Origin of the sequence: Mycobacterium sp. SMC-18, from assembly GCF_045310895.1 — a bacterium.
Classification (GTDB): domain Bacteria; phylum Actinomycetota; class Actinomycetes; order Mycobacteriales; family Mycobacteriaceae; genus Mycobacterium.
On record NZ_JBJIAL010000029.1, the window covers coordinates 1 to 57,309 of the forward strand.

50 protein-coding genes and 1 pseudogene (1 of these 51 only partly in view) are annotated in these 57,309 nt (G+C 67.4%); 24 read left to right on the plus strand and 27 right to left on the minus strand.

Features of this window, described 5'->3' with window-relative positions:
* Window positions 1-72 precede the first annotated feature (72 nt).
* The 4 genes from ACJH6J_RS21430 to ACJH6J_RS21445 all read right to left on the minus strand — a co-directional run bounded on the left by ACJH6J_RS21430 (window position 73) and on the right by ACJH6J_RS21445 (window position 3,737).
* Complete coding sequence (locus ACJH6J_RS21430) at window positions 73-639, minus strand: hypothetical protein (RefSeq protein WP_406804501.1); 567 nt, start codon at window positions 637-639, stop codon at window positions 73-75.
* A 125-nt stretch (window positions 640-764) separates the two neighbouring features.
* A complete protein-coding gene (locus ACJH6J_RS21435; protein ID WP_318987162.1) occupies window positions 765-1,841 on the minus strand; it encodes a diacylglycerol kinase in 1,077 nt (358 codons plus the stop codon).
* A gap of 11 nt (window positions 1,842-1,852) precedes the next feature.
* Window positions 1,853-2,644 carry an SDR family oxidoreductase gene (locus tag ACJH6J_RS21440; protein ID WP_318987178.1) on the minus strand — a complete coding sequence of 264 codons (792 nt, stop codon included), beginning with the start codon at window positions 2,642-2,644 and terminating at the stop codon, window positions 1,853-1,855.
* A 244-nt stretch (window positions 2,645-2,888) separates the two neighbouring features.
* Window positions 2,889-3,737 (minus strand): Ku protein, encoded by an 849-nt coding sequence (locus ACJH6J_RS21445; protein WP_318987163.1) that lies wholly within the window; start codon window positions 3,735-3,737, stop codon window positions 2,889-2,891.
* A 46-nt stretch (window positions 3,738-3,783) separates the two neighbouring features.
* On the opposite strand from ACJH6J_RS21445, the gene ligD reads away from it, so the two are divergent.
* On the plus strand, window positions 3,784-6,024 hold the full coding sequence (gene ligD, locus ACJH6J_RS21450) for a non-homologous end-joining DNA ligase (RefSeq protein ID WP_346416122.1): 2,241 nt from the start codon (window positions 3,784-3,786) through the stop codon (window positions 6,022-6,024).
* Between the two features lie 45 nt (window positions 6,025-6,069).
* Here the strand turns inward: ligD and rnhA are convergent, their stop codons facing one another.
* From rnhA to ACJH6J_RS21465, 3 genes are read right to left on the minus strand one after another with little or no spacing between them, the layout of a single operon-like run.
* Window positions 6,070-6,546 (minus strand): ribonuclease HI, encoded by a 477-nt coding sequence (rnhA, locus tag ACJH6J_RS21455; protein ID WP_212813016.1) that lies wholly within the window; start codon window positions 6,544-6,546, stop codon window positions 6,070-6,072.
* Window positions 6,543-7,175 carry a glyoxalase gene (locus tag ACJH6J_RS21460; protein ID WP_346416123.1) on the minus strand — a complete coding sequence of 211 codons (633 nt, stop codon included), beginning with the start codon at window positions 7,173-7,175 and terminating at the stop codon, window positions 6,543-6,545. The genes rnhA and ACJH6J_RS21460 overlap by 4 nt, the downstream gene beginning before the upstream one ends.
* Complete coding sequence (locus ACJH6J_RS21465) at window positions 7,172-7,750, minus strand: TetR/AcrR family transcriptional regulator (RefSeq protein WP_020099003.1); 579 nt, start codon at window positions 7,748-7,750, stop codon at window positions 7,172-7,174. The genes ACJH6J_RS21460 and ACJH6J_RS21465 overlap by 4 nt, the downstream gene beginning before the upstream one ends.
* A 93-nt stretch (window positions 7,751-7,843) precedes the next feature.
* On the opposite strand from ACJH6J_RS21465, the gene ACJH6J_RS21470 reads away from it, so the two are divergent.
* On the plus strand, window positions 7,844-9,004 hold the full coding sequence (locus tag ACJH6J_RS21470; protein ID WP_346416124.1) for an acyl-CoA dehydrogenase family protein: 1,161 nt from the start codon (window positions 7,844-7,846) through the stop codon (window positions 9,002-9,004).
* 99 nt (window positions 9,005-9,103) lie between these two features.
* Entirely contained in the window at window positions 9,104-9,466 is a 363-nt protein-coding gene (locus ACJH6J_RS21475; RefSeq protein WP_406804502.1) for a DUF5709 domain-containing protein, read from the plus strand.
* A gap of 6 nt (window positions 9,467-9,472) precedes the next feature.
* Here ACJH6J_RS21475 and ACJH6J_RS21480 read toward each other — a convergent pair whose 3' ends face one another.
* Together ACJH6J_RS21480 and ACJH6J_RS21485 are read right to left on the minus strand one after the other, a co-directional pair.
* Complete coding sequence (locus ACJH6J_RS21480) at window positions 9,473-10,348, minus strand: LLM class flavin-dependent oxidoreductase (protein ID WP_318987168.1); 876 nt, start codon at window positions 10,346-10,348, stop codon at window positions 9,473-9,475.
* 59 nt (window positions 10,349-10,407) lie between these two features.
* On the minus strand, window positions 10,408-11,604 hold the full coding sequence (locus ACJH6J_RS21485) for a diiron oxygenase (protein WP_406804503.1): 1,197 nt from the start codon (window positions 11,602-11,604) through the stop codon (window positions 10,408-10,410).
* A gap of 115 nt (window positions 11,605-11,719) precedes the next feature.
* On the opposite strand from ACJH6J_RS21485, the gene cobF reads away from it, so the two are divergent.
* Both cobF and ACJH6J_RS21495 read left to right on the plus strand, forming a co-directional pair.
* Window positions 11,720-12,466, plus strand: coding sequence for a precorrin-6A synthase (deacetylating) (gene cobF / locus ACJH6J_RS21490; RefSeq protein WP_406802356.1), 747 nt, complete (start codon window positions 11,720-11,722; stop codon window positions 12,464-12,466).
* Complete coding sequence (locus ACJH6J_RS21495) at window positions 12,463-12,858, plus strand: phage holin family protein (protein WP_318987171.1); 396 nt, start codon at window positions 12,463-12,465, stop codon at window positions 12,856-12,858. Before cobF ends, ACJH6J_RS21495 begins: the two co-directional genes overlap by 4 nt.
* A 51-nt stretch (window positions 12,859-12,909) precedes the next feature.
* Here ACJH6J_RS21495 and ACJH6J_RS21500 read toward each other — a convergent pair whose 3' ends face one another.
* Window positions 12,910-14,694 carry an FUSC family protein gene (locus ACJH6J_RS21500; RefSeq protein ID WP_406802354.1) on the minus strand — a complete coding sequence of 595 codons (1,785 nt, stop codon included), beginning with the start codon at window positions 14,692-14,694 and terminating at the stop codon, window positions 12,910-12,912.
* A 40-nt stretch (window positions 14,695-14,734) separates the two neighbouring features.
* Here ACJH6J_RS21500 and ACJH6J_RS21505 point away from each other — a divergent pair.
* Both ACJH6J_RS21505 and ACJH6J_RS21510 read left to right on the plus strand, forming a co-directional pair.
* A pseudogene (locus tag ACJH6J_RS21505) lies at window positions 14,735-14,977 on the plus strand (DNA-formamidopyrimidine glycosylase family protein); the annotation flags it as partial.
* A gap of 147 nt (window positions 14,978-15,124) precedes the next feature.
* A complete protein-coding gene (locus ACJH6J_RS21510; protein WP_346416179.1) occupies window positions 15,125-15,598 on the plus strand; it encodes a zinc finger domain-containing protein in 474 nt (157 codons plus the stop codon).
* Window position 15,599: 1 nt separating this feature from the next.
* On the opposite strand, the gene ACJH6J_RS21515 is transcribed toward ACJH6J_RS21510, so the two are convergent.
* Window positions 15,600-16,145 (minus strand): chorismate mutase, encoded by a 546-nt coding sequence (locus ACJH6J_RS21515; RefSeq protein ID WP_406784709.1) that lies wholly within the window; start codon window positions 16,143-16,145, stop codon window positions 15,600-15,602.
* A gap of 60 nt (window positions 16,146-16,205) precedes the next feature.
* On the opposite strand from ACJH6J_RS21515, the gene ACJH6J_RS21520 reads away from it, so the two are divergent.
* Window positions 16,206-16,955 carry an SDR family oxidoreductase gene (locus ACJH6J_RS21520; RefSeq protein WP_346416128.1) on the plus strand — a complete coding sequence of 250 codons (750 nt, stop codon included), beginning with the start codon at window positions 16,206-16,208 and terminating at the stop codon, window positions 16,953-16,955.
* Window positions 16,956-17,006: 51 nt separating this feature from the next.
* Here ACJH6J_RS21520 and pgi read toward each other — a convergent pair whose 3' ends face one another.
* On the minus strand, window positions 17,007-18,683 hold the full coding sequence (gene pgi / locus ACJH6J_RS21525; protein WP_406784708.1) for a glucose-6-phosphate isomerase: 1,677 nt from the start codon (window positions 18,681-18,683) through the stop codon (window positions 17,007-17,009).
* A 50-nt stretch (window positions 18,684-18,733) separates the two neighbouring features.
* Between pgi and ACJH6J_RS21530 the strand changes: the two genes are divergently transcribed.
* Entirely contained in the window at window positions 18,734-20,182 is a 1,449-nt protein-coding gene (locus tag ACJH6J_RS21530; RefSeq protein ID WP_318987221.1) for an NAD-dependent succinate-semialdehyde dehydrogenase, read from the plus strand.
* 281 nt (window positions 20,183-20,463) lie between these two features.
* Here the strand turns inward: ACJH6J_RS21530 and ACJH6J_RS21535 are convergent, their stop codons facing one another.
* A complete protein-coding gene (locus ACJH6J_RS21535; RefSeq protein ID WP_020099016.1) occupies window positions 20,464-20,757 on the minus strand; it encodes a chorismate mutase in 294 nt (97 codons plus the stop codon).
* 232 nt (window positions 20,758-20,989) lie between these two features.
* On the opposite strand from ACJH6J_RS21535, the gene pcrA reads away from it, so the two are divergent.
* Window positions 20,990-23,329: a DNA helicase PcrA gene (gene pcrA, locus ACJH6J_RS21540; RefSeq protein ID WP_073694320.1), complete on the plus strand. Its 2,340-nt coding sequence runs from the start codon at window positions 20,990-20,992 to the stop codon at window positions 23,327-23,329.
* Window positions 23,330-23,395: 66 nt separating this feature from the next.
* On the opposite strand, the gene ACJH6J_RS21545 is transcribed toward pcrA, so the two are convergent.
* Both ACJH6J_RS21545 and ACJH6J_RS21550 read right to left on the minus strand, forming a co-directional pair.
* Window positions 23,396-24,133: a hypothetical protein gene (locus ACJH6J_RS21545; RefSeq protein WP_406804504.1), complete on the minus strand. Its 738-nt coding sequence runs from the start codon at window positions 24,131-24,133 to the stop codon at window positions 23,396-23,398.
* Between the two features lie 3 nt (window positions 24,134-24,136).
* Entirely contained in the window at window positions 24,137-25,231 is a 1,095-nt protein-coding gene (locus ACJH6J_RS21550; protein WP_133426604.1) for a M23 family metallopeptidase, read from the minus strand.
* Window positions 25,232-25,500: 269 nt separating this feature from the next.
* Here ACJH6J_RS21550 and sucC point away from each other — a divergent pair, with 269 nt between their 5' ends.
* Both sucC and sucD read left to right on the plus strand, forming a co-directional pair.
* Window positions 25,501-26,664, plus strand: a complete 1,164-nt coding sequence (gene sucC / locus ACJH6J_RS21555) for an ADP-forming succinate--CoA ligase subunit beta (RefSeq protein WP_060999384.1) — start codon at window positions 25,501-25,503, stop codon at window positions 26,662-26,664.
* Between the two features lie 15 nt (window positions 26,665-26,679).
* Entirely contained in the window at window positions 26,680-27,582 is a 903-nt protein-coding gene (gene sucD, locus ACJH6J_RS21560) for a succinate--CoA ligase subunit alpha (protein WP_020099021.1), read from the plus strand.
* Between the two features lie 135 nt (window positions 27,583-27,717).
* Here the strand turns inward: sucD and ACJH6J_RS21565 are convergent, their stop codons facing one another.
* The gene (locus ACJH6J_RS21565) at window positions 27,718-28,803 is read right to left on the minus strand and encodes a MarR family transcriptional regulator (RefSeq protein WP_346416131.1); all 1,086 of its coding nucleotides are present in this window, start codon (window positions 28,801-28,803) and stop codon (window positions 27,718-27,720) included.
* Between the two features lie 3 nt (window positions 28,804-28,806).
* A complete protein-coding gene (locus tag ACJH6J_RS21570) occupies window positions 28,807-29,919 on the minus strand; it encodes an ATP-binding protein (protein WP_346416180.1) in 1,113 nt (370 codons plus the stop codon).
* 175 nt (window positions 29,920-30,094) lie between these two features.
* Between ACJH6J_RS21570 and ACJH6J_RS21575 the strand changes: the two genes are divergently transcribed.
* Window positions 30,095-31,624: an acetyl-CoA acetyltransferase gene (locus ACJH6J_RS21575; RefSeq protein ID WP_212812986.1), complete on the plus strand. Its 1,530-nt coding sequence runs from the start codon at window positions 30,095-30,097 to the stop codon at window positions 31,622-31,624.
* Window positions 31,625-31,704: 80 nt separating this feature from the next.
* Here ACJH6J_RS21575 and ACJH6J_RS21580 read toward each other — a convergent pair whose 3' ends face one another.
* Window positions 31,705-32,556: an LLM class F420-dependent oxidoreductase gene (locus ACJH6J_RS21580; protein ID WP_212812984.1), complete on the minus strand. Its 852-nt coding sequence runs from the start codon at window positions 32,554-32,556 to the stop codon at window positions 31,705-31,707.
* A 185-nt stretch (window positions 32,557-32,741) separates the two neighbouring features.
* Here ACJH6J_RS21580 and sfnG point away from each other — a divergent pair, with 185 nt between their 5' ends.
* From sfnG to purH, 5 genes are all read left to right on the plus strand, one after another.
* Window positions 32,742-33,872 carry a dimethylsulfone monooxygenase SfnG gene (sfnG, locus tag ACJH6J_RS21585; protein ID WP_406804505.1) on the plus strand — a complete coding sequence of 377 codons (1,131 nt, stop codon included), beginning with the start codon at window positions 32,742-32,744 and terminating at the stop codon, window positions 33,870-33,872.
* A gap of 129 nt (window positions 33,873-34,001) precedes the next feature.
* Window positions 34,002-34,946, plus strand: coding sequence for a DUF5336 domain-containing protein (locus ACJH6J_RS21590; protein WP_061005734.1), 945 nt, complete (start codon window positions 34,002-34,004; stop codon window positions 34,944-34,946).
* A gap of 76 nt (window positions 34,947-35,022) precedes the next feature.
* On the plus strand, window positions 35,023-36,540 hold the full coding sequence (locus tag ACJH6J_RS21595; RefSeq protein WP_406804506.1) for a DUF6350 family protein: 1,518 nt from the start codon (window positions 35,023-35,025) through the stop codon (window positions 36,538-36,540).
* A 9-nt stretch (window positions 36,541-36,549) separates the two neighbouring features.
* Window positions 36,550-37,200: a phosphoribosylglycinamide formyltransferase gene (gene purN / locus ACJH6J_RS21600; RefSeq protein ID WP_226520717.1), complete on the plus strand. Its 651-nt coding sequence runs from the start codon at window positions 36,550-36,552 to the stop codon at window positions 37,198-37,200.
* Window position 37,201: 1 nt separating this feature from the next.
* Window positions 37,202-38,770, plus strand: coding sequence for a bifunctional phosphoribosylaminoimidazolecarboxamide formyltransferase/IMP cyclohydrolase (gene purH, locus ACJH6J_RS21605; RefSeq protein WP_212812977.1), 1,569 nt, complete (start codon window positions 37,202-37,204; stop codon window positions 38,768-38,770).
* A 63-nt stretch (window positions 38,771-38,833) separates the two neighbouring features.
* Here purH and mqo read toward each other — a convergent pair whose 3' ends face one another.
* The gene (gene mqo / locus ACJH6J_RS21610) at window positions 38,834-40,252 is read right to left on the minus strand and encodes a malate dehydrogenase (quinone) (protein WP_212812974.1); all 1,419 of its coding nucleotides are present in this window, start codon (window positions 40,250-40,252) and stop codon (window positions 38,834-38,836) included.
* Between the two features lie 84 nt (window positions 40,253-40,336).
* Here mqo and ACJH6J_RS21615 point away from each other — a divergent pair, with 84 nt between their 5' ends.
* Window positions 40,337-41,230 (plus strand): LysR family transcriptional regulator, encoded by an 894-nt coding sequence (locus ACJH6J_RS21615; RefSeq protein ID WP_212812972.1) that lies wholly within the window; start codon window positions 40,337-40,339, stop codon window positions 41,228-41,230.
* Here ACJH6J_RS21615 and ACJH6J_RS21620 read toward each other — a convergent pair.
* Complete coding sequence (locus tag ACJH6J_RS21620) at window positions 41,227-42,243, minus strand: alpha/beta hydrolase (protein ID WP_212812970.1); 1,017 nt, start codon at window positions 42,241-42,243, stop codon at window positions 41,227-41,229. The genes ACJH6J_RS21615 and ACJH6J_RS21620 overlap by 4 nt on opposite strands.
* 76 nt (window positions 42,244-42,319) lie before the next feature.
* Between ACJH6J_RS21620 and ACJH6J_RS21625 the strand changes: the two genes are divergently transcribed.
* Both ACJH6J_RS21625 and ACJH6J_RS21630 read left to right on the plus strand, forming a co-directional pair.
* Window positions 42,320-43,714 (plus strand): sigma 54-interacting transcriptional regulator, encoded by a 1,395-nt coding sequence (locus tag ACJH6J_RS21625; protein ID WP_212812968.1) that lies wholly within the window; start codon window positions 42,320-42,322, stop codon window positions 43,712-43,714.
* Window positions 43,707-45,674: a VWA domain-containing protein gene (locus ACJH6J_RS21630; protein WP_212812965.1), complete on the plus strand. Its 1,968-nt coding sequence runs from the start codon at window positions 43,707-43,709 to the stop codon at window positions 45,672-45,674. Before ACJH6J_RS21625 ends, ACJH6J_RS21630 begins: the two co-directional genes overlap by 8 nt.
* A 279-nt stretch (window positions 45,675-45,953) precedes the next feature.
* On the opposite strand, the gene ACJH6J_RS21635 is transcribed toward ACJH6J_RS21630, so the two are convergent.
* From ACJH6J_RS21635 to ACJH6J_RS21665, 7 genes are all read right to left on the minus strand, one after another.
* Entirely contained in the window at window positions 45,954-46,541 is a 588-nt protein-coding gene (locus ACJH6J_RS21635; protein ID WP_061005718.1) for a DUF1707 domain-containing protein, read from the minus strand.
* Between the two features lie 90 nt (window positions 46,542-46,631).
* Entirely contained in the window at window positions 46,632-47,399 is a 768-nt protein-coding gene (locus ACJH6J_RS21640; protein ID WP_406804507.1) for an enoyl-CoA hydratase family protein, read from the minus strand.
* 12 nt (window positions 47,400-47,411) lie between these two features.
* Window positions 47,412-48,569: an acyl-CoA dehydrogenase family protein gene (locus tag ACJH6J_RS21645; RefSeq protein ID WP_406804508.1), complete on the minus strand. Its 1,158-nt coding sequence runs from the start codon at window positions 48,567-48,569 to the stop codon at window positions 47,412-47,414.
* Between the two features lie 2 nt (window positions 48,570-48,571).
* The gene (locus ACJH6J_RS21650) at window positions 48,572-50,530 is read right to left on the minus strand and encodes a biotin carboxylase N-terminal domain-containing protein (RefSeq protein ID WP_406804509.1); all 1,959 of its coding nucleotides are present in this window, start codon (window positions 50,528-50,530) and stop codon (window positions 48,572-48,574) included.
* Between the two features lie 46 nt (window positions 50,531-50,576).
* Entirely contained in the window at window positions 50,577-52,172 is a 1,596-nt protein-coding gene (locus ACJH6J_RS21655; protein WP_073694338.1) for an acyl-CoA carboxylase subunit beta, read from the minus strand.
* Window positions 52,169-53,317, minus strand: a complete 1,149-nt coding sequence (locus tag ACJH6J_RS21660) for an acyl-CoA dehydrogenase family protein (protein ID WP_073694339.1) — start codon at window positions 53,315-53,317, stop codon at window positions 52,169-52,171. The genes ACJH6J_RS21655 and ACJH6J_RS21660 overlap by 4 nt, the downstream gene beginning before the upstream one ends.
* Window positions 53,314-55,014, minus strand: a complete 1,701-nt coding sequence (locus ACJH6J_RS21665; protein ID WP_371824516.1) for an acyclic terpene utilization AtuA family protein — start codon at window positions 55,012-55,014, stop codon at window positions 53,314-53,316. The genes ACJH6J_RS21660 and ACJH6J_RS21665 overlap by 4 nt, the downstream gene beginning before the upstream one ends.
* 241 nt (window positions 55,015-55,255) lie before the next feature.
* Here ACJH6J_RS21665 and rpmF point away from each other — a divergent pair, with 241 nt between their 5' ends.
* From rpmF to ACJH6J_RS21680, 3 genes are all read left to right on the plus strand, one after another.
* Window positions 55,256-55,432, plus strand: coding sequence for a 50S ribosomal protein L32 (gene rpmF / locus ACJH6J_RS21670; protein WP_029104679.1), 177 nt, complete (start codon window positions 55,256-55,258; stop codon window positions 55,430-55,432).
* 78 nt (window positions 55,433-55,510) lie between these two features.
* Window positions 55,511-56,197: a response regulator transcription factor gene (locus ACJH6J_RS21675; protein ID WP_020099048.1), complete on the plus strand. Its 687-nt coding sequence runs from the start codon at window positions 55,511-55,513 to the stop codon at window positions 56,195-56,197.
* 53 nt (window positions 56,198-56,250) lie between these two features.
* On the plus strand, window positions 56,251-57,309 hold the 5' portion of the coding sequence (locus ACJH6J_RS21680) for a HAMP domain-containing sensor histidine kinase (protein ID WP_212814964.1). It continues 429 nt past the right edge of the window; 1,059 of the gene's 1,488 nt are visible here — the first part of the coding sequence; the start codon lies at window positions 56,251-56,253; the stop codon falls past the right edge of the window.

Here is a 57,309-nt window from a genome sequence, read left to right on the forward strand (position 1 = left end):
AGCGTTCACCATGACTCGTTGATCACAACGCGTGAACCACGCCAGATCCGAAGTCCACCACTCCCCGGGACGCTATCCCGGCGCCAGCAGATTGGTCAGCGGGATCAGCGCGTTCAACCCGACCAGGAGCAGCTGATTCGTCGCATCCTCGACGTTGCCCTTCGTCAGATCGTTGACGGCGGCCGCCAACAGCGGTGGCACGGCCGTCGTCAGATTGGTCCCGATCTGGCCGAGGGTGCTGCCCAGCGCGTTCAACAGCGGCGGCGCCGGTGCGAACGGCACGGCCGGCTGCGGAGTCGGGTCGACCTTGACCGAACCCGGCGACGACACCAGCTTCAGCAGGTCCTGCAGCGCGGCGAGTTGGTTGTTGAGGGCCGCGGTCAGGATCGGCGTCGGCCCGTTGGTCTGTGCCGTGCTCACGATGGTCTGCAGGCTGGCGACGGTGTTGTTGAACGCCTGCGCGTACGCCTCGAAGGGGTTGATGGTGGCGGTCAGACGTACCGCGGTGCGCTCGATCTGAGCTTCCATGTGGTGAATCTGGGTACTGACGGTCGGCGCCATGACCGGGGCGACGGCGATAGCCGCGGCCCCGGCCAGGGACACGCCGACGGAAGCGAACGGTCGAGCGGCGGTGTGCATGGCGGGCCCTTTCAAAGGCTCAGAATCGGACATTCGGCGAACTGACTTTCGCGTAAGTTCGCCCTGATTCTGGCTTCGAGAGGTGGGTCGCCCGCTAGCGACGAATGACTCTATTTTCGACGGCGTCAGATGCGCCGGTACAGCCCTTTCCCGGTGATGAGCGGCAGGTCCAGCGTCGTGCGGATGCCCGGCTCGGCGGCCACGACCGCCGGGATCGCGTTCACGACGCGGGCAGCGGTGGCAACGAGTCCGGCGTGATTGTGGTCGCCCTTGCCGCTGCTCAGGCACAGGTCCAGGGCGTACGACGGCTCGCCGGTCACCTCGACGCGGTACGAGCCGCCCTCCTGCGCGGGCTGTGGCCAGTCGGGGCAGAGATCGTCACGGAGGCGGGTGATGTGCTCGAGCACGACGGCCGGGTGGCCGTCCTTCATGCCGCGCACCTCGAACCGCATGGCTGCCGTCGTGCCCGCCGGGATGTGGCCCGACGCGATGTCGAAGTCCTCGGGCGCGGGCACCCGGGCGTGCGTCTCGGTCACCTCGTCGAGTTCGATGCCGAGACCCGCGGCCAACTGCCGCACGACCGAACCCCACGCCAGGCTCAGCACGCCGGGCTGCAGCAGCATCGGTAACTCATCGATGGGCTTGCCGAAGCCCATCACGTCGAACATCACCGTCGCGCTGTCGTAGGTGGCGTAGTCGACGATCTCCATGCACCGGACCTGCTCGACGCTCTGACAGGTGCCCATGAGGGCAAGGGGGAGAAGGTCATTGGCGAAGCCCGGGTCGATGCCGTTCACAAACAGCGACGAACCGCCTTGTTGTGCGGCGTCTTCGAGCGGCGCGATCAGTTCGGCGGGCAGCACCTGCCACGGATACTGCAGGAACACCGCCGCACTGGCGACGACGTTGATCCCGGCGGCCAGGATGCGGCGGTAGTCCTCCAGCGCCTCGGGCAGCCGGTTGTCTGCCATCGCCGTGTAGACGACGCAGTCGGGCTTGCTCGCCAAGATGGCGTCGAGGTCGTCGGTGGCCGTGACGCCGGTCGAAATATCAAGTCCGGCAAGCTCTCCGGCGTCTTTGCCGGCCTTGGCGGCAGAGGACACCCAGACGCCGGTCAGTTCGTAGGCGGGGTCATTGATGAGCTGAGTCAGGGCATGGCGGCCGACGTTGCCAGTGCCGACTGCGGCGACTTTGATGGGCATGCAGACGTTCCTCACAGGTCCGGGATGGGGAGATCAAGGTTGGGAAACGTGAGGCCGCCGTCGACCTCCAGCACCTTGCCGGTGACGTAGGCACCGGCCGGGGAGGCCAGGTACAGCGCGGCGGCCGCGATGTCCTCCGGGTCGCCGAGGCGGCGCATCGGGGTGGCCTTCTCCATGGGGTCGCGTAACGCCTCGTTGGAGGCGACGATGTCCAGCGCGGAGGTCAGGATCGAACCGGGCGCGATGCCGTTGACCCGGATCTTCGGGCACAGGTCCATGGCGGCGAGCTTGGTGTAGTGCGCGAGTGCCGCTTTGGCCGTGCCGTATGCGGCGAATCCGCGGCCCGCCAGCCGGCCGACGGCTGAGGTGATGTTGATGACGCTGCCACCGCCGGCGTGCTCCAGCATCAGCGGGACCGCCGCCTGTGTCAGTGCGTGCGCGGTGGCGACGTTGAAGGTGAAGGCGTCTTTGAGATCCTGCGGCGAGGTGTACATCAGCGGCCCGGGCATGGTGCCGCCGACGTTGTTGACGACGACATCTAGTCGGCCGAACGCCTCGACCGCCGCGGCGGCGAGCTTGGCGGTCTCGTCCGGGTGGGCGAGGTCGGCGGCGATGACGTGCGCCTTGCGGCCGGCGGCCTCGACCTGCGCGGCGACCTCGTGCAACTGAGACTCGGTCCGCGCGGCAATCAGCACGTCAGCACCGGCTTCGGCGAATGCGACGGCAATGGCCGCGCCGAGGCCGCGGCCCGCGCCGGTCACCACCGCTACCTGGTCGTCGAGCCGGAATCTGTCCAGAATCACGTGTGCCTCACTCGCGTCGTCGTGGTCGTTGTTAGGCACGCTAGCAAGTTTGGGACGCCGCGGGAACGAATTTCTAGAACACGTTTCAATTGCTGCGAATGCGTTGACCGCTCCGGCTGATACGTACACGTGGGGTGCTATGGCGAGCGTGCGGGTTTGGACCGGATCGGCGGGCGAAACCAGACAAAAGCGACACGTTCGTCGTAGGACGCGCGGGCGGCCCCGGTGAGAGACCGCCGACCGCTCAGGACCGCGACTTCGCGCTGGACTTGGCGCCGGACTTCGAGCCGGCCTTGGCGGTGGACTTCCGCGACTTCACGCTGGCCTCCAGCTTGGCCAGCAGATCGGAGACGTCCTCGGTCGCGTCCAGCTCGGTCGCCGCTTCCTCGGTGGTGAACGCCTCGCCGCCCGCGATCTTGGCTTCGATGAGCTCTTCCATCTGCTCGCGGTAGGTGTCGTGGAACTGCTCGGGCTGGAAGTCCTCGGTCATCGAGTCCACCACCTGGCCGGCCATCGTCAGCTCGGCCTTCTTGATCTCGACTTCCTTGTCCAGCACCGGGAAATCCGGATCGCGAATCTCGTCGGGCCACAGCAGCGTGTGCACGATCATCACGTTGCGCTTGCCGAAATCCTTGACGCGCAACGCCGCCAGCCGCGTCTTGTTACGCAGCGAGAAATGCACGATGGCCACGCGGTCGGTCTGCGCCAACGTCTGGGCCAGCAGCACGTACGACTTCGAGGACTTCGAGTCCGGCTCGAGGAAATAACTGCGGTCGTACATGAGCGGATCGATCTGCTCGGCCGGGACGAACTCGACGACCTCGATCTCGCGGCTGCGCTCTTCCGGCAGCGTGGCGATGTCCTCGTCGGTGATGATGACGGTCTGGCCGTCCTCCGATTCGAAAGACTTGGCGATATCCCGAAACTCGACGACCTCGCCGCAGACCTCGCACACCCGCTTGTATCGGATGCGGCCGTTGTCCTTGGCGTGCACCTGATGAAACTTGATGTCGTGATCCTCAGTGGCGCTGTACACCTTCACCGGCACATTGACCAGACCGAAGGCGACTGACCCCTTCCAGATGGACCGCATACCCCAGTATGGCCCATGATCGCGCCGTGGCTTGGATACTTGAGGTGTGGAGCAATTCGGACGGGTGCGGCTGACCAACCCCGACAAGGTGCTCTATCCGGCGACCGGCACCACCAAGGCCGACGTTTTCGACTATTACCTCGCCGTCGCCGGCGCGATGTTGCCGCACATCGCGGGCCGTCCCGTCACCCGTAAACGGTGGCCCAATGGTGTTGCGCAGCAGCCGTTCTTCGAGAAGCAGCTGGCGTCGTCGGCGCCGGAGTGGCTGGAGCGCGGCGCCATCACGCATCGCAGCGGAACCACCGTCTATCCGATCATCGACACGCCCGAGGGGCTGGCCTGGATCGCCCAACAGGCGTCGTTGGAAGTGCATGTGCCGCAATGGCGCTTTGTCGGTGGGGGCGGCGGGCCGGGCGAGGCCCCGGCGCCCGGGCCCGCGACACGCATCGTGTTCGACCTGGATCCGGGCGAGGGTGTCACGATGGCGCAGTTGTGCGAGGTGGCGCGTGCCGTCCGCGAACTCGTCGCCGGCATGGATCTGGAGGCCCATCCGGTGACCAGCGGCAGTAAGGGTTTACACCTGTATGTGCCGCTGGCCTCGCCCGTCAGCTCCCGCGGTGCGTCGGCTGTCGCCAAACGTGTTGCCCAGCAACTCGAATCGTCGATGGGTGGGCTGGTCACCGCGACCATGACCCGCAGTCTGCGGGCCGGCAAGGTGTTTCTGGACTGGAGCCAGAACTCCGCGGCCAAGACGACGGTGGCACCGTACTCGTTGCGCGGCCGCGACGAGCCGACGGTGGCGGCGCCGCGTACCTGGGAGGAACTCGACGATCCCGAGTTGCGCCAGCTGCGGTTCGACGAGGTGCTGGCCCGCCTGGCCGACGACGGCGATCTGCTCGCGGACATGGACGGCGACGCGCCGGTGGCCGACCGGCTCACCACCTACCGCAGCATGCGGGACCCCGGTCGCACGCCGGAGCCGGTGCCCGCGGCCCCGCCCGCATCGGGTCTCAACAACCGCTTCGTCATCCAAGAACACCACGCCCGCCGGCTGCACTACGACTTCCGGCTCGAACGCGACGGCGTGCTGGTCAGTTGGGCTGTCCCGAAGAACCTTCCGGACACCTCGACCGTCAACCACCTGGCGGTGCACACCGAAGACCACCCGCTGGAGTACGCCACCTTCGAAGGCGACATCCCCAAGGGCGAATACGGCGGCGGGCACGTCACGATCTGGGATTCGGGCACCTACGACACCGAAAAGTTCCGGGACCCAGGCGAAAACGGCGAGGTCATCGTCAACCTCCACGGCAGCCGGGTCTCCGGGCGCTACGTGCTGATCCAGACCGAAGGTAAGAACTGGCTGGTGCGCCGGATGAAAGAGCAACGGCTGCAACCCATGCTGGCCACGCACGGCTCGGTGGGCCGGCTGTCTCCGGACCACTGGGCCTTCGAAGGAAAGTGGGACGGCTACCGGCTCCTGGTCGACGCCGACCACGGCCGAATTCGGCTGACCGCTCGCAGCGGCCGTGACGTCACGGGAGAATTCCCGCAACTGCAGTCGTTGGCAGCCGATCTCGCCGACCACCACGTGATCCTCGACGGCGAGGTGGTGGCGTTGCAGGACGGTGTGCCGAGCTTCCAGGCCATGCAGAACCGCGGATCCGGCAGCCACATCGAATTCTGGTGTTTCGACATCCTGTCCCTCGACGGACGCGACCTGACCCGCGCGAAGTACCGGGATCGGCGAAAGTTGTTGGAGACCTTGGCCTCTGACGGTGCGCTGACGGTACCGCCACTGCTGCCGGCGGAAGACCCCCTGAAGTTCGCCGATGAGCGCGGCTATGAAGGGGTGGTCGCGAAGAAATGGGATTCGGGGTACCGGCCGGGGCGGTCGGAGGCCTGGGTGAAGGACAAGTTCTGGCGCACACAGGAAGTGGTGATCGGCGGCTGGCGGGCCGGGGAGGGCGGCCGCACCAGCGGTATCGGGGCGCTGCTGGTCGGGGTTCCCGAAGGCGACGGCCTGCAGTTCGCCGGCCGCGTCGGTACCGGGTTCACCGACAAGATGCTGGCTGATCTGAAGGCGATACTCAAGCCGCTCGAGACGCGCGAATCACCTTTTACCGCACCGCTTTCCACCCTGGATGCCAAAGGCGTGACCTACGTGCGGCCCGAACTGGTGGGCGAGGTGCGCTACAGCGAGCGCACCACGGACAACCGCTTGCGCCAGCCCAGCTGGCGTGGCCTCCGCCCCGACAAGACGCCCGCAGAGGTCACCTGGGAGTGATTTGTGCACGATTTTCCGCGGCAGGCGCGGATTTTCGTGCACAAATCACGGCAGGCAGAGTGCGGCGGCGACGGCCTCTTCCAGCCCGCGCGTCGCCAGCTGATCGGCCAACTCGTTGTCGGTGATGCCGGAGTGCCCCTTGACCCAGAACCACTCGACCTGGTGCCGGGCGCAGGCCGCCTGCAGCCGCTGCCACAGGTCGACGTTCTTCACGGGCTGCTTCGACGCCGTCATCCAGCCGTTGCGCTCCCAGCCGTACACCCACTTGGTGATGCCGTTGCGGACGTAGGTGCTGTCGGTGTGCAGGTGCACCACGACAGGCCGCGTCAACGCCTCGAGCGCCATGATCGGCGCCATCAGCTCCATGCGGTTGTTGCTGGTTTCACCGGCCTCGCCGCCGAACATTTCGCGCACGTGATGGCGCATGCGCAGCACCGCACCCCAGCCGCCGGGGCCGGGGTTGGGGCGGCAGCCGCCGTCGGTGTGGATGACCACGACGTCGTCGGTAGCGGAGTCGCTCATCGGCTGAGAATAGGTGCCGAGATCATCGCCGTGCGGACCGACATCCCGAATTCGTGATGCCGCAGCGTGGTGATCCGGCGTCCGGGTTGCACCGCCGGTTTGACGGGCGCGGTGCGGTCAGCGAAGAAGGCGGCGGTGGCATCGATGTCGTCGACGACGTAGGTCAGGCCCCACAACGTGGACGGGCCGTCGCCCGTGGCGCCGGGCGACCCGACGACCTCGAGGATCACCTCGCCCAGCCGGAAGAAGATCTGCCGCATCGGCCGGCCGCCCAGTTCGCCGTCCCGTTCGCGGCGCGGATGGACGTCGACGGCCGCCAGCGCCGCGACGGTCCGTTTCAAGTCGGGTGACAGCAGCACGACGTGGTCGACCGATACCGCGCCGTTGGGGTGCTCGGCGGGCGTCGGCGGCGGCGCGTCCGATCGCGTGGTGGGGATGCCGTCGAGCGGCTGGTCGGACGGCACGCCGCGCAGTGCCCATCCGACGATGCCCGTGCCACGCTCGCGTCCGACCAACCGCATACGGACGCCGCCGACCCGGCATACGCCGTCCGGCTCGACGGTGAAGCCGGCCGCGGTCCACGCGTCGGCGGGGTCGGCGACCTCGAATTCATCGACGCTGACGGTCATTGCCCGGCCTCGTCGACCGTCACCCGGAGTCGTGGCGGTTTCGTATCCGGCGCCACCCGTGCCCACACCGCGTCGACCATGGGCGCCAACAGTAGTTCGCCCATCTGCCGGGCGAGCACGGCGACGACCTGGGTGTTCTCGCGGCGCGTGGTCGAGGCGCGACCGGTCTTGCGGGCCGCCCGGACCTCGCGTTGCGTGAGGTCGACGATGACGTCGACCAGGTGGCTGTCGGCGACGTTCGGTTGCAGCAGGGCCCGGCGCACGTAGTCGACCACCGCCGGATTGGCCCGCAGCATGTCGCGGACGGCGGCGTCGCGCACGGCGGTGGAGGCGTCTTCGGGCACCTCGGCAAGCGCACCCGCGAAGTAGTCGACCACCAGCTGGTCCACCGCGTTCCGCAGGCCGGCCTTGGTCTTGAAGTGGTGCTGCACCAGCCCGACCGCGACGCCTGCCTCCGCGGCGATGGCGCGCAACGAGATTCGGTCTTCGCCGTGTTTGGCGTACAGGTCCAGCGCGGTGTTGCGGATGCGCGCTTTGGCTGTCAGGTCGTCGACAGTTGCCCTCGGATCAACCATCAGACCTCCCATCGGCAACCGGATCAATGTACTGTACACATGAACAGGGGCCTATACAGTTGTATAGCGCGCAGAATTTAGCGAGGTGGACCAATGTCAGAGCTCTTCCCGAAGTACCGGGCCAGCTGGGAGACCGATCAGCACCGCGAGCTGCGTCAGCACGCGGCGGCGTTCCTGGCCAAGGAGGCCACGCCCAACCAGGAGCGGTGGGCCAAGAACCACCAGGTCGACCGCGAGTTCTGGAACAAGCTCGGCGACGCCGGCCTGCTCGGCCTGGACCTGCCCGAGGAGTACGGCGGCGCGGGCGGTGACTTCGGCTTCTCGGCCGTGGTGGCCGAAGAGTTTGCGCTGGCTCATGATTCGGCCTCGGGCTGGTCGGTGCACTCGCCGATCGTGGCGCACTACATCGACACCTACGGCAACGCGGAGCAGAAGGCCCGTTGGATGCCGAAGATCATCAGCGGCGAGACGGTGCTGGCCATCGCGATGACCGAGCCGGGCACTGGTTCGGACCTGCAGGCCGTCCGCACCACCGCCATCCGCGATGGCGACCACTACGTCATCAACGGCTCAAAGACCTTCATCTCCAACGGATCTCTGTGCGACATGGTGGTGATCGTCGCCAAGACCGATCCCACGCAGGGCGCGGCCGGGGTGTCGCTGATCGTCGCCGAGGTCAACGACCTGCCGGGCTTCGAGCGCGGCCGGGTGCTGGAGAAGGTCGGTCAGCACGGCCAGGACACCCGCGAGCTGTTCTTCAGCGACATGCGCGTGCCGGTCACCAACCTGCTCGGTGAGCAGGAAGGTCTGGGCTTCTACCAGCTGATGTCGCAGCTGGCCCGCGAACGGCTCGTCATCGGATCGATCTGCGCCGGCATGGCCGAGGCCGCGGTGCTGGAGGCCATCAAGTACACCAAGCAGCGCGAGGCCTTCGGCAAACCGCTGATCAACTTCCAGCACAACCGATTCCAGCTCGCCGAGCTCAAGGCCGAGGTGCTGTCCATCAAGACCACGGTGGACTACTGCGTGCAGTCGCTGATCGACGGCGACAACGATCCGGCGATCGCCTCCATGGGAAAGCTGATCGCCGCGGACCGGGCCGTGGCCGTCGTCGACCGCTGTGTGCAGTTCTTCGGCGGGTACGGCTACATGATGGAGTACCCGATCGGCCGGGCCTACGCCGCGGCGCGCGTGAACAAGATCTACGGCGGCACAAGCGAAATCATGAAGGAGATCATCAGCCGCACGCTGTGATCCAGCCAGCGAGCCGGGGCACTTCCCGCTCGCGAACTGGGGGCACCTCCCGCTGGGGGACTGCTCGCCAGACTTGGCGATCCGTGGCAAGGTGATTACATGAGTGCCTCGGATGAGTACAGCGTCGACGATGAGGATCAGCTGACCCAGGAGGACATGCTGATCGACCGCGGTGTCGATGACCTGCTGGACGAGGGCTACTCGCCGCCCGACAAATGGCGTGAGCCCCGGGACCAAGAGACCCTCGACGAGCTGCTCGCCGAGGAAGAGCCGGACCCGGCGCTGCAGCTTGACGAGGGTGACGATCCCGACGAGCAGTGGGGCGAAGACGAGGTCGGTGACCAGCGGTCCGGCCGGCTCGTGGCCGGCGAGCAGGACGGTGAGCTGCTTGCCGGGGACGTCGGCATCGACGGGAGCGCGGCCTCCGCCGAGGAGGCCGCGGTCCACGTCATCGACGAGTAGTCGCGCTCAGACCTTGGCGATGACGTTCTCGGCGAACATCTCCAGGTGCTTGATCTTCTCGTCGAGCGGCTGGGTGTCCTCGCCCATGATGTAGGGCACGCGGAAGCCGACGATGACGTCGGTGACGCCCTTGTCCTCGAGGCGCTTCACGCCGTCGACGGTGAAGCCGTCGATCGAGATGACGTGGATCTGGAACTCGTCGCACAGCCCGATGCGCTCTTCGGATTCGCGGTACTGCGCGAGCTTCTTGAGCAGCGGGTCGAGCTCAGCCGGGTCGCCGCCGCCATGCATCCAGCCGTCGTTGCGGGCGGCGCGCTTGAGTGCGGCGTCGGCGTGGCCACCGACCAGGATCGGCACCGGCTTGGTCGGCGCCGGCGTCATCTTGGTCTTGGGAATGTCGTAGAACTCGCCGTGGTACTCGAAGTAGTCGCCCTGCGTCAGGCCGCGGATGACGTCGATGCACTCGTCCATGCGCTTGCCGCGGCGGGCGAACGGCACACCCATGACCTCGTAGTCCTCCGGCCACGGGCTGGTGCCCACGCCCAGGCCCAGGCGGTTGTCGAACATCGCGGCCAGCGAGCCGGCCTGCTTGGCCACCAGCGCCGGCGGCCGGATGGGCAGCTTCAGCACGAAGATGTTGAAGTGCAGCTTGGTGGTGACCGCGGACAGCGCGCCGATCAGGGCGAACGACTCGATGAACGACTTGCCGTCGAGGAACTCGCGGCTGCCGTCGGCGGTGTACGGGTAGGTCGAGTCGGACTCGAAGGGGTACGCGATGCTGTCCGGGATGGTCATCGCGTGGTAGCCGGCCTCGTCCGCCGCCTTGGCCAGCGGGATGTAGTAGGACGGGTCGGTCATCGCTTCGGCGTAGGTGAACCTCATGAAGCGATACTAGAACGTGTTCTAGTTTCATGGGCCGGGTACGGCCCATTCAGTGGTCGTCAGTTCAGCGGGAACGGCGGCAACCCGGTGCCGCTGATCGCGTAGCCGCCCTGCTGGCTGCGCTCGGTGACGCGTGCCGTTGCAGTGCGCTCGCCCACGGCCACGGTGACGGCAGTGCGCGGCAGCTCGTCGAGCGTCTCGAAAACCGTTCCCCGCCAGTGGTACTGGCCGTCGATCGGATCGAGGTGCCCGGCCAGCCGGACCCGGACGTCGCGGCCGTCGATCGTGGCGGGTCCGTCGTACAGGTCTTCGGGTTCGGCGATCTCGGCTCGCGCAGCCGGCGCGACAGAACCGCCGGGCAGGAATCCGCTCCGCCGCCACAACCGCCGCGCGATGGGGCCGAGGAGTCCAACTTCCTCCAGGAATGACGCCAGCGGCGCGAAGCCGGCGATCTGTGTCTCGATCCGGTGCGGCGACGTCCGCGCCATGCGGCGCGCGGCCCGCGCGTCCAGCCCCACGCGGCGGTACTGCACCTTGTTGGTGAACAGGAACCGGAAGAACAGGCCGCCCACGCCGTTGAGGTTACCGATCCAGAAGCGCTTGGCCCACGACATCTCCGGCGCCCGCTTGCGCAGGCCGTCGCGGGCGAACTGGATGTGCCGGGCCTCCTCGGTGACGTGAATTCGCATGAGCCGCTGCACCATCGGCTGCAGCTCGGGATCGTCCATCATCTGCCGCTGCAGTGAATCGAAAATCTCCTCGCCGATCAGCGCCGCCACCCACAGCACCGAGCCCTGGAACGCGAACGGCAGCATGTTGATGATGGTGCGCTGGTACCACTTGGGGCGTACCGGGTCGGCGCCCACCTTCTCGATGGCCTTGCCGAACATCACCATGTGGCGGGTCTCGTCGCCGAGTTCGGTCAGCTCGTAGTGGGTGGCACTCGCCGTCGGGTCCTGATGCATCGCCTTGCGCAGCAGGGCCTGGTTGAGGATGTTCTCGAACCAGATGCCCGCCGACAGGGTGTTCACCAGTTCCTGGCGTGACAGCTCGATCTGCTCGGCCCGGCTCATCGACTCCCAGAGCGGGGTGCCGTACAGCGACACCACTTTCGGCGGCAGGAAGTACTTGTCCGGGTCGATCGGCGCGTCCCAGTCGATGTCGACGATCGGCGCGTAAGACTTGCGTACCGAGCCTTTGAGCAGGCGTTCGGCGAATTCCGCGCGCGTCGTCTGGCCTTTGACCGAAGCTGTCATCGTTGACATCCCTTCGAAAGTGTCCGTAATCCGAAGCTACGTCCGATACCAGAGGTAGTCAATACCTGCGGTACTGGATAAAACTGCGGCCGCCTCAGGCCGCTAGCCTTCGCGGATGCGCACAATCCACGTCATCGGTATCGGCGCCGGCGACCCGGAGTACGTCACCGCCCAAGCCATCGCGGCGCTCAACGACACGCAGGTGTTCTTCGCGATGGACAAAGGCGACACCAAGGACGATCTCGTCGCGCTGCGCCGGCTGATCTGCGAGCGCTTCATCGAAGACCCCGGCTACCGGTTCGTGGCACTGCCCGATCCCAAGCGGGCCAAAGATCGCGAGTACCACGAGGCCGTCGCCGAATGGCATGCCGCGCGGGCCCGGCTGTGGGCGCAGGCCATCGAGACCGAACTGCGGCCGGATGGCGTGGGCGCCTTTTTGGCGTGGGGCGACCCGTCGCTCTACGACAGCACGCTGCGCATCCTGGACCGCGTCGCCGAACACGTCGAGTTCGAGTTCGACGTCATCCCCGGCATCACCGCCATCCAGGCGCTCACCGCTCGACATCGCATCCCGCTCAACGACATTGGCGAGCCGGTGCTCATCACGACGGGGCGTCAGCTGCGTGAGCACGGGCTGGCGGGGGCCGCGGTGGTGATGCTCGACGGCGAGTGCTCGTTCCTGGAATGCCCACCGCAGACGCGGATTTGGTGGGGCGCCTACCTCGGCACCCCGGACGAGATGCTGATCGCCGGGACCGTCGGCGAGGTCGGGGAACGCATCGCGCGGGAGCGGGCCGACGCCCGGGCGCGGCACGGCTGGATCATGGACACCTACCTGCTGCGGGCAGAATCGACAGCATGAAATCGCTGCTGGTTCGTGCTGGGTTGACCGGCCTGGCGTTGTGGTTGGTCACGCGCATGGTGTCGGGGATCTACTTCGTCTTCCCCGTGGGCGCCGGCCAACTCGAGCGGGTCGGCATCATCCTGGTGGTGGCGTTCGTCTTCGGGTTGGTCAACGCCATCATCAAGCCGATCGTGCAGCTGTTCGCGATCCCGCTCTACATCCTCACGCTCGGCCTCATCCACATCGTCATCAACGCCTGGATGCTGTGGATCACCTCGTGGATCACCGAGAACACCACCCACTGGGGCCTGGGGATCGACCAGTTCTGGTTCACGGCGATCTGGGCGGCGATCCTGCTGTCAATCGTCGGCTGGGCGCTGGGTCTGGTGCAGCGCGCCATCGAGAGCTAGGGATTTGTGCACGTTTTTCCGCGCCGACCGCGGAAAAACGTGCACAAATCCCTACGTCAGGGACGCCCGGATCGCGTGTAACTCGTTGGCGCCGAACGCCGGTGGCTCGGTGATCTCGGCTGCCGGCCGTCCGGTGCGCACCGCGTCGGCCAGATCGCCGAGCGTCGCGGTCAGTCGCTGGGCGTCGGCGGGGGTGAACGGTGCTTCGGACTGCTCCGTGGCCCATGCAGTGGCGAGTGTGCGGTAGGCCAGTTGCTCGGTTGCGACGATGATCGGCCAAAGTCGTTCTGCCGCAACCCGACTGCGGCTCGATCCGCCGATGGCGGTGTCGTACACCGGAAGCATGGCCATCGCCCGTACCTGCAGATCGCGACGGTCGTTGCGGGCCTGATCGGTGGTCACCTGACCTGCGGCCAGATGTCCGACCACGACCGCGACCGCATCCAGCGTGGCCGCGATCGACTCGGCGGGGCGCGCCGCGGGATGGCCGCGCCGCGTCACCCACAACACCAGAAGTGCCACCGCGCAACCGATCACGGTGTCGATACCGCGGGCGAGCAGCATGGCGGGCACGTCGGCGATGTGGTGTCCGCCCGACGCGATGGTCAAGGCCGCGGGCGTGATGAAGATGACCGCGACGGTGTAGTTACGCACCACGAACATCTCGATGACGAACTGCAACGTACCGACGATCAGGGCCAGCCACGGTCCACCCGGTGCCGCGATCAAGATGCCCCCGGCCAGCACCAGGCCGAGCCACGTGCCCAGGGTGCGTTCGAGGCCGCGTTGCACCGTGCGCCGCCAGTCGAAGCCCTGGTGCAGCATCAGCACTGCCGCCGCCATCGCCCAGTACGCGTGGTCCATGTTCAGGCCGACGGTGACGGTTCCGGCGATCGCGACGGCGACCGCGGTGCGCAGGGCCGCGGTCAGCGGGGGAGCCCCCGGCGTCATCGCCCGGCGCAGCAGCGTCGCGACGGACGGCCGCCCGAGCGGGATCAGGCCCGCGAAACTGCCGCCGATGTCGTCGGGCACCGTGCCCAGTTGCCGGGCCAGTGCGGCGCTGTCGACGGACAGCGGCCGGCCGTGATCGGCGGCAGCCATGGCCTCGGCGAACAGTACATGTAGTCGGCGGTTCGTCATCCGCAGTCGATACAGGGTGTCGTCAGGCTTGGGGTGCACCGGCTGGAACGTGACGAGCGTGATCCACGCTTCGTGCAAGAGTTGAGCGGCGCGGTGCCGCGCATCGGGCGAAGACGTTTCGATGTAGGTGGCCACCGCTTCGGCGGCACCGGCCACCGCAGCGCGCTCGGGCCCGCGGGGGCGGACCAGTACGCCGGCCATGTGCACCACCCAGGCGAACGCGCCGCCGGCCAGTACCAGCGCACCCAGCCGCCAGGGACTCAGGTGCTCGGCCGCGATCCCGACCGCCGCCGCGCACGCCAGCACTGGCATGTAGGCGCCGGGCGGTCCGACCGACAGGGCCTGGCAGATCAGTACGGCGGCCATCGCGATGACGCTCACCACGAGAACCGCCGACCACGGGGTTGCCGCCGCCCAGTCGCCGAGCGCCACGACCACCGCGAACGAGACCGCGATGGCGCCGAGATACATCGCACGGTTGAGATACGGCCGTCCGCTGCCGTACAGCGAGGTGAAACCACCGATGGTGGCGACCAGCCCGGCCGGCACGTCTCCTGCCGCCCACCCGGCGAGAATCGGCACCACCATGCAGATCGACGCCCGCAGTGCGAACGGCCAGCGACGCGGCACGCTGTTGATGACCAGCATGCGTCGCAGCGGATTGGTGGCCGGGGCGGGCGCCGAGCGGTCTGCCATGTGTACAGCATGCGGTACATCCAGTCGCTAGCCTGAACCCATGCCGGAACTTCCCGAGGTCGAGGCGCTCGCCGATCACCTGCGTCGTCATGCGGTCGGACTGCCGGTGGGCCGCGTCGACGTCTCCGCCCTGTCGGTGCTCAAAACCTTCGACCCGCCGCCGACGGCGTTGTACGGCAAGGAGGTGACGGGCGCCAACCGCTGGGGCAAGTACCTGGGGCTGCAGGTCGGCGACCTGCACCTGATCACCCACCTGTCACGGGCGGGCTGGCTGCGCTGGTCGGAGAAGCTGGCGGCCGCGCCGCTGAAACCGGGCAAGGGCCCGATCGCGCTGCGGGTGCATCTCGGAAAGCCGGGTGAGGCACCGGGTTTCGACCTCACCGAGGCGGGGACCCAGAAGCGGCTGGCGGTCTGGCTCGTGAACGATCCATTGGCCGTGCCGCAGATCGCCACGCTGGGTCCGGACGCGCTATCGCTCGGGCCGGCGGAGTTGGCAGCGGTGCTGGCCGGCAACACCGGCCGGATCAAGAACGTCATCACCGATCAGCGCGTGATCGCCGGGATCGGCAACGCCTACAGCGACGAAATTCTGCATGTGGCCAAACTTTCGCCGTTCGCGACCGCGGGCAAGCTGACGCCCGAACAACTGAGTGCGCTGCACGACGCGATGATCTCGGTGCTCACCGATGCGGTGACCCGATCGGTCGGGCAGGGGGCGGCAACCCTCAAGGGGGAGAAGCGCTCTGGGCTCCGGGTCCATGCCCGAACCGGGCTGCCGTGCCCGGTCTGCGGTGACACCGTCCGGGAAGTGTCCTTCGCGGACAAGTCTTTTCAGTACTGCGCGACGTGCCAGACCGGCGGCAAGGTGCTGGCCGACCGGCGGATGTCGAAACTGCTCAAGTGATTCAGTTGCAGTAGTTCTTGGTCGCCGCCACCAGTGCCTGCTGGTACAGCGGGTCGAGGTGCCGTTGCTCGGTGACTTGTGTTCGAGCGGCGTCCACCGCACCCGGGCATCCAGGGCCGTGCAGGACACTCTGGTGTGCCGCCAGCTCGGCGACCATGGTGCGGTTGAAACCGTCTATCGCCGTGCGTGATTCGGACAGATCCGGGGCGGTGGTGGGAGCCGCGGCCGGATCGAACTTCCACTGGCTGAACCGCAGGTACTCGATGCCCTCGGTGGCGTGAATCTGATCGGTGAACACCTGCCGCACGAACACCGGGTCGACGCCGGACGCGGTGGCCTGGGCGCCGACCGCATTCAGCACCTGCTGCACCCGTGCGGGATCCTCGATCGAGCCGCCGCTGATCCACTTGACGGCGGCCACCGGATCGGCGGTCTGCAGCCGCTGGGCGGCGGTGTCAACCAGCCGGAACAGCTGATCGTCGTCGGCGTGGGCGAGCGGCAGCCACGTCATGCCCATGGCGGCAATCAACAGGGCGGCGAGCTTCATCCTTCGATCCTGCACCATGCAACCTTTCTTGACAGGTGTCGAGTTGGTTACGCTGCAGGCATGACTCGGCAGAAGATCCTCATCACCGGCGCGAGCTCGGGCCTGGGCGCCGGTATGGCCCGGCAGTTCGCCGCCAAGGGCCGCGACCTCGCGCTGTGCGCTCGCCGGCTGGACAACCTGGAAGAACTGAAGGCCGAACTGACGGCGCAGTACCCTGGGGTGACGGTGGCCATCGCGGCGCTGGACGTCAACGACCACGACCAGGTGCCCAAGGTGTTCGAGGAACTGTCCGATCAGTTGGGCGGTATCGACTGCGTCATCGTCAACGCCGGCATCGGCAAGGGCTACCCGCTGGGCGGCGGCAAGCTGTGGGCCAACAAGGTGACCATCGAGACGAATCTCGTTGCGGCGCTGGTGCAGATCGAAACGGCACTGGAGATGTTCAAGGCCACGGGCCGCGGCCATCTGGTCCTGGTGTCGTCGGTGCTCGGCAACGTCGGGGTGCCCGGGTTCAAGGCCGCGTACGCCGCGAGCAAGGCCGGCGTCACGTCGCTGGGTGAGTCGCTGCGTGCCGAGTACCCGTCCGGACCCATCAAGATCACGGTCCTCGAGCCCGGCTACATCGAGTCGGAGATGACCGCGAAAGCCGGCTCCACGATGCTCATGGTCGACAACGAGACCGGTGTGAAGGCCATGGTCGACGCCATCGAGAAGGAGAAGGGCCGCGCCGTCGTCCCCGGCTGGCCGTGGTGGCCGCTGGTCGAGGTGATGAAGCTGGTGCCGCCGCGGTTCACCAAGTACTTCGCCTAGGGATTTGTGCACGATTTTCCGCGCCGGCCGCGGATTTTCGTGCACAAATCCCTAGGAAACGCGGCCGCGCTCCGCTCGGTAGCGGCGCACCAGGGCGTCGGTGGAGCTGTCGGACTGCGGTGCGGGCGCGGCGTCGGCCGTGATGACCGGCAGCAGGGCCTTGGCCTGCGTCTTACCGAGCTCGACACCCCACTGATCGAACGAGTCGATGCCCCAGATGACGCCCTCGGTGAACACCTGGTGCTCGTACAGCGCGATCAACTGCCCGACCACCGACGGCGTCAGCTTGGTCGCCAAAATCGAAGTGGTGGGCCGGTTTCCGGGCATCACCTTGTGCGGGACGACGGCAGCAGGGGTGCCTTCGGCGGCAATTTCCTCGGCGGTCTTGCCGAACGCGAGCACCTGGGTCTGGGCGAAGAAATTGCTCATCAGCAGGTCGTGCATGCTGCCGGTGCCGTCGGCGGTGGGCAGATCATCGGTCGGCTCGCTGAAGCCGATGAAATCGGCCGGCACCAGCCGCGTGCCCTGGTGCAGCAGTTGGTAGAAGGCGTGCTGGCCGTTGGTTCCCGGTTCACCCCAGAAGATCTCGCCGGTGTCGGTGCTCACCGGAGTGCCGTCGGCGCGCACCGATTTGCCGTTGGACTCCATGGTCAGCTGCTGCAGGTAGGCGGCGAACCGGGCCAGGTCGTTGGAGTAGGGGAGCACCGCACGCGCTTGTGCCCCAAAGAAATCCGAGTACCACAGGCCGATGAGCCCGAGCAGCGCCGGCGCGTTCGCCTCCAGCGGCGCGGTGCGGAAGTGCTCGTCGACCAGGTGGAAGCCGGCCAGGAATTCGCCGAAGCGCTCCTTGCCGATGACGGCCATCACCGACAGCCCGATGGCACTGTCGACGGAGTAGCGGCCGCCGACCCAATCCCAAAAGCCGAACATGTTCGCGGTGTCGATGCCGAACTCGGACACCAGCTTTGCGTTGGTCGACACCGCGACGAAGTGCTTGGCGACGGCTTCCGATCCAGCCCCGTCGCCCAGTCCTTCAATCAGCCAGCGCCGGGCGGCGGTGGCGTTCGTCAGCGTTTCCAGCGTCGAGAACGTCTTGGAGGCGACGATGAAAAGCGTTGTGGCAGGGTCGAGTCCGTCGAGCTTGGCCACCAGGTCGGCCGGGTCGACGTTCGACACGAACCGCGCCGTGATGCCCGCGTCGGCGTAATGGCGCAGCGCCTGGTCGACCATCACCGGGCCCAGGTCGGAGCCACCGATGCCGATGTTGACGACGGTCGTGATGCGCTGCCCGGTGGCCCCGGTCCACTCACCGCTGCGCAGCCGGTCGGTGAAGGTGCCCATCTCGTCGAGTACCGAGTGCACGTCGGCGACCACGTCCTGACCGTCGACCACCAACGAGGCGCCGCGGGGCAGCCGCAGCGCCGTGTGCAGCACGGCGCGGTCCTCGGAGGTGTTGATGTGTTGGCCCGCGAACATGGCGTCGCGCCGCTCCTCGAGGCCGGCCGCACGGGCCAGATCGAGCAGCAGGGCAAGGGTTTCCCTGGTCACGCGGTGCTTGCTGTAGTCGATGTACAGATCGCCGACGGTCAGCGTCAGCTCCCGGCCGCGGTCCGGGTCGTCGGCGAACAACTCGCGCAGCGTGGTCGCCTCGACCGCGGCGTGGTGCGCGCTGAGCGCCTTCCAGGCTGAGGTGGTCGTGATGTCGGCAGCGGGAGTCTGATCAGCCATGCCTCAAACCCTAGTGTGACGTAGGAAACGCCGCCGTACATGATGGGTGTATGGACATCGCCGCGCTGTTGTCGTCTGTCCCAACTGGCCTCTGGATCGGCGGTGAGGAGCGCGCCGGTCAATCCACGTTCGAAGTGCTCAACCCGGCAACCGAGGACGTCATCGTCCGCGTCGCCGACGCCGCGCCGCAGGACGGCATCGCCGCACTCGACGCCGCGGAGGCCGTCGAAAAGGAGTGGGCGGCAACCCCGCCCCGTGAGCGCGGCGAAATCCTGCGGTCGGTGTTCGAGACCATCACCGCCCGCGCCGAGGATCTCGCGATGTTGATGACGCTCGAGATGGGCAAGGTGCTCGCCGAGAGCCGCGGCGAGGTCAAGTACGGCGCTGAGTTCTTCCGCTGGTTCGCCGAAGAGGCCGTCCGCATCGGCGGCCGCTACACCCCCAGCCCAGCAGGTACCGGGCGCATCGTCGTCACCAAGTCGCCCGTCGGCCCGTGTTACGCGGTGACGCCGTGGAACTTCCCGCTGGCCATGGGCACCCGCAAGATCGGCCCGGCCCTGGCGGCCGGCTGCACCATGGTGGTCAAGCCCGCCGCCGAAACCCCGCTGACCATGTTGCTGCTGGCCAAACTGATGGCCGACGCGGGGCTGCCCAAGGGAGTGTTGTCGGTGCTGCCGACCACCAGTCCGGGTGAACTGACCGCCGCGCTGGTCAACGACGGCCGGCTGCGCAAGCTGACCTTCACCGGGTCGACGGGCGTCGGCCGGGCGCTGGTGCAGCAGGGCGGCGAGAAGCTGCTGCGCATGTCGATGGAACTCGGCGGCAACGCGCCGTTCCTGGTGTTCGACGACGCCGACATCGATGCCGCCGTCGACGGCGCGATCCTCGCCAAGATGCGCAACGGCGGCGAGGCCTGTACGGCGGCCAACCGCTTCCACGTCGCCAATGCGGTGCGGGAGGAGTTCACCACGAAGCTGGTGCAGCGGATGAGCGAGTTCACGCTCGGCAACGGCCTGGACGAGAACGCGACGCTCGGCCCGCTCATCAACGCCAAGCAGCTCGGCACCGTCACCGACCTGGTGTCCGACGCGGTGTCGCGCGGCGCGACCGTCGCCGTCGGCGGCACGGCCCCGGGCGGCCCCGGCTACTTCTATCCGGCGACGGTCCTGGCGGACGTCCCTGCCGATGCCCGCATCCTGCGGGAGGAGGTGTTCGGGCCCGTCGCTCCCGTGACGGGATTCGACACCGAGGACGAGGCGATCGCCGCGGCCAACGACACCGAGTACGGTCTGGCGGCCTACATCTACACGCAATCGCTCGACCGGGCGCTACGGGTGTCTGAGGCGCTGGAGTCCGGCATGGTCGGCGTCAACCGGGGCGTCATCTCGGACCCGGCGGCGCCGTTCGGCGGGGTGAAGTCGTCAGGGTTCGGCCGCGAAGGCGGCACCGAAGGTATCGAGGAGTACCTCGACACCAAGTACATCGCCCTGACGCCTTGACTCCCTGACGCCTTGGCGCCTCTCACCCCTGACGCCCCTCACCCTTGGCGCGAGCGGCCGTGTCTGTACGCAACACGCCGTGGTTGCTTATACAAATGGGGCCGCTCACCGGCCGCGAAGGTGCGCAAACCACACACCGAAGTCGGTGTGTCGCCGTACAGACACGGCCGCTCACCAGGCGCGAGGGTGCGCAAACCACACACCGAAGTTGGTGTGTCGCCGTACAGACACGGCCGCTCGCGCAAAGTTTGGTCGCGGGAAGTTTGGTCAGTGAGCGGAGGTCAGTGGCCGAGGCGGCCGCGGCCGAGACGCAGCAGCAGCATGGCGAGGTCTTTGCCCTCGGGGCCCAGCTCGCTGTAGCGCTCGATGACCTTCATCTCGCGGCTGTGCACCAGCCGGGTGCCGCCGGAGGCCATGCGGGCCTTGCCGATCATCTTGGAGACCTCGGTGCGACGGGCGACGGCCGCCAGGATGGTGGCGTCCAGCTCGTCGATCTCCAGGCGGAGCTCGTCGATGTTGGGGAGTTCAGTTTCGGTCGACATGGTTTCCTCGCTGTTGGTGGATTCTGGTGTCATCCGAATTCAGGCCTCACACAACAAACGAGCCCCGGATCCGGATGCGGACCACGGGGCTGAAGGGAAGCAGCTAAACCCCGGGTACCGGCGTCCGGTACCCGTAGAAAAATCGCTGCTGCGCATTGAGCACGTTCCGAGTGTGCCATCCCGGCCGGTGCCAGCGCAAAGAGGCGACCGAAGCGACCGGGGAAATGCGTGGCTTGTCGCACCCCGGCGGTAAGTTTGAGCTGATATGACGAGCACAGCCCCCGACATCGATCAGCTTCTGGACGGCCTCAACCCGCAGCAGCGTGCAGCGGTTCTGCACGAGGGTTCGCCGCTGCTGATCGTGGCCGGCGCCGGCTCGGGCAAAACCGCGGTGCTGACCCGGCGCATCGCCTACCTGCTGGCCAACCGCGACGTCGGCGTCGGCCAGATCCTGGCCATCACGTTCACCAACAAGGCCGCCGCCGAGATGCGTGAGCGCGTCGTCCAGTTGATCGGCCCCCGCGCCAAGTCCATGTGGGTGTCGACGTTCCACTCCACCTGCGTCCGCATCCTCCGGAACCAGGCCTCGCTGCTGCCGGGGCTGAACTCCAACTTCTCCATCTACGACGCCGACGACTCGCGCCGGTTACTGATGATGGTGGGCAAGGACCTGGGCCTCGACGTCAAGCGGTACTCGCCGCGCATGCTCGCGACCGCGATCTCGAACCTGAAGAACGAACTTATCGACCCATTGCAGGCGGCCTCGGAGGCGTCGGAGGCCGACGAGGACCTGCCGAAGATCGTCGCCGAGGTCTACGGCGAATACCAGCGCCGGCTGCGGGCCGCGAACGCCATGGACTTCGACGACCTGATCGGCGAGACGGTCGCTGTGCTGCAGAGCTTTCCGCAGATCGCGCAGTACTACCGGCGCCGCTTCCGGCACATCCTGGTCGACGAGTACCAGGACACCAACCACGCCCAGTACGTGCTGGTGCGCGAGCTCGTCGGGCACCACGCGCCCGAAGGCGCCGACGACGTCCCGCCCGCCGAACTGTGCGTCGTGGGTGACGCCGACCAGTCCATCTACGCGTTCCGCGGCGCGACGATCCGCAACATCGAGGATTTCGAGCGCGACTTCCCGAATGCGAAAACCATTCTGCTGGAACAGAATTACCGTTCCACGCAGAACATCCTGTCGGCCGCCAACGGCGTCATCAGCCGCAACGCCGGACGCCGCGACAAGAAGCTGTGGACCGACGCCGGCGAGGGCGAGCTGATCGTCGGCTACGTCGCCGACAACGAACACGACGAGGCACGGTTCATCGCCGAGGAGATCGACACGCTGACCACCAAGGGCAGCGGTATCGACACCAAGTACAGCTACGGCGACATCGCGGTGTTCTACCGCACCAACAACTCGTCGCGGTCCGTGGAGGACATCTTCATCCGGGCCGGCATCCCGTACAAAGTCGTCGGGGGCATGCGCTTCTACGAGCGCAAGGAGATTCGCGACATCGTCGCGTACCTGCGGGTGCTGGACAACCCGGGCGACGCGGTGAGCCTGCGGCGCATCCTCAACACCCCCCGCCGCGGCATCGGTGACCGCGCCGAGGCCTGCGTGGCGGTGTACGCCGAGAACACCGGCGCCAGCTTCAGTGACGCGCTGCAGGCCGCCGCCGAGGGCCGGGTGCCGATGCTGAACTCCCGCTCGGAGAAGGCGATCGCCAGTTTCGTCGAGCTCATGGACAGCCTGCGCGGCGGGCTCGACGGCGAGCTGGGTGACCTGGTCGAGACGGTGCTGGACCGCACGGGCTACCGCCGCGAACTGGAAGCGTCCAGCGACCCGCAGGACCAGGCGCGGCTCGACAACCTGAACGAATTGGTCAGCGTCGCACACGAATTCAGCACCGACCTCGCCAACGCACAGGCGTTGCAGGAAGAGGAACTGGACGAGGACGTGCCCGACACCGGAGCGCTGGCCGCGTTCCTGGAACGGGTCTCGCTGGTGGCGGACGCCGACGAAATCCCCGAGGACGGCGACGGCGTCGTCACGATGATGACGCTGCACACCGCCAAAGGCCTCGAATTCCCCGTGGTTTTCGTGACCGGCTGGGAAGACGGCATGTTCCCGCACATGCGGGCACTCGGCGACCCGACCGAACTGTCCGAGGAACGCCGGCTCGCGTACGTCGGCATCACCCGGGCGCGCCAGCGGCTGTACCTCAGCCGCGCCAAGGTGCGCTCGTCGTGGGGGCAGCCCATGCTCAACCCGGAATCGCGCTTTCTGCAGGAGATTCCGCAGGAGCTGATCGACTGGCGTCGCGTCGAGCCGCCACCATCGCTGTCGGCGCCGCGGGGTTACGGGTCCGGGGGATCGGGCGGTGGTCTCGGTGGTGGACGGCCGTCGCCCATGCGGCCGGCGCCGAACCGCAACAAGCCGCTGGTGGTGCTCTCGCCAGGTGACCGTGTCACGCACGACAAGTACGGCCTGGGCCGCGTCGAGGAGGTCAGTGGTGTCGGCGAATCGGCCATGTCGCTCATCGACTTCGGCAGCTCCGGCCGGGTCAAACTGATGCACAACCACGCTCCGGTACAGAAGCTTTAGCGTCGGCGCGCGCGAAAGTCGGACGGTGCGATCTCGCTGATTTTTAGCCGGATTCGCTTCGGCGCGTCAGGTTTTGGTGCACCAGCGGCCGGTAACGGGCAGCATCGCGAGCACCATGCTGGCGATCGGCAGCACCGGGATGCCGTAGACGATCGGCGGCAGTTTGGCCCCGGCGACGAACAAACTGGCGAAGATCACCAGCGTCACCAAGGCGCCGACCACCACCACGACCCGGCCCGTGCGGCGCCGCAGCAGGACGGCGATCTGCCCGCCGATGGTGGCGCCGCAGCCGACGGCGGCGAGGAAGCCGATGGCGACGCAGAACAGCGGATCGGTGCGCCACCACCCGGCGATCAGTGAAGTGGCGATGACGGCCGTCGCCCAGCCACTCAAGATGCAGGCCGTGGCAGTGGCGCAGGCGGCGAACGGCCCGGGCGGTGGCTTCGGCGCCGGCATTGGAGCCGACTCGGGACCGGGAGCCGCTGCCGGAGCGGGGCCCGAGGCCGGGATGAACGTGGTCGCGGGGGCATCCTCGGCCCGGATCAGGCCGGTCGCGGGCTCGACGGGAATGAGACCGGTCGCGGGCTCGATGACACTCGTTTGAGGAGCGTCGACGACGGGTATCGAACCAGTGGGTGTGCGGCGGATGATGCTGGTGGGCGGTGCGTCGGTGACGGGAAAGGCTCCCGTCGGCGCGCGCCGGATCAACCCCGTTCTGGGTTCGTCGTCAGAGTGACGTCCGAAAGATTGGGTGGGGTCGGACGAATGCGTCTGGGCTGGCCCGTCGGCGTTGTTGTCCGTCACGGATCAGCCGACGTAGTTACCCGGGCTCAGGCCACGCTGTGCCAGCCACGGCACGGGGTCGATGCGCTGGCTGCCGCCCATGAGCACCTCGAAGTGGCAGTGCGGGCCGGTCGAGTTGCCGCGGTTGCCGATGGTGGCGATCTGGTCGCCGGCGAAAACCCGCTGGCCGACCGAGACGACCCAGGTGTTGACGTGGCCGTACAGCGTGACGGTCCCGTCTGAGTGACGGACCTTGACCCACGCGCCGTAACCAGCGGTCGGGCCTGCGGCCACGACGACGCCGTCGGAGACGGCGACGATCGGCGTACCGATCGGGCCGGCGATGTCGATACCGCCGTGCAGCGCGCCCCAGCGGTAACCGAAGCCGGAGGTGAACACGCCCTTGGTCGGCATCACGAACAGCGGGCGGGCCAGCCGGGCTTCGCGCTCGGCGCGTTCCTGCGCGAACGCCGCGCCGTTGGCGAGTTCCTGGGCGTGCACCGCGCCGGACGCGGCGGCGGGTTCGACGTTGACGATCTGGATGCCGTCCGAGGATCCGGTCGACCCGTCCGCGCGGACGACCTGGTCGGCGGCCAGCTTCGTGCTGGTCGGCTGGTCGGCGCTGGTCATCATCGAGTACCCGGCGGCGGCGGTGGCGCCGACGGCCATGGCGGCGGCGACCAGGCGGCCCTTCACGCCATTGACGGGCTCAGGCTTGCGGTGGGTGCCACGGCTCGCGCGCAGATCGATGACGTCCGTGTCGTCGAGACCGTTGCTGGTGTCGGTGTGGCTGTCGCGGTAGGCGCTCGCGGAGAGGCGCTGCGCGCCCTCGGGCTGCCGGAATTCGGCCGGAACAGTCAGAGTCAGGGGAGTCTCGTCGTCGGTGTCGTTCAGATCGTCGAGCTCGGGGGCGGCGTTGACGCGGGAATCGCGGTCGAACGCGCTCTCGGAGAGGTCCAGATCGTGCAGGTCACCGAACTCGTTGAACGGGATGATGTCGGTCACTTCAGCAGGGCTCACAGCGCGGGATAGCTTGATGGTGGTGCGGGCAGCGTTCTCGGTGTTGCCGGCGTTCGTCGCCTCTCCGAGGGGAGTTACCGACGAATCGTGCTCAGCCAACCGAAAATTCCTTTGCTCCGTGACCGTACCGTTACCGAGACCGCCCATGACGGTACTGAAAATCAGAACCGATTGGCAACCTATAGATGTCATTGGCCGGGAACTGTGATTTGCCTCACTGGTTGCTCTCAGGTGAGATGTACCACATGGGTAGTAGGCGGTGCTGGCTACTCATTAGTACGTGGCTAAAGTGCCGAGCGAGCCAGTGCGGCCCAATGCTGAAGTGAATTCAACCGTCAACGCAGACAGAACGGGATTTCTCAGAGCTCATGGATCTCTTCGAGTACCAGGCGAAAGAGCTGTTCGCCAAGCACAACGTCCCTACTACACCGGGCCGGGTCACCGAGTCCGCCGATGACGCCAAGGCGATCGCCGAAGAGATCGGCAAGCCCGTCATGATCAAGGCGCAGGTCAAGGTCGGTGGCCGTGGCAAGGCCGGTGGCGTGAAGTACGCCGCCACCCCGGAGGACGCTCTCACGCACGCGCAGAACATCCTCGGTCTGGACATCAAGGGCCACATCGTCAAGAAGCTGCTCGTCGCGGAGGCCAGCGACATCGCGGAGGAGTACTACATCTCCTTCCTGCTCGATCGCGCCAACCGCACCTACCTGGCCATGTGCTCTGTCGAGGGCGGCATGGAGATCGAAGAGGTCGCCGCCACCAAGCCGGAGCGCCTCGCCAAGGTGCCCGTCGACGCCGTCAAGGGCGTTGACCTGGCCTTCGCCCGCGAGATCGCCGAGAAGGGCCACCTGCCCGCCGAGGTGCTCGACGCCGCGGCCGTGACCATCCAGAAGCTGTGGGAGGTCTTCGTCGCCGAGGACGCCACCCTGGTCGAGGTCAACCCGCTGGTTCGCACCCCCGACGACCAGATCCTCGCCCTCGACGGCAAGGTCACCCTGGACGCCAACGCCGACTTCCGTCAGCCCGGCCACGCCGAGTTCGAGGACAAGGAAGCCACCGACCCGCTCGAGCTCAAGGCCAAGGAGCACGACCTCAACTACGTCAAGCTCGACGGCGCCGTCGGCATCATCGGTAACGGTGCCGGCCTGGTCATGTCGACGCTGGACGTCGTCGCGTACGCCGGCGAGAACCACGGCGGCGTGAAGCCCGCCAACTTCCTGGACATCGGTGGTGGCGCCTCGGCCGAGGTGATGGCCGCCGGTCTGGACGTCATCCTCGGCGACAGCCAGGTCAAGAGCGTCTTCGTCAACGTCTTCGGTGGCATCACCGCGTGTGACGCCGTCGCCAACGGCATCGTCAAGGCCCTGGAAATGCTGGGCGACGAGGCCAACAAGCCGCTGGTCGTCCGTCTCGACGGCAACAACGTCGAAGAGGGCCGCCGCATCCTGGCCGAGGCCAACCACCCGCTGGTGATCCAGGCCGAGACCATGGACTCCGGTGCCGACAAAGCCGCCGAGCTGGCGAACAAGTAAGGGAGCCAACAACTTATGTCTATCTTCCTGAACAAGGATTCCAAGGTCATCGTCCAGGGCATCACCGGCGGTGAGGGCACCAAGCACACCAAGCTGATGCTGAAGGCCGGCACCCAGGTCGTCGGTGGCGTCAACGCCCGCAAGGCCGGCACCAAGGTCTCGCACGTCGACAAGGACGGCAACGACATCGAGCTGCCCGTGTTCGCCACGGTGGCCGAGGCCATGAAGGAGACCGGCGCCGACGTGTCGATCGCCTTCGTGCCGCCGGCCTTCTCGAAGGACGCCATCATCGAGGCCATCGACGCCGAGATCCCGCTGCTGGTCGTCATCACCGAGGGCATCCCGGTGCAGGACAGCGCCTACGCGTGGGCCTACAACGTCGAGAAGGGTCAGAAGACCCGCATCATCGGCCCCAACTGCCCGGGCATCATCACCCCCGGTGAGGCGCTGGTCGGCATCACGCCGAACAACATCACCGGCAAGGGCCCGATCGGTCTGGTCTCCAAGTCCGGCACCCTGACCTACCAGATGATGTACGAGCTGCGTGACTTCGGCTTCTCGACCGCCATCGGCATCGGCGGCGACCCGGTCATCGGCACCACCCACATCGACGCCATCGAGGCGTTCGAGAAGGACCCCGAGACCAAGGTCATCGTGATGATCGGCGAGATCGGTGGCGACGCCGAAGAGCGTGCCGCCGACTACATCAAGGCCAATGTCACCAAGCCGGTCGTCGGCTACGTCGCGGGCTTCACCGCTCCGGAGGGCAAGACCATGGGCCACGCCGGCGCCATCGTCTCGGGCTCGTCGGGCACCGCCGCCGCAAAGCAGGAAGCCCTCGAGGCTGCCGGCGTCAAGGTCGGCAAGACCCCGTCGGCCACCGCTGCGCTGGCTCGCGAGATCCTGCAGTCGCTGTAATTTCTTTCTGCGCAACAGGCCCCCACCTTCTGGTGGGGGCCTGTTGCGCTTCGCGGCGAATGCGGCTGACGATGCGAGTGTGCAAACAGATCGCAGATCCCGGCAGTGGGGCGCTCTGGCTGCACATTGGCCGCGTCAGCGCTGGCGGCGCTCGCGGTAGTGCACGTAGTGCCGGAGCAGTGGATCGCAGAGGTCGTACCAGGTGGCGCGACGGTCGCCGGAGTCCGCTTTGGCGGCGCGGACCCAGCCGCCGGCCGTGAGGCGGCCCAGCGCCGCTGACGCCGACTGGTTCGAAATGCCCACGGCGGCAGAGAGATCGGTGACAGTGCGGGCGCCGTCGGCGCGGGCCAGTTCGACGATCAGGCGTTGTTCGCCGGCCGGAAGCTGCCACAGCAACTGCTGATAATGCGGCGTCAGCTGTTCCAATACCGCGTCGGCAGCGGGAGTGACGCTTTCCAGTGCGGCGCGGTCGACGGTCTCGGCGATGATCTGCCAGTTACGCGGTGACCAGCCGATGATCTGGGCGGTCGCGCCGACCTTGGTCCGCCCCTCGGAAGTCTCGACGTACGCGGCCAATCCGCGATCGCGGGCGTGCTGCGTGAGGAACTCGGCGACGTCAGTGTCCGCGAGGTCGGGTAGTTCCTCGATGATGAACGAGCCGTACCACGGGTGGGTGCGGGACGAGACTGCCGGGAACAGCGCCGGAGACGTCGCGAAAACCAAGACGGCGGTGGATGTTTCGACCCAGGCGCGAAAACTGCCCTGGCCCGCCTCGCCGATGGCGTCGAAGATGCGGTCGGCGTTTTCGATCGCGACCAACACCATACGGCCGGCGGCCAGGTCGAGGATTTCCCGTTCCAGCTCCAGTGCGTCGCCGCGAAGCTCCTGGGCTCGTCCGAGTATTTCCGAGCCCTGCGTGCGCAGCAGTTCGACGAGCAGGTCCGGATAGCTGCCGATGGCCAGGGCGTCCTCGGGAAGTGTCAGCAGCAGTGTGGCTTTGGCGGCCTTGCGGTGTTTCAGCGCGCGATGGATCGCGACCCGAAGCGTGTGGGTCTTACCAGCGCCGCGAGGTGCGATGAGCAAGGTGTGCGGCCGGGAGCCGTCCTGCGCGGAGCTGACGATGCGATCCGTCAACCGCTTCAGCAGGGGCCCGCGGCCGACGGTGCGGGCGTCGAGTTCGTCGGGGTCGACGGTGCCAGGTGAGAACGCAGGGTGGGTCATGGCCTACCGCCTCATGGCTCGCCAAGCCGACTGCACCAGGCCGGAGGCGAAGCAGTCGTCGTCGCCGACGCGACGCAGATAGTGGTCCTGCTCGAGGCGCTCGATGAACGAAACCAACTGGTCGCGATCGGTGATGGGTGAGCCCTCGGTCTTCAGGAACTGCAGTGTTGCGTTGACACTCAACGGGGTTGGGGCATGGGCGTAGATGTCGAGCAGTCCGGCGATGGCAGGGGCGTCGTCGCCGTAGTAGTTGCGCAGCCGGTCGCGGTAGTGCCGCAGGTCCCAGGGATCGTGCGGATCGGTGATGGCGGCGGACAGTAGCTCCGCGATGCGGTCCGGTTTGACGGACCCTTCTCGTGCCGCGCCCGCGACCAGGTGCTGGATGTAATACGGCACGTTCTCTGCCGCCGCCGCAATGGATTCCGCGACCAGATGTCGGTCGGTGGTCCGGACGTTCACGCCGAGCAGCAGGCACTCGGCGAGGTAAGTGGCATGGTCGTGGCGGATCGGGCCGACCGTGACCTTGCGGATGTCGTTGACCGAACTGAGCGCGTCTTCCGAGACATGGTGGAAGCCAATGGAACCGGACAGGACGGTGGCCAGGCGGCCGGAGTGTTCCTGGCGGAACCGGCGCAGCAGGTGCAGGAACGCGTCTCCGCCGCCCGGCTTTTCGCGTTCGAGGTTCCGGGCCAGCACGGTGACCTCGTCGATGAACAGCACCAACGGGCCGTCCTTGGTGCGGGCGACGGCGCGCTGCAACAGATCGTCGAGAGCGGCGTCGGCGCGAACCCGCTCGAACTTGAACGGCCCGGTGCCAACCGCGACCTTCCAACGGTCGACCTCCTGGCGCAGGGCGTTGTCGACGCGGCCGAGCTCGGCGGCGAGAGCCGTGACGAACTCGGCATAGGTCTGCCGCTCGGCGCTGACCGAGACGACCGTCAGGCCCTGCAGCCGCGCGGTGTGCGCGACGAGTCGGGCCAGGGACGTCTTGCCGTGCCGACGGTCGCCGACGAGAGCAGCGCCACCGTCGGGCAGGCTGGCCAGGATTTCCTGCTGCTCGCGCACGCGGCCCACCACGTTCTCGGGCGGGACGACGCCGCCGACCACGAGGGACATGGGTCTGATGGGCCAATTCATCTGGCAATTGTACGTCGAATTAGCTGTACGTCTAGATAGTTGTACGTTTGAATTGTTGTACGTGTGCTCTGGCGTAAATGCCCAGCTACCCGTCATGCGCGGTCGCCTCCCAATCGGTTAGCCTGTCGAATTAACAGTTGTCTGGAGGTTTGTAATGGGTGTCGATCCGCGTACGCCGGTGATCGTGGGCGTCGGTCAGTTCACCGAGCGCCTTGAGGACCCCGACTACCGCGGCATGTCCTCGGTCGACCTCGCGGCGGCAGCCGCGCAGGCGGCACTGCAGGACACCGGAGCCGACGTCACCGCAGTTGCCGCGGCTATCGACACAGTCGCGGGCACCCGGCAGTTCGAGATCTCCGGCCACGTTCCGGCGCCGCTCGGCAAATCGAACAACTACCCGCGCTCCGTGGCGCAGCGCATCGGCGCTGATCCCGCCCGCGCCGTGCTCGAAGTCATCGGCGGGCAGAGCCCGCAACACCTGATCACCGAATTCGCCGGCGAGATCGTGGCCGGCCGCGCCGACGTCGTGATGATCATGGGGTCGGAAAACACGTCCAGCATCCGCTACTTCAAGGGTCGGGATGACAAGCCCGATCACTCGGAGACCATCGACGGCCAGCTCGAGGACCGCGGCTACGGGTACGACGGCATCTTCGACGAGTACACCGTCCGGCACGGGCTGATCGGTGCGCCGGTGCAGTATGGCCTCTTGGAGAACGCCCGGCGGGCACGGCTTGGCCTGTCCGTGCAGGACTACCGACAGGCGATGGGGGAGCTGTTCGCCCCGATGTCGAAAGTCGCGGCCAAGAATCCGTATTCGTCGGCGCCGGTGGAGCGCACCGTCGACGAGCTGGTGACCGTCACCGACAAGAACCGGATGATCTGCGACCCCTACCCGCGGCTGATGGTGGCCCGCGACCAAGTGAACATGGGTGCGGCCGCATTGCTGATGTCCGTGGAGTCGGCGCGCAAACTCGGTGTGCCGGAATCCAAGTGGGTTTACTTGCGTGGTCATGCGGACATGAAGGAGCAGAAGCTGCTCGACCGTACCGATGTCGGTGCCAGCCCGGCATCAGTGCTGGCCGTGCAGGAAGCGTTGCGGGTGGCCGGAATTGGAATCGACGACGTCTCGGCATTCGACCTGTACAGCTGCTTCCCGTTCCCGGTGTTCAACATCTGTGACGGCGTCGGCCTGGCGACCGACGATCCGCGGGGTCTGACATTGACCGGCGGCCTGCCGTACTTCGGCGGCCCGGGAAACAACTACTCGCTGCATGGCATCGCTGAAGCGGTCACCCGAATGCGGGAAGCCCCAGGCGAATTCGCATTGGTGGGCGCGAACGGCGGCATCGCCAGCAAGTTCTCGGTCGGCATCTATTCGACCGAACCTGCCGATTGGGTCGCCGACAACAGCGCCGAATTGTGCGCAGAGGTCGCGTCGTGGCCGACGATCGCCGTCACCGAGCATGCGAACGGCCCCGCGACCATCGAGACCTACACCGTCCGATACGACTGGACTCCCAACACGGGCATCATCATCGGGCGCCTTGACGCCGACGGGAGCCGGTTCCTGGCTACCACGACCGATGCCGAACTGATGGCCTTGCTGTGCGACGGCGAGCCGCTGGGCGCAAAGATCGTCGTCACCTCGACCGACGAGGGTAATCGGGCTGTGATGGCCTGATCTTGGTTGCCGAGATCGACGAAATGGTCGTTCTTGCAAGAGATTAGCGACCAATTCGTCAATCTCGGCGCGGCAGAACCTCAGATCCCGAAGTCGCTCAACTTCTTCGCCAGCTTCTCGACGTACGCCGACACGGTGGCCTCGTCACTGTCCGGCAACCCGAACAGCACCTCGGTCACACCGAGCTTCTTCCAGTGCGCCAACTTGTCGGCGTCCGGCTTGAAGTCCAGCGCGACGATGGTCGGCGCACCCGAGCGTCCGGCCGCGGCCCAGGTGTCCTGCAGCAGCTTGACCGGCTCGTCGATGTCGAAGTCGCGCGGTGTCGTGATCCAGCCGTCGGCCGACTTGGCGATCCACTTGAAATTCTTCTCGGTGCCGGCCGCCCCGACCAGGATCGGCACATGCGACTGGACCGGCTTCGGCCAGGCCCACGACGGACCGAACTTCACGAATTCGCCGTCGTACTCGGCTTCTTCCTGGGTCCACAGCGCGCGCATGGCCTCCAGGTACTCGCGCAGCATGGTGCGGCGGCGGGCCGGCGGGACGTTGTGGTCCTGGAGTTCGTCTGTGTTCCAACCGAATCCGACGCCGACCGAGACGCGGCCGCCGGACAGATGATCCAGTGTCGCAATCGATTTCGCGAGAGTGATCGGGTCGTGCTCGACAGGCAGCGCCACCGCGGTCGACAGCCGCACCCGCGACGTCACCGATGCGGCGGAGCCGAGCGCGACCCACGGATCCAGCGTCCGCATGTAGCGGTCGTCTGGCAGCGTCTCGTCACCGGTGGTGGGGTGGGCCGCCTGGCGCTTGATCGGGATGTGCGTGTGTTCGGGCACATAGAAGGTGGTGAAGCCGTGGTCGTCGGCCAGTTTGGCGGCGGCGGCGGGCTTGATGCCGCGGTCGCTGGTGAAAAGTACGAGCCCGTAGTCCATACGGTGAATTAGAACGTGTTTCAGTATGGGGCGCAAGAGTGGGTGCCAAGAATGCCGAAGTGGGCCCATTACCTGGGAATTTCCGACACGGTGCAGCCGCTGGGCGCCGGTGAACCGATCCGGAGATAACTTCATCGCGAACGTTACCCACGACGGTGGCTGGGCTTGCTTGTTCACATGGGCCCATGACGACCGAACGCATCGCCGACCACGTCAAGTTCGCCTACTGGGTGCCCAACGTCAGCGGCGGCCTGGTGACCAGTGACATCGAGCAGCGGACCGACTGGAACTACGAGTACAACAAGAAGCTCGCGCAGACCGCAGAGAACAACGGCTTCGAGTACGCCCTCAGCCAGGTGCGGTACGAGGCCAGCTACGGCGCCGAATATCAGCACGAGTCGACGAGCTTCAGCCTCGCGCTGCTCCTGGCAACGGAACGGCTGAAAGTCATTGCGGCCGTTCACCCCGGCCTCTGGCAGCCGGCGGTGCTCGCGAAACTGGGAGCGACGGCCGACCACCTCTCCAACGGTCGTTTCGCCGTCAACGTCGTCTCCGGTTGGTTCAAGGACGAATTCACGCACCTGGGCGAGCCCTGGCTGGAACACGACGAGCGCTACCGCCGCAGCGCCGAATTCCTCCAGGTGCTGCGCAAGATCTGGACCGAGGACGACGTCGACTTCCGCGGCGACTTCTACCGGATCCACGACTTCACGCTGAAGCCCAAGCCGCTCAACACGGCGGAGCGCCCCAACCCGGAACTGTTCCAGGGCGGCAACTCGAGTGCGGCGCGCCGCAACGGCGGCTACTACGCCGACTGGTACTTCTCCAACGGCAAGGACTTCGACGGCGTGACCGAGCAAGTCGTCGACGTCCGCGACCACGCCCGTCAGGTTGCCCGGGAGGTCCGCTTCGGGCTGAACGGATTCATCATCGCGCGCGACACCGAGAAAGAGGCGAAAGAGGTCCTCAAGGAGATCGTCGCGAAGGCCAACCGGCCCGCCGTCGAGGGATTCCGCCAGGCCGTGCAGCAGGCCGGCAACTCCACCGGTGACAAGAAGGGCATGTGGGCGGATTCGAGCTTCGACGACCTCGTGCAGTACAACGACGGTTTTCGTACCAAGTTGATCGGAACTCCGGAACAGATCGCCGAACGGATTGCTGCCTACCGCAAACGGGGCGTGGACCTGATCCTCGGCGGCTTCCTGCATTTCCAGGAGGAGATCGAGTACTTCGGAGCCAAGGTGCTGCCGTTGGTGCGGGAAATCGAGGAGGCGGAACAGGACGCCGCAGAGGGGCCGATCCGCGTCCCGGCGTGACGGGTGGGCAAGTTTGCTCGGGGCCGTCGCGGCCGGTCAGGACGCTGCTCTGTGGGCCGAACTGATGCAGGGCACCCGCAATGAAGTGCGCTAGCGTGGTTGGTCGAGTCGACCAGTACAGGAGAGGTCATGACGTACCAGCCCGGTAACTCCGGCTACCCGCCCGCCCAGCAGCCCAGCCAGTACAGCAACCAGTACGGCGGGCCGACCCAGCAGTTCAATCGTCTGCCCGAGCAGATCCCGGCTGCGCCCGCTGCGCCGGCCGGCCCGAGCAAACTGCCTGAGTACCTGACCACCGCGGTCGCGGCGCTCGGCATGCTCATCTTCGGCTTCAACTTCGCGCCCCAGTTGGGTGCGGGAGGCCTGGATGCAGGCACCGGCAGCATCCTGACCCAGGCGCCGATCGTCGTCGCCGTGCTGGCCGCGCTGCTCGCGGGCGTCAGCCTGCTGCCCAAGCAGAAGAGCTTCAAGTCGTGGGTCGCCATCCTCGCGGTGCTGGCCCTGCTGCTGGTGATCAACGAGATCGTGCAGGCGCCCAAGGGCATCGAGGTCGAGTGGGGCCTCTACGTCGTGCTGGCGCTGTCGGTGCTGCAGGCCGGTAGTGCCGTCGCGGCGCTGCTGCTGGACGCCGGTGTCATCCAGCCGCCGGCGCCGCGTCCTCAGTCCGATTCGTACAACTACGGCGGACCGGCGCAGGGCTACAACCCGCAGGCTCAGTACTACGGCCAGCAGCCGCAGCAGCAGTACGGCCAGCAGACCGGTCAGCATTACGGTCAGCAGGGCGGCTACCAGCCGCAGTCCCAGAACGGTCCCATCGGCGGCTACACCGGTGCGCAGAGCGCGTCGCAGCACGGCGCCGACTCGGGTCCGCCGACCCCGCCGACCGGATTCCCGGCGTTCGGCCAGCCGCAGCAGTCGGCCGGCCAGTCGTCGGCCCCGCAGCAGTCGGGCGGCCAGGCGCCGTCGACCTCGGAGTCTGGCGCCGGATCGTCGTCGTACGGCACGACGCCGGGTACGACAGGGTCGAGCTCCGAGCCGACGACGACCTTCCAGCAACCCCCGGCTCCGCAGTAATCGGGCGCGGCTTCGTCATAATCGCTAGGGCACTCGCGGCAGGCGGGTGACGACCTCGCGAGGAGTGACCCAGCTAGTGGATAACCGACCAGTCGGTACGCGCCAGGCGCGTGACCTGCTTCGGGTTGCTTTCGGCCCGTCGGGCATCGCCCTGGCGATCATCGCCGCGCTGGTGCTGATCCAGCTGGTCATCGCCAACAGCGATCTGACCGGTGCCTTCGGCGCGATGGCCAGCATGTGGCTGGGCGTGCACGGCGTGCCGGTGTCGATCGGCGGTGCCGAACTCGGCGTGATGCCCCTGGCCCCGCTACTGGCGATGGTCTGGGGCACGGCACGCACCACGGCGGCAGCGACGCGGCCGGGCGCGTCCTGGTTCGTGGTCCGCTGGGTCGTCGCCTCGGCGCTCGGTGGACCGTTGCTGATCGCGGCGATCTCGATCGCGGTGATCCACGATGCGTCGTCGGTGCTCACGGAACTGCAGACCCCGAGTGCCCTCCAGGCATTCGGCTGCGTCCTGGCGGTGCATGCGGTCGGTGCGGCCATCGGTGTCGGCTCGCGCCTGCAGGGACGACTGCTGACCGACGCGCACCTGCCGGACTGGCTCCCGGAGGCGTTGCGCGGGGCCGTCGCCGGCGTGTTGGCGCTGCTCGGTCTGTCGGGATTGGTCGCGGTCGGCTCGATGGTCGTGCACTGGTCGACCATGCACGACCTCTTCGGCATCACCGATTCGGTGTTCGGCCAGCTCAGCCTGACCGTGCTGTCTGCGCTGTACATCCCGAACGTGATGGTCGGCGCCGCCGCGGTGGCCGTCGGTTCGAGCGTGCACGTGGGGTTGGCCACGTTCAGTTCTTTCACGGTGCTCGGCGGTGATGTGCCCGCCGTGCCGGTACTCGCCGCCGTGCCGTCGCCTCCGCTGGGCCCGGTATGGGTGGCGCTGCTGATCATCGCGGCGGCCTCGGCCGTGGCGGTGGGCCAGCAGTGTTCGCGGCGCCCGGCCCCGTGGCCGATTGCATTCGCCAAGTTGGCGGTGGCGTCGCTCCTGGCTGCGGTGATGATGGTCCTGCTTGCGGTCGCAGGCAGTGGTCGCCTGGGCAACTTCGGTGAGCTCGGCGTCGATCAGACGACGTTCGGGCCTGCGGTTTTCCTGTGGTTCATCTCCATCGGCGGTCTCACGGTGGCCATGGCCGGCGGCCTGACCCGCCGCCCGGCCCGGCCGGCACCCGTCGCGCCGGCGGCGCCCGTGGACGAGGAACCGGCTGCAGATGAACCGGCTGAGTTCGTCGACGATGACGAACCCGTGACGGAGAAGCTGATCGGTGACGTGTCGGCGGCCGCGGACGACGGGGACGACGACTCGCATTTCGCCGGCGGCCCGGCGTTCGAGCAGGCCACCGAACCGGAGCCCGAACCCGAGCCGGAGCCGGCGGCCAAACCCGCCGCACCGCGCCGACCGGCGCGTCCGGAACCTGACATGACCCCGGCGCCGGCGGAGGCCTATCAGTCCGGAACTACCGATCGCATCGGCGAGCACGTCGCCTTCGACCCTGACGAGGACCCTGAGGCGCATTTCGTCGTCGACGACGACGGCCACTAGGCTGCTCCCGTGCAGCAACCGGTTCACGTGCCCCCGACTGCGCCGGCGCGGCTCGTCGTCCTGGCGTCCGGGACGGGCTCGCTGCTGGAATCTGTGCTGGCCGCAGCGGTCGGCGACTACCCGGCCCGCGTAGTGGCAGTCGGTACGGATCGCGAATGCCGGGCGCTGGAGATCGGCTCGGGCGCGGGCGTGGCGACGTTCACGACCCAGGTGCGCGACCATGCCGACCGGGCCGCCTGGGACGCCGCACTGACCGAAGCCGTTGCGGCCCACGAACCGGATCTGGTGGTGTCGGCGGGGTTCATGAAGATCCTCGGCCCCACGTTTCTCGCACGCTTCCAGGGACGGGTATTGAACACCCACCCGGCGCTGCTGCCGTCGTTTCCGGGAGCACATGCGGTATCCGAAGCCCTTGCATACGGGGTGCGGGTCACCGGCAGCACGGTGCACCTGGTGGATGCCGGCACCGATACCGGGCCCATCCTGGCGCAGGAGCCGGTGGCGGTGCTCGACGGCGACGACGAATCGTCGCTGCATGAGCGAATCAAGGTCGTCGAACGGCGACTGTTGGTAGATGTGATCGCCGCGGTGGCCCTCCGCGGTGTGACGTGGAGTGGGCGAAAGGCGGCCATCGGGTGCCGCGAAGGTGAGGAGCAATAGGATGACGCGACGACCGATTCGGCGCGCGCTGATCAGCGTGTACGACAAGACCGGCCTGGCTGAGCTGGCCCGCGGGCTGCACGAGGCCGGCGTGACCCTGGTGTCGACCGGTTCGACAGCGAAAACCATTGCTGCCGAGGGAATTCCGGTGACTCCCGTCGAAGAGGTCACCGGTTTCCCGGAGGTTCTGGACGGTCGCGTCAAGACTCTGCACCCGCGTGTGCACGCCGGCCTGCTGGCCGACACCCGCAAGGCCGAGCACCTCGCCGCGCTCGATGAGCTCGGTGTCGAGGCGTTCGAACTCGTCGTGGTGAACCTGTATCCGTTCACGCAGACCGTGGCGTCGGGAGCGTCCGAGGACGAGTGCGTCGAGCAGATCGACATCGGTGGCCCGTCGATGGTCCGCGCCGCGGCGAAGAACCACCCGAGCGTCGCCGTCGTCGTGGACCCGCTGGGGTACGACGGCGTGCTGGCGGCCGTCCGGGACGGTGGCTTCACGCTCGACGAGCGGAAGAAGTTGGCGTCGTTGGCATTCCGGCACACCGCCGAGTACGACGTGGCCGTCGCATCCTGGATGGGGTCCGTGCTGGTGCCCGGCGACGACGAGGCGTCGGCCGCCGGGATGCCGGCATGGCTGGGTTCGACCTGGCGCCGCAGTGATGTGCTGCGCTACGGCGAGAACCCGCACCAGAAGGCCGCGCTCTACAGCGACGACGCCGGCTGGCCGGGGCTTGCTCAAGCCGAGCAGCTGCACGGAAAAGAGATGTCCTACAACAACTTCACCGACGCCGACGCGGCGTGGCGGGCGGCGTTCGACCATGAGGACATCTGCGTGGCGATCATCAAGCACGCCAACCCGTGTGGCATTGCGGTGTCGTCGATCTCGGTTGCCGACGCGCACCGCAAGGCGCACGAGTGCGACCCGCTGAGCGCGTTCGGTGGCGTCATCGCGGCCAACACCGCCGTCACCGAGGAGATGGCCGAGACCGTCGCGGACATCTTCACCGAGGTGATCGTCGCCCCCGCCTTCGAGCCGGGTGCCGTCGAAATCCTGAGCCGTAAGAAGAACATTCGCATCCTGGTGGCGTCCGAGCCGCAGCCCGGTGGCACCGAGTTCCGTCAGGTCAGCGGTGGTCTGCTGGTGCAGCAGCGTGACGCCCTCGACGCCGCGGGCGACGACCCGGCCAACTGGACCCTGGCGACCGGCAGCCCCGCCGACCCGGAGACGTTGGCCGACTTGGTGTTTGCGTGGCGCGCGTGCCGCGCGGTGAAGTCGAACGCCATCGTGGTCGCCGCCAACGGCGCCACCGTCGGTGTCGGTATGGGCCAGGTGAACCGCGTCGATGCGGCGCGGCTCGCGGTGGAGCGGGGCGGCGACCGGGTTCGCGGTGCCGTGGCTGCCTCCGATGCCTTCTTCCCGTTCCCCGACGGTCTGGAGACCCTTACCAACGCCGGTGTGAAAGCCATTGTGCACCCGGGTGGTTCGGTCCGCGACGACGAAGTGACCGCGGCCGCCGCTGCCGCGGGCATCACGCTGTACCTGACCGGGGCGCGGCACTTCGCCCACTAGGTCTTGCCGGCTGAATGGCCAGGTCTGCACGGCGATCATTCGTGCGGACCTGGCCATCGGCTTTCAGAGGCTCAGCAGCGCGGCGGTGTCGCGCGCGGCCAGGGCGTCGTCCATTCGCGCCTGCCAGGACGTGGCCCAGCGCTCGGGGAAACACCGCTGCAGGAGCTCGAGCATGATCGGCACGGCGGTCGAGGCTCCCGGTGATGCGCCGAGCAGCCCCGCGATGGTGCCGTCGGCCGACGTGACCAGTTCGGTCCCGGAGCGCAAGGCGCCGATACGTTCGGCGTCCGGGGTGACCAATTGCGCACGCTGTCCCGCCGGCACCAGCTCCCAGTCGCGGGGATCGGCGTCCGGGTAAAACCGTTGCAGCTGTTTGATCTTGCCGCTGAACGGCGTGAGCAACTCGCCGATCAGATAACGCACCAGCGGCAGACTCTGCGCCGCCGCGGCCGCCAGCACATGCAGGTTGTGCCACCGCAGTGTGGTGAAGAAGTCGGTGAGCTTGCCGCCCTTGAGGAGCTTGGTGCTGAACGTCGCATACGGACCGAACATCAGGTAGCCCTCGCCGTCGACGACGCGTTTGTCCAAGTGCGGCACTGACATCGGCGGGGCTCCTATCGCGGCCTGGCCGTACACCTTGGCATCGTGCTGGGCGACGACGTCGGGTCGCGCGCACCGCAGAAACGCCGCACCGACGGGCAGGACACCGTAGCCCCGCACTTCGGGCATGTGCGCGCGCTGCAGCAGTCGCAGGGCGAAGCCGCCGGCTCCGACGAAGACATGTCGTGCCTTGAGATGAAATCTGTTGTGCGAGTCCGAACACCGGCCACCGACCAGCCAGGTGCCGTCGGGGTCCTGGTGTAACCGGCGCACGTCGTGCCCGAGCCGCACCTCGCCGCCGTTCGAGGTGATGATGCGGGTCAGTCCGCGGGTGAGCGCCCCGAAATCGACGTCGGTCCCGCCGGGATGGCGGGTGGCCGCAATCGGTTGCGCCGGATCCCGGCCGGCCATCACCAACGGTGCCCATGCGGCGACTTCGGCGGGATCGTCACTGAACTCGAGATCGGCGAAAAGCGGATCGGCGCTGAGGGTTTCGAAGCGTCGTCGTAGGTAGGCCACGTCGTGGTCGCCGAAAACCACATCCATGTGCGGCGTGCCGTGCACGAAAGTCGCCGGGTCCAGCTGGCCCTGCTCGACCAGATATGCCCACCAGCGGCGGGACACCTGGAATTGTGCGGCGATTTCGGCCGGCGTCGAGCCGTCTTCGGGGTCCGGCATGTAATTGAGCTCGCAATAGCCGGAGTGGCCGGTGCCGGCGTTGTTCCACGGCCCGCTGCTCTCCGTGGCGATGTCGGATGCCCGCTCCACCAACACGATGCGCCACTGCGGATCCAGCGTGCTGATCATGGCGCCGAGGGTGGCGGACATGATGCCGCCACCGATGAGGACGACGTCGGCGACTTCGGGTTCAACGGTGTTCATGGTTGCTCCTTGTCTCGTTGACTCCAGCATCACTCGCGCCGATTCGATCCGTCCAATGAATGTTCTGGCGATTACCATCCGAATATGGATCAATGGATGAGCCTGCTGGCACCGCAGCTGCGGGCGCTCGAAGAGCTGGACGCGCAGGGCGGGCACATGACCCGTGCCGCGGACAGCCTGGGCATTCCACAGTCGTCGATGAGTCGGCGCATCCACGCGTTGGAGAAGACACTCGGCGTCCGGCTGCTCACCCAGGAGGGGCGGACGGTGCGCCTGACACCGGTGGCAGTGCAGCTGGCCGAGCAGGTGCGGCGCCCGTTGCATCAACTCGAAGCGACGGTCGAGACCATCGCCGGGGAAGCCGACCCCGAGCACGGCACCGTCCGGTTCGGCTTCCCTTTGACGATGGGTGCCGGCGTCGTGCCGAACCTGGTCACCGAATTCCACCGGCGCGCACCGGGAATCCGGCTCCAGATCAAACAGGCGCACGGCAGCGAACTCGCCGCGGACCTGAAAGCCGGAGCGCTTGACGTCGCAGTGGTCATCCCGCCGCCGGACGGTGTCGAGCATGTGGTGATCGGCGGACAACCGATCCGCGCGGTGTTACCGGCGGCTCATCCGCTCGCTGCCCGTCGTCGTCTCCGCTTGGACGAACTGCGAGACGAAACGTTCATCGCCAACCCGGCCAGCTATCACTTGCGTCAGGCAACTGAAAGCTGGTGCCGTGATTCGGGATTCGCGCCACACGTACCAGTGGAGATCACGGAGTTCTCGACGATCCGCGAGTTGGTCGGCCGTGGCATGGGTATCGCGTTGCTACCGCACGACGAGCACACCTCACGCAAGGTCCGCGAAATCCCGTTGTCACCCAACAGCTATCAGCGCCAGATCGCGCTGGCGTGGGCACCGACCGCAGGCACTCCCGCAGCGCGCAGGCTGCTGACCTTCCTGCGTGCAGAATGGTCGACCACCGGTTAGGAGGCGACCTCGCCGGGCTGGTGCTGCGTGGTGGCGTATTCGAAGAAGTCCACGATCTCGTCGACGGCCTTACGGGCATCCGGGTTGACGTCGAAGCTCAGCTGGAACATGTGCATCGCCTTGTCCCACACCTGAACCCAGGCGAGCGCCCCGGCGGCGCGCAATGCGTCGGCGAGTGCGAACGAGTCGTTGCGCAGCATCTCGTTGTTGCCGACCTGCAGGAGCGTCGGTCCCAGGCCGTGCAAGTCGGCCTCGGTGGGCATCTCCGGCACCGGGTGGGTGCCGTTCTTCGTCGCGAAGACGTCGTAGAGGTACTTCACCGCCATGAACGGGAACAGCACGTCGCGGTGTTCGAGCATCGCGTTGTACTTCAGGTTCATGTCGGACGACGTCAGCGGTGACAACAGGATCTGGCCGGCGGGTACCTGCAGGCCCGCGTCCCGTGCCGCGAGTGCCGTGCCGGTCGCGATCAGCCCGCCGGCGGAGTCGCCCGCGAACACGATCTTCTCCGCGTCGACGCCGGCGGCGAGCACCATCCGGTAGGCGCACACGCCGTCGGCGATGGCGTCCTCGATCAGGGCCTGCGGGGCGAGTCGGTAGCCCACGTTCAGGACCCGGGCGCCGGTTGCGGCCGACAGCTTGCTCGCCCAGCGCCGGTGTGAGTTCAACCCGAGGGTGATCAGCGCCGAACCGTGGAAATAGATGATCACGCGATCGGAACCCTGTGCGCGTGGCGCGATGATCCATTCGGCGTCGCAGTCGTCCAGCTTGATCGGTGTCACCGTGGTGCCGGGCAGCGCGCGGAACGCGCGGAACGGCCCGTCGATGATGTCGTAGCGGCCCCGCTGTACCAGTTCCGGATGGAACCGGTTGACCACCATGCCGATGAGTGTGAGCAGGGCAATTACCGGTCGGACGAACACCGCCGTCAGCCCGCCGAGCAGTCGGCTCTGCCAGGCGGCGGGGCCGAACTCGAGGTCGGTGGGGCGGTGAGTCCAGTCGAGCGAGTTCACGATACCGAGGGTACTGGGTAAAGCTCCGGAGCCCAAGGGGCTGCCGCTCACCGTGTGCCGTCGTAGCGTGGAGGTCGTGACATCACCTAACGACCTTCCGTCCGACCTGCCCAGGACCGTCGGCGAACTCAAGGCCTCGGGCCACCGCGAGCGGGGCATCAAGACCGAGATCCGCGAGAACCTGCTGGCAGCACTGGCTGACGGCGACGACGTCTGGCCCGGCATCTTCGGCTTCGAGGACACCGTCCTGCCGCAGCTGGAGCGCGCGCTGATCGCCGGGCACGACATCGTGCTGCTCGGCGAGCGCGGCCAGGGCAAGACCCGTCTGCTGCGCGGGCTGGTCGGTCTGCTGGACGAGTGGACGCCCGTCATCGCGGGCTCGGAGCTGGGCGAGCATCCCTACTCGCCGATCACGCCCGAGTCGATCCGCCGGGCGGCGGACTCCGGCGACGACCTACCGATCACCTGGCAACACCGCAGCGAGCGCTACTTCGAGAAGCTGGCGACGCCCGATACCAGCGTCGCCGACCTCGTCGGCGACATCGACCCCATCAAGGTGGCCGAGGGGCGGAGTCTGGGTGACCCGGAAACCATCGCCTACGGACTCATCCCGCGGGCGCATCGCGGCATCGTCGCGATCAACGAGCTGCCCGACCTCGCCGAGCGCATCCAGGTCGCCATGCTCAACGTGATGGAGGAGCGCGACATCCAGGTGCGCGGCTACACGTTGCGCCTGCCGCTGGACGTGCTCGTGGTGGCCAGTGCCAACCCCGAGGACTACACCAACCGTGGCCGCATCATCACGCCGCTGAAAGACCGCTTCGGCGCCGAGATCCGCACCCACTACCCGCTGGAGCTCGACGCGGAGGTCGGCGTCATCAAGCAGGAAGCGCACCTGGCTGCCGAGGTCCCGGAGTACCTGCTGCAGATCCTGGCCCGGTTCGCCCGGTACCTGCGCGAGTCGCAGTCGATCGATCAGCGCTCCGGCGTCTCGGCCCGCTTCGCGATCGCCGCGGCCGAAACCGTCGGCGCCGCGGCCCAGCACCGCTCCGCGATTCTGGGTGAACAGGATCCGGTCGCTCGCGTGGTCGACCTGCAGACCATCATCGGCGTGCTGCGCGGCAAGCTGGAATTCGAGTCCGGTGAGGAAGGGCGCGAGCAGGCCGTCCTCGAGCACCTGCTGCGGCGGGCCACGGCGGACACCGCGCAGCGCCTGCTCGGCGGCATCGACGTCGGTTCTCTCGTCGCTGCGGTGGAAGGAGATTCACCGGTCACGACGGGCGAGCGGGTGTCGGCCAAGGACGTCCTGGCCGCGCTGCCGGACCTGCCGGTGATCGATGCAATCGCCGACCGGTTGGGCGCGCAGTCCGACGGCGAGAAGGCGGCCGCCGTCGAGCTGGCGCTGGAAGCGCTGTACCTGGCCAAGCGCATCGACAAGACCTCTGACGACGGCGAAACGGTATATGGCTAACCACCTCTCGCGGTATTCGCGCTACACCGGCGGGCCCGACCCGCTGGCGCCTCCCGTCGACCTGCGGGAGGCGCTGGAGCAGATCGGACAGGACGTCATGGAGGGCGCATCGCCCCGGCGCGCCCTGTCCGAGCTGCTGCGCCGGGGTACCCAGAACATGCGCGGCGCCGACCGGCTTGCCGCCGAGGCCAACCGGCGCCGTCGGGAGTTGCTGTCGCGCAACAACCTTGACGGCACCCTGCAGGAGATCAAGAAGCTGCTCGACGAGGCGGTGCTCGCCGAGCGCAAGGAGCTGGCCCGCGCGCTCGACGATGACGCGCGGTTCGGTGAGCTGCAGCTGGAGTCGTTGTCGCCGTCACCGGCCAAGGCCGTGCAGGAACTCTCCGAATATGACTGGCGCTCGGCCGAGGCACGGCAGAAGTACGAGCAGATCAAGGATCTGCTGGGCCGGGAGATGCTGGACCAACGGTTCGCCGGCATGAAGGATGCGCTCCAGAACGCCACCGACGAGGATCGTCAGGCCGTCAACGACATGCTCGACGATCTGAACAGCCTGTTGGAGAAGCACTCTCGTGGCGAGGATACCCAGCAGGACTTTCAAGACTTCATGGCCAAGCACGGCCAGTTCTTCCCGGAGAATCCGCAGAACGTCGACGAGCTGCTGGACTCGCTGGCCAAGCGCGCCGCGGCCGCGCAGCGGTTCCGCAATAGTCTGTCACCCGACCAACGCGCTGAACTGGATGCGTTGGCGCAGCAGGCATTCGGATCGCCATCGCTGATGAACGCACTCGATCGGCTCGACGCCAACCTGCAGGCCGCTCGCCCGGGCGAGGACTGGACCGGCGAGCGGAGCTTCACTGGCAACAACCCGCTGGGTATGGGCGAGGCCGCGCAGGCGATGGAAGACATCGCCGAGTTGGAGCAACTGGCGGAACAACTTTCGCAGAGCTACGCCGGTGCCCAGATGGACGACGTCGATCTCGATATGCTCGCCCGACAGCTGGGCGACGAGGCCGCCGTTGATGCCCGCGCCCTGGCGGAACTGGAACGCACCCTGATGAACCAGGGCTTCCTGGACCGCGGTTCCGACGGGCAATGGCGGTTGTCCCCGAAGGCGATGCGTCAGCTGGGCCAGGCCGCGCTCCGCGATGTGGCACAACAGCTTTCCGGACGACACGGCGAGCGCGACACCCGTCGCGCCGGCGCCGCCGGTGAACTGACCGGTGCCACCCGGCCGTGGCAGTTCGGCGACACCGAGCCCTGGAATGTTACCCGTACCTTGACCAACGCGGTGCTGCGGCAGGCAGGTACGCGCGACGACGGGCCGCTGCGGATCACCGTCGACGATGTCGAGATCTCGGAAACCGAGACCCGCACCCAGGCGGTGGTGGCGCTGTTGGTGGACACCTCGTTCTCGATGGTCATGGAGAACCGATGGCTGCCGATGAAGCGCACCGCGCTGGCGCTCAATCACCTGGTGAGTACCCGGTTCCGGTCAGATGCGTTGCAGATCATCGCTTTTGGCCGGCACGCCCGCACGGTTTCAGCGGCTGAACTGACGGGGCTGGAGGGCGTCTACGAGCAGGGCACCAACCTGCACCACGCGCTGTTGCTCGCCGGCCGGCATCTGCGGCGTCATCCCAACGCACAGCCGGTCGTCCTCGTCGTCACCGACGGCGAGCCGACGGCGCACCTCGAGCAGTACCGCAACGGGACCGAGACGTTCTTCGATTACCCGCCGCACCCGCGCACCATCGCCTTCACGGTGCGCAGCTTCGACGAGGTGGCCCGGCTGGGGGCGCAGATCACGATCTTCCGGTTGGGCAGCGATCCCGGCCTGGCGCGCTTCATCGACCAGGTGGCTCGCCGCGTCGAAGGCCGCGTCGTGGTGCCCGAACTCGACGGATTGGGCGCCGCGGTGGTCGGTGACTACCTGCGCTCGCGGCGGCGTCGTCGCTGACCCAGTCGTCGCTGACCACCTTCGTCGCTGACCACCTTCCGCGAGCGGCCGTGTCTGTACCGCGACACGCCGTCGAACCCGTGCAGGAGGTGGACGCTCGTCGGCCGCGAGCGTGACGAAATTGCACGCCTGCGACGGCGTGTTGGTGGCAGACACGCACGCTCGTCGCCCGCGAGCGGGCCGAAAATGTACGCGAAATACCGCGTGTCGCCGCACAAACACGGCCGCTCGCGGGAAGGGGAGTAGGCGGCGCAGGCTCGCGGGGAGGGGAGTTGGCGGCTAGTCGGCGGGCGGGGGCTTGCGCTTCTTGGACTTGATGCCGACGCGGCCCCACAGTGAGAAGCCGCGGATGGTGACGCGCGGGGCGCCGGGGGTGCCCTGCTGGCCGAGGTGGTCGAAAGCACCCATGACACCGACGCCGTGCACGTCGACGTTGACCTCGGGCGGCAGCAGGATGGTCTGCCCGCCGAAGATCGAGTAGGAGTGGATCTCGACGTCCGGTGACGTGAAATCGGCGTAGCGCAGATCGATGACACCGCCACCGAAGAGTGAGAACGACGTCAGCCGCTGCGGCACGTTCCAGCGGCCCCGGCGCTCGAATCCGCTCATGATCGCCAGCAGCAGCGTCGAGGGCGCGGGATGGCATTCGCCGCCGGTTTCCCACGGCGCGGTGGTGATGTACGGCAGGTCGGCGCTCAGCTTCGACAGTTCGGCGTACGTCTGTGCGGAGTACGCGCGGTTCAGCCGGTCTTCGTACTCGGACATCGGCAGCCGACCCTGCGCGGCCGCATCGCTGAGGAGGTGAGCGACCTGGATCCGGTCGGTATCGGCGGCGCGCATCTGTGCGCGCGAACCTGGGGTGCTCATCAACTCGAGCCTACGACGATCACAGCGACTTGCAAGGCTGTTGAGGCAAACTGTGGCCGCATCGATGTCCCATCCGTTACGGGATATGGATCACTTATTCCAGTTCGGCTGCCGCTTCTGGAGGAAGGCCATCATGCCTTCCCGGGCCTCGTCGGAGACGAACAGTTGCGCCGACTGCTTGGCCAGCTTCTCGGCGTCGCGGTCGAAATCAGCCAGGATCGACGCCGTGGTCAGCGCCTTGGAGGTGGCCAGACCCTGCGGTGATCCCTTGGTGATCTCGGCCGTCAGCTTTGCCACGGTCGCCGGTACGTCATCGGTTGCGACGGTCACCAGGCCGATGCGTTCGGCTTCCTCGGCGCCGAACTTCTCGCCTGTCACGAAGTAGCGACCGGCCGCACGGGCCGTCATCTTCGGCAGCAGCGTCAGCGAGATGATCGAGGGCGCCACGCCGATCCTCGCCTCGGTGAGGGCGAAAGTGCTGGCGGTGCCTGCGACCACCAGGTCGCAGGCACCGATCAATCCCATGCCGCCGGCGCGGACGTGACCATCGATCGCGGCGATCACCGGTACGGGCAGCTCCAGAATCGACCGCAGCAACCCGGCCGCCTCCAGCGCACGGGCGGTGGCCAGGTCGCCGGGGTCGCGCCCCGCGGCTTCACTCAGATCGGCGCCGGCGCAGAACGTGCCGCCGGTGTGGCCGAGCACCACGACCCGCACGCCCGGATCGTCAGCGGCATCGGTGAGGCCCTGCCGCAACTGGTCCACCAGCGCGGTCGATATCGCATTGCGGTTGTGCGGTGAGTCCAGCGTCAGCCGGGCGACACCGTTTTCGACGGAGTAGTGGACCAGTGCGGTCATGAGACTTTCCTGTCAGTACGAACGGGGCAGACCCAGCGAGGTCTGCGCCACGAAGTTAAGCACCATCTCACGGCTGACCGGAGCGATGCGGGCCAGTCGCGACGCCGTGACCGCCGCGGCGATGCCGTACTCCTTCGTCAGGCCGTTGCCGCCGAGCGACTGCACGGCCTGATCGACCGCGCGCACCGAGGCCTCGCCGGCGGCGTACTTGGCCATGTTGGCGGCTTCGGCGGCACCGAAGTCGTCACCGGCGTCGTACAGCGTCGCGGCCTTCTGCATCATCAGCTTGGCCAGCTCGAGCTCGACGTGGATCTGCGCCAGCGGGTGCGAGATGCCTTGATGAGCACCTACCGGGACTTTCCATACCTGACGGGTCTTGACGTACTCGGTCGCGGTGCGGATCGCGAGCCGGCCGGTGCCGACGGCCATGGCCGCACCGATGATCCGCTCCGGGTTCAGGCCCGCGAACAGCTGCGCGATCGCGGCGTCCTCGGAGCCGACGAGCGCATCGGCGGGCAGTCGCACCTCGTCCAGGAACACCTGGAACTGGCTCTCGGGGCTGATGATCTCCATCTCGATCTTGGTCCAGCTCAGGCCGGGCGCATCGGTCGGGACCACGAACAGTGCCGGCTTGAGGTTGCCGGTCTTGTGGTCTTCGGTGCGCCCGACGACCAGGACGGCGTCGGCCTGGTCGATGCCCGAGATGAAGACCTTCTGGCCGGACAGGATCCAGTCGCCGCCGTCGCGGCGCGCCGTCGTGGTGATGCGGTGGCTGTTGGAGCCGGCATCGGGCTCGGTGATCGCGAAGGCCATGGTGAGCGAGCCGTCCGCAAGCCCCGGGACCCAGCGCTTCTTCTGCTCTTCGGTGCCGTACTTGGAGATGATGGTGCCGTTGATGGCCGACGAGACCACCATCATCAGCAGCGGACAGCCATTGGCGGCCATCTCTTCCATGACCAGGCTCAGCTCGTACATGCCGGCGCCGCCGCCGCCGTACTCCTCGGGCATGTTGACGCCCAGGAAGCCGTGTTTGCCTGCCTCGGCCCACAATTCGTCAGTGTGCTGGCCGGCGCGGGCCTTCTCCAGGAAGTAGTCCTGGCCGAATTTGGAGGCCATCGCGACGACGGCCTCGCGGAGCGCCTTGCGCTCGTCGGATTCGATGAAAGACATGGTCATTCTCCTTCTGGGGTTTCGACCCGGGCCAGCACAGCGCCGACATCGACCTGTTGGCCGGGTTGCACGTTGAGTTCGGTGACCACACCGGAATCCGGTGCGGCGATGGTGTGTTCCATCTTCATGGCTTCCAGCCAGATCAGGGGCTGGCCGGCGGTGACCGGGTCGCCGATGGCCGCGCCGACCCGGACCACCAGTCCGGGCATCGGCGCCAGCAGCGAGCCCTGGGCGACGGCCGCGTCCGGGTCGGGGAATCGCGGCTGGGCGACCAGGTGCACGGCACCGGCGGGGGAGTCGACGAAAACGTCGGCGCCGTATCGAGCGACGTCGAACGACCGCTCAACTCCGTTGACCGACAACACCACTCGAGCGGGATCGGCAGTGACGACGGTGACGTCATCGCGGTCGGGGAGCTCAACGCCATCCCGCCCGTATCGGTACCAAACCTGCTGCTCGGCCCCGGCCGCGTCACTGTACGAACGACTCTGGTAGCCCGACGCGAGGTTGCGCCAACCGCTCGGTGCCGCGGCGAAAACCGTTGCCGTGGCGCGGTTGTGTGCCGCATCGGCCAGGGCCGCGGCGACGGCGGCCAGCGCGACGTCGGTGTCCGCCGGTGCCGCCAGTTCGGCCAGGCCGTGTGTGTCGAAGAACGCGGTGTCGGTGTCACCGGCCAGGAACGCGGGGTGCCGCAACACATTCACCAACAGGTCGCGGTTGGTGCGCAGACCGTGGATGCGCGCGCGGGACAACGCATCGGCGAGGATCGCCGCGGCCCGGTCGCGCGTCGGCGCGAACGAGATCACCTTGGCCAGCATCGGGTCGTAGAACACCGACACCACCGAACCGTCGACGATGCCGGAGTCGACGCGCGTTCCGGCCCGACCCAAAAGGCTGAACTCGGTCCGCACACCCGGTACCTCGAATCGGTGCACCGTGCCGGCCTGCGGCTGCCAGTCCTTGGCCGGATCCTCGGCGTAGAGCCGGGCCTCGATCGAATGTCCTTGCGTCGCGGGCGGTTCCGCCGCGAGCGCACCGCCGTCGGCCACGTCCAATTGCAGTTCGACCAGATCCAGTCCGGTGGTCTCCTCGGTGACCGGGTGCTCGACCTGCAGGCGGGTGTTCATCTCCAGGAAGAAGAAGTCGCCGTTCGCGTCCGACATGAACTCGACGGTGCCGGCGCCGGTGTACCCGATCGCGGTCGCCGCCAGCCGGGCCGCCTCGAACAGCTTGGCGCGCATGCCCGGCGTCCGCTCCACGAGCGGGGACGGCGCTTCCTCGATGACCTTCTGGTGACGTCGCTGGATGGAGCACTCGCGTTCGCCGACGGCCCACACCGTGCCGTGCGCATCGGCCATCACCTGCACCTCGATGTGGTGGCCGCTGGCCAGATAGCGCTCGCAGAACACCGTCGGATCGCCGAACGCGGACTGGGCCTCGCGCTGCGCCGCCGCGACTTCAGTTGGCAGCGCGGACAATTCGCGGACGATGCGCATACCGCGGCCACCGCCACCGGCCGACGCCTTGATCAGGACCGGCAGTTGGTCGGCGGTGACGGTGTCGGGGTCCAGCTCGGTCAGCACCGGAACGCCGGCCGCCGACATCAGCTTCTTGGCCTCGATCTTGGAGCCCATGGCCTGCACGGCCGCCACTGGCGGACCGATCCACGTCAGTCCGGCATCCTGCACCGCGGCCGCGAAATCGGGGTTCTCCGAGAGGAATCCGTAGCCGGGGTGAATCGCGTCGGCGCCCGAGGCCTTGGCCGCGGCGATCAGTTGTGCGGCGTCGAGATAACCGGTGCGACCCTCGAGCCGCACCCGGTCGTCGGCCTCGGCGACGTGCGGGGCGGCCGCGTCGGGGTCGGTGTACACCGCGACGGTGCCGATGCCGAGCCGGCGGCAGGTGGCGAACACGCGGCGGGCGATTTCGCCGCGGTTGGCGACGAGAACCTTACGAATCATGAACTGTGTCCTCTGCTCTTCGCGCAAGCGCTCATCGGAAGGCTCCTCACATCCGGAAGACGCCGAAATTCGACGTCCCCTCGATCGGCGCATTGGCAATGGCGGACAAGCACATTCCCAGCACGGTGCGGGTATCGCGGGGGTCGATTATGCCGTCGTCGTAGAGCCGGCCGGACAGGAACGCCGGCAGTGATTCGGCGTCGATCTGCGCTTCGACGGCGGCACGCAATGCGGCATCGGCGGCTTCATCGACCTGGCCGCCGCGGGCTTCGGTGGCCGCGCGACTGACGATGGACAGCACGCCGGCCAGCTGCGCTCCGCCCATCACCGCGGACTTCGCGCTGGGCCAGGCGAACAGGAACCGGGGGTCGTAGGCCCGGCCGCACATGCCGTAGTGGCCGGCGCCGTAGGAGGCACCGATGAGCAGCGAGATGTGCGGCACCTTCGAATTGGAGACGGCGTTGATCATCATCGAGCCGTGCTTGATCATCCCGCCTTCCTCGTACGCCTTGCCGACCATGTAGCCGGTCGTGTTGTGCAGGAACAACAATGGCGTGTCGGACCGGTTGGCCAGCTGGATGAACTGCGTGGCCTTCTGGGACTCCTCGCTGAACAACACGCCGCGCGCGTTGGCCAGGATGCCGACCGGGTAGCCCCACAGGTTGGCCCAGCCCGTCACCAGTGACGAGCCGTACAGCGGCTTGAACTCGTCGAAGTCCGAGCCGTCGACGATGCGGGCGATGACGTCGCGCGGATCGAACGGGATGCGCAGATCGGCGCCGACGATGCCGAGCAGTTCGTCTTCCGGATAGAGCGGCGGCACCACCGGCGCCGGCGTCGGGCCCTGCTTGCGCCAGTTCAGCCGGGCCACGATGCGCCGGCCGATGCGGATGGCGTCGAGCTCGTCCTGTGCGAAGTAGTCGCCGAGTCCCGATGTGCGGGAGTGCATTTCGGCGCCGCCGAGGGATTCGTCGTCGGACTCCTCGCCCGTGGCCATCTTGACCAGCGGCGGGCCGGCCAGGAACACCTTGGAGCGTTCCTTGATCATCACCACGTGATCGGACATGCCGGGGATGTAGGCGCCGCCGGCGGTCGAGTTGCCGAACACCAATGCGATGGTCGGGATGCCCTCTGCCGACAGCCGGGTCAGGTCGCGGAACATCGCGCCGCCGGGAATGAAGATTTCCTTCTGCGTGGGCAGATCCGCGCCGCCCGACTCGACCATCGAGATCACCGGCAGCCGGTTCTCGCGGGCGATCTGGTTGGCGCGCAGGATCTTCTTGAGCGTCCACGGGTTGCTCGTGCCGCCCTTGACGGTCGGATCGTTGGCGACGATCAGGCACTCGACGCCCTCGACGACACCGATGCCGGTGACAAGGCTGGCGCCGACGACGAAGTCGCTGCCCCACGCGGCCAGCGGACTGAGCTCCAGGAACGGCGAGTCCGGATCCACGAGTTGTTCGATGCGCTCGCGCGCGGTCAGCTTGCCGCGGGCATGGTGGCGGTCAACGTATTTCGCGCCGCCACCGGCCAGCGCCTTGGCGTGCTCGGCATCCAGCTCCGCGAGCTTGGCCGTCATCGCCGCGGCAGCCTCGGTGTAACCGGCCGCCGCGGAATTGAGGGTGGATTTGAGCGCGGTCATGACTGGAATCCCAACGTCTTGGCAGCCAGCGAGGTGAGAATCTCGGTGGTGCCACCGCCGATGCCGATGATGCGCATATCGCGGTACTGCCGCTCGATTTCCGACTCGGCCATGTAGCCCATGCCGCCGAACAACTGGACGCCTGCGTTGGCCACCCACTCACCGGCCTCGACGGCGGTGTTCTTGGCGAAGCACACTTCGGCGATGAGGTTCGTCTCCCCGGCGAGCTCCCGCTCCACCAGGTGATGCGTGTAGACCCGGGCGACGTCGATGCGCCGTGCCATCTCGGCGAGGGTGTTCTGCACCGACTGCCGCGTGATCAGCGGCCGGCCGAACGTCTCGCGGTCCCGGCACCACTGCACGGTCAGGTCCAGGCAGCGCTGCGCGCTCGCATACGCCTGCGCGGCAAGCCCGACCCGCTCGGAGACGAACGCGCCGGCGATCTGCAGGAAGCCGGAGTTCTCGGGCCCGACCAGGTTGGTGGCCGGGACGCGGACGTCGACGTAGGACAGCTCTGCGGTGTCCGACGAGCGCCAGCCCATCTTCTCCAGCTTGCGGCTGACGGTGAAGCCCGGCGTGTCCTTGTCCACGACGATCAGCGAAACACCCGCCGCGCCAGGGCCGCCGGTGCGTACCGCCGTCACCACGTAGTCGGCGCGCACACCCGAGGTGATGTAGGTCTTGGCGCCGTTGATGATGAAGTCGTCGCCGTCACGGTCGGCGCGCGTGGTCAGGTGCCCGACGTCCGAGCCGCCACCGGGCTCGGTGATGGCCAGTGAACCGATCATCTTGCCCTGCAACGTCGGTCGCACGTAGGTGTCGATCAGTCGCTGATCGCCGGAGGCGATCATGTGCGGCGTGGAGATGCCGCAGGTGAACAGCGACGCGAAGACGCCGCCGGGCACACCGGCGTAATGCAGTTCCTCGCAGACGATCACGGCGTCGGCGCCGTCGCCGCCGCCACCGCCGACGGATTCGGGTGCCTGGGCGCCCAACAGGCCGGCCGCACCGGCTGCCTCGTGCAGCGAGCGGGGCAGCTCGCCGCTGCGCTCCCATTCGTCGACGTGGGGGAGGATCTCGCGTTCGGCGAACGCGCGCACGGTCTTTCGTAGTGCGTCACGTTCGGGCGTGGTCCATATGCTCACGAAAACAGTTCCTCCGGGATGTCGAGATGACGGGTTCGTAGCCATTCCCCGAGGCCCTTGGCCTGGGGATCGAATCGGGCCTGGTACGCGACGCCTTCGCCGAGGATGCCCTCGATGACGAAGTTGATGGCGCGCAGGTTGGGCAGCAGGTGTCGCGTCACGGGCAGCTCGGCGGACTCGGGCAGCAGCTCGCGCAGCTTCTCGACCGTCAAAGTGTTTGCCAGCCAACGCCATTGGGAATCGGTGCGCACCCAGACGCCGACATTGGCGGACCCGCCCTTGTCGCCGCTGCGGGCCCCGGCGATGGTGCCCAGCGGCGCGCGACGGGCCGGTCCGGCGGGCAGCGGTTCCGGCAGGGCCGGATCGTCGACCGGTCCCAGTGCCACCGTCTCGGCGGACGGCGCGATGTCCGTCCGGGTGCCGTCGGCCAGCACCGCCACGTGTGGCACCAGGGCCGCGTCGACGTAGCCCGGCTTGAACAGGCCGTACACCTGGCCGTCGCCCGGGGGTGCGGTGGTGGTGAAGCCCGGGTAGCTGGCCAGCGCGAGTTCGACTGCCGCCGCGGAGAATTGGCGGCCGACCTTCTTCGGGTCTGGGTCGCGCACCACGCAGTGCAGCAGGGCGCTGGCCCGCTCCTCGGTGTCGGCGTCGGGATGGTCGGTCCGCGCCAGCGTCCACTGCAACTCGGCCGGACGCTCGGTGATGGCGGCCTCCAGTTGGCGCTGCAGCAGGTCTGCCTTCGCCTCGATGTCGAGGCCGGTGAGGATGAACGACGCCGCGTTGCGGAAGCCGCCGATGCTGTTGAGCGACACCTTCAACGTGGGCGGCGGCGCCTCGCCGCGGACGCCGGAGATGCGGACGCGGTCCTGCCCGTCGGCCGTCAGCTCCAGCGAGTCGACCCGCAGGGTCGCGTCGGGATTTGCATAGCGCGCGCCGGTGATCTCGTACAACAGCTGCGCGGTGACGGTGTCGACGCTGACGCGTCCCCCGGTGCCGGGGTGCTTGGTGATCACCGACGACCCGTCCGCGGAGATCTCCGCCAACGGGAAACCGGGGCGGATGAGGTCGGGAATCTCGGTGAAGAAGCTGAAGTTGCCGCCGGTGGCCTGAGTGCCGCATTCGATGACATGGCCCGCGGCGATGGCGCCGGCGAGCGCGTCGTAGTCGGTTCGGGTCCAGCCGAAGTGCGCGGCGGCCGGTCCGACGATCACCGAGGCGTCGGTGACCCGGCCGGTGACGACGACGTCGGCGCCGGACTTCAGACAGTCCACGATGCCCCACGCGCCGAGGTAGGCGTTGGCGGACAGTGGGGTGCCGAAGCCGAGCTCGCCGGCACGCGCCACGAGGTCGTCGCCCTCGACGTGTGCCACGTTGACCGACAGCCCGAGCTTGTCGGCCAGGGCGCGTACCGCTGCTGCCAGGCCGGCCGGATTGAGGCCGCCGGCGTTGGCGACGATCTTCACGCCCTTGTCGAGGGCCAGGCCCAGCGACTGCTCCAGTTGACGCAGGAAGGTCTTGGCGTAGCCGAGGTCGGGGTTCTTGGCCCGGTCCCGCGCCAGAATCAGCATGGTCAGCTCGGCGAGGTAGTCGCCGGTCAGGTAGTCCAGCTCACCCCCGGCGAGCATCTCGTGCATCGCCGCCAGCCGGTCGCCATAGAACCCTGAGCAGTTACCGATCCGGACTGCTGGTGATGTCACACACACTCCCGTCGTTCAACCAACCGGTAGGGAGGTTAGTCGGTACTAGCGGTACCGAGTCAAGGGGGCTGGGGGTTGCGTGTTGCCCGGTTGGGGCGACGTTTTGGAGCCTACGCAGGTCGACGGCTATCCTGAGGTGCAATCGCTGCGCACGTGAGAAGCAATAGAGAGGCCATAGGCCCTATTTGTTCGCGACGCGGCCGACCGCAAGCAATTCCGTTTAGTCAGAGAGGTGCACATCATGGCTGTGCCCAAGCGCAGGATGTCGCGCTCGAACACCCGTAGCCGTCGCGCGCAGTGGAAGGCCGAGGCCACCGGCCTGGTCAGCGTGAACGTCGCAGGTCAGGCACACAAGGTGCCGCGTCGCCTGCTCAAGGCCGCGCGTCTGGGTCTGATCGACCTCGACCGCCGCGCCTGAACCGACTGACGGTTTTTCTCGCGCCCGCGTGGCGCGTCTTCTCAGTCCGCTCTCAGATGGTGGGGTGAGACTGTGCCTGTGCGAATCCTTGTAGTCGACGATGACCGCGCTGTACGCGAATCACTGCGTCGGTCACTGACTTTCAACGGGTACTCGGTCGAACTGGCTCAAGACGGTGTCGAGGCGTTGGAGCGCATCTCCAGCGACCGGCCCGACGCTGTCGTGCTCGACGACATGATGCCCCGGCTGGACGGGCGCGGTGTCTGCCGTCAGCTGCGCAGCAGCGGCGATGACCTGCCCGTGCTGATGCTGACCGCCCGTGACTCGATCGATGAGCGGGTGGCCGGCCTCGACGCCGGTGCCGACGATTACCTGCCGAAGCCATTCGCGCTCGAGGAGCTCCTGGCCCGGATGCGGGCCCTGCTCCGCCGTACCGGCCCCGCCGACGGCGCCGAGTCGGCGGCATTGACGTTCTCCGACCTCAGCCTCGACCCGGTGACGCGCGAGGTCACCCGGGGCTCCCGGTCGATCAGCCTGACCCGGACCGAGTTCTCGCTGCTCGAGATGCTCATCCACAACCCGCGCCGGGTGCTCAGCCGCAGCCGGATCCTCGAAGAGGTGTGGGGCTTCGATTTTCCGACGTCGGGAAACGCCCTCGAGGTCTACGTCGGGTACCTGCGCCGCAAGACCGAGGCCGAGGGAGAACCGCGCCTGATCCATACCGTGCGCGGCGTGGGTTACGTGCTGCGTGAGACGCCACCCTGATGCTCGACAAGCTTCGCGCAACCGTGGATCGGAAGATGCGGGAAGTGCCGCAGATGCCGGCGGCGACGCCGGACGGCACGGTGCAACACGACGCCAGCTCTGTGTCGCTGAAATGGCGCGTGATGCTGCTCGCGATGTCGATGGTGGCGATGGTCGTCGTCCTCATGTCGGTCGCGGTGTATGTGGTGGTGTCCAAGGCGCTGTACGGCGACATCGACAACCAGTTGCACAGCCGCGCGCAACTGCTCATCGAGAGCGGTTCCCTGGCAGTCGACCCCGGCAAGGCCATCGAGGGCACCGCCTACTCGGACGTCAATGCGATGTACGTCATCCCGGGCCAGTCGATCTACACCGCGAATCAGCAGGGGCAGACGCTGCCGCTCGGGACGCCGGAGAAGGACGTCATCGCCGGCAAGCTGCTGATGTCGTTGCGTACCACCAACTATCAGCGCGTGCTGGCGGTGCATCTGCAGTCGGGTAACTCGCTGTTGATCTCGAAGAATCTCTGGCCCACCAGCCAGGTGCTCAAACGGCTGGGCACCATTTTGCTCATCGTGGGTGGAATCGGTATGGCCGTCGCCGCGATCGCCGGTGGCACGGTCGCGCGGACCGGGCTGAGACCCGTGGCCCGATTGACCGAGGCCACCGAACGCGTGGCCCGCACCGACGATCTGCGCCCCATCCCGGTGTACGGCAATGACGAATTGGCCAGGCTGACAGAGGCTTTCAACATGATGTTGCGGGCGCTCGCCGAGTCGAGAGACCGGCAGGCCAGGTTGGTGTCGGACGCCGGTCACGAGTTGCGCACGCCGCTGACCTCACTGCGGACCAACGTCGAACTGCTGATGGCGGCCATGGCACCCGGCGCGCCGCCGTTCCCCGAGGAGGAGATGGCGGGTCTGCAGTCCGACGTCATCGCCCAGATCGAGGAGCTGTCCACCCTCGTCGGCGACCTGGTCGACCTGACCCGCGACGACGCCGCGGTGACGGTCCACGAGCCCGTCGAGATGGCCGAGGTCGTCGAGCGCAGTCTGGAACGAGTTCGCCGCCGCCGCAATGACATTGACTTCGACGTCGAAATCGCCGGATGGCAGGTGTACGGCGACGGGGCG

Coding starts and splice junctions, on each gene's coding strand:
- ACJH6J_RS21430 (WP_406804501.1), bottom strand. CDS start 639: ATGCACACCGCCGCTCGACCGTTCGCTTCCGTCGGCGTGTCCCTGGCC.
- ACJH6J_RS21435 (WP_318987162.1), bottom strand. CDS start 1,841: ATGCCCATCAAAGTCGCCGCAGTCGGCACTGGCAACGTCGGCCGCCAT.
- ACJH6J_RS21445 (WP_318987163.1), bottom strand. CDS start 3,737: ATGCGGTCCATCTGGAAGGGGTCAGTCGCCTTCGGTCTGGTCAATGTG.
- rnhA (WP_212813016.1), bottom strand. CDS start 6,546: ATGAGCGACTCCGCTACCGACGACGTCGTGGTCATCCACACCGACGGC.
- ACJH6J_RS21460 (WP_346416123.1), bottom strand. CDS start 7,175: ATGACCGTCAGCGTCGATGAATTCGAGGTCGCCGACCCCGCCGACGCG.
- ACJH6J_RS21465 (WP_020099003.1), bottom strand. CDS start 7,750: ATGGTTGATCCGAGGGCAACTGTCGACGACCTGACAGCCAAAGCGCGC.
- ACJH6J_RS21470 (WP_346416124.1), top strand. CDS start 7,844: ATGTCAGAGCTCTTCCCGAAGTACCGGGCCAGCTGGGAGACCGATCAG.
- ACJH6J_RS21475 (WP_406804502.1), top strand. CDS start 9,104: ATGAGTGCCTCGGATGAGTACAGCGTCGACGATGAGGATCAGCTGACC.
- ACJH6J_RS21480 (WP_318987168.1), bottom strand. CDS start 10,348: ATGAGGTTCACCTACGCCGAAGCGATGACCGACCCGTCCTACTACATC.
- ACJH6J_RS21485 (WP_406804503.1), bottom strand. CDS start 11,604: ATGACAGCTTCGGTCAAAGGCCAGACGACGCGCGCGGAATTCGCCGAA.
- cobF (WP_406802356.1), top strand. CDS start 11,720: ATGCGCACAATCCACGTCATCGGTATCGGCGCCGGCGACCCGGAGTAC.
- ACJH6J_RS21495 (WP_318987171.1), top strand. CDS start 12,463: ATGAAATCGCTGCTGGTTCGTGCTGGGTTGACCGGCCTGGCGTTGTGG.
- ACJH6J_RS21500 (WP_406802354.1), bottom strand. CDS start 14,694: ATGGCAGACCGCTCGGCGCCCGCCCCGGCCACCAATCCGCTGCGACGC.
- ACJH6J_RS21515 (WP_406784709.1), bottom strand. CDS start 16,145: ATGAAGCTCGCCGCCCTGTTGATTGCCGCCATGGGCATGACGTGGCTG.
- ACJH6J_RS21520 (WP_346416128.1), top strand. CDS start 16,206: ATGACTCGGCAGAAGATCCTCATCACCGGCGCGAGCTCGGGCCTGGGC.
- pgi (WP_406784708.1), bottom strand. CDS start 18,683: ATGGCTGATCAGACTCCCGCTGCCGACATCACGACCACCTCAGCCTGG.
- ACJH6J_RS21530 (WP_318987221.1), top strand. CDS start 18,734: ATGGACATCGCCGCGCTGTTGTCGTCTGTCCCAACTGGCCTCTGGATC.
- ACJH6J_RS21535 (WP_020099016.1), bottom strand. CDS start 20,757: ATGACACCAGAATCCACCAACAGCGAGGAAACCATGTCGACCGAAACT.
- pcrA (WP_073694320.1), top strand. CDS start 20,990: ATGACGAGCACAGCCCCCGACATCGATCAGCTTCTGGACGGCCTCAAC.
- sucC (WP_060999384.1), top strand. CDS start 25,501: ATGGATCTCTTCGAGTACCAGGCGAAAGAGCTGTTCGCCAAGCACAAC.
- sucD (WP_020099021.1), top strand. CDS start 26,680: ATGTCTATCTTCCTGAACAAGGATTCCAAGGTCATCGTCCAGGGCATC.
- ACJH6J_RS21565 (WP_346416131.1), bottom strand. CDS start 28,803: ATGACCCACCCTGCGTTCTCACCTGGCACCGTCGACCCCGACGAACTC.
- ACJH6J_RS21570 (WP_346416180.1), bottom strand. CDS start 29,919: ATGTCCCTCGTGGTCGGCGGCGTCGTCCCGCCCGAGAACGTGGTGGGC.
- ACJH6J_RS21575 (WP_212812986.1), top strand. CDS start 30,095: ATGGGTGTCGATCCGCGTACGCCGGTGATCGTGGGCGTCGGTCAGTTC.
- ACJH6J_RS21580 (WP_212812984.1), bottom strand. CDS start 32,556: ATGGACTACGGGCTCGTACTTTTCACCAGCGACCGCGGCATCAAGCCC.
- sfnG (WP_406804505.1), top strand. CDS start 32,742: ATGACGACCGAACGCATCGCCGACCACGTCAAGTTCGCCTACTGGGTG.
- ACJH6J_RS21590 (WP_061005734.1), top strand. CDS start 34,002: ATGACGTACCAGCCCGGTAACTCCGGCTACCCGCCCGCCCAGCAGCCC.
- purH (WP_212812977.1), top strand. CDS start 37,202: ATGACGCGACGACCGATTCGGCGCGCGCTGATCAGCGTGTACGACAAG.
- mqo (WP_212812974.1), bottom strand. CDS start 40,252: ATGAACACCGTTGAACCCGAAGTCGCCGACGTCGTCCTCATCGGTGGC.
- ACJH6J_RS21615 (WP_212812972.1), top strand. CDS start 40,337: ATGGATCAATGGATGAGCCTGCTGGCACCGCAGCTGCGGGCGCTCGAA.
- ACJH6J_RS21630 (WP_212812965.1), top strand. CDS start 43,707: ATGGCTAACCACCTCTCGCGGTATTCGCGCTACACCGGCGGGCCCGAC.
- ACJH6J_RS21635 (WP_061005718.1), bottom strand. CDS start 46,541: ATGAGCACCCCAGGTTCGCGCGCACAGATGCGCGCCGCCGATACCGAC.
- ACJH6J_RS21640 (WP_406804507.1), bottom strand. CDS start 47,399: ATGACCGCACTGGTCCACTACTCCGTCGAAAACGGTGTCGCCCGGCTG.
- ACJH6J_RS21645 (WP_406804508.1), bottom strand. CDS start 48,569: ATGTCTTTCATCGAATCCGACGAGCGCAAGGCGCTCCGCGAGGCCGTC.
- ACJH6J_RS21650 (WP_406804509.1), bottom strand. CDS start 50,530: ATGATTCGTAAGGTTCTCGTCGCCAACCGCGGCGAAATCGCCCGCCGC.
- ACJH6J_RS21655 (WP_073694338.1), bottom strand. CDS start 52,172: ATGACCGCGCTCAAATCCACCCTCAATTCCGCGGCGGCCGGTTACACC.
- rpmF (WP_029104679.1), top strand. CDS start 55,256: ATGGCTGTGCCCAAGCGCAGGATGTCGCGCTCGAACACCCGTAGCCGT.